General features: G+C 66.6%; 49 protein-coding genes and 1 pseudogene. 17 read left to right on the forward strand and 33 right to left on the reverse strand.

The features are described from left to right. Positions 1-233 precede the first annotated feature (233 nt). Positions 234-851, forward strand: a complete 618-nt coding sequence (locus CYU89_RS12790; protein ID WP_296281504.1) for an RNA polymerase factor sigma-70 — start codon at positions 234-236, stop codon at positions 849-851. Beyond that, a complete protein-coding gene (locus tag CYU89_RS12795) occupies positions 845-1,060 on the forward strand; it encodes a zf-HC2 domain-containing protein (protein WP_296281506.1) in 216 nt (71 codons plus the stop codon). The genes CYU89_RS12790 and CYU89_RS12795 overlap by 7 nt, the downstream gene beginning before the upstream one ends. Before the next feature lie 55 nt (positions 1,061-1,115). Here the strand turns inward: CYU89_RS12795 and CYU89_RS12800 are convergent, their stop codons facing one another. From CYU89_RS12800 to CYU89_RS12820, 5 genes are all read right to left on the reverse strand, one after another. Further along, a complete protein-coding gene (locus CYU89_RS12800; protein WP_296281507.1) occupies positions 1,116-1,637 on the reverse strand; it encodes a DoxX family protein in 522 nt (173 codons plus the stop codon). Next, positions 1,637-2,413 (reverse strand): DNA-binding domain-containing protein, encoded by a 777-nt coding sequence (locus tag CYU89_RS12805; protein WP_296281508.1) that lies wholly within the window; start codon positions 2,411-2,413, stop codon positions 1,637-1,639. The genes CYU89_RS12800 and CYU89_RS12805 overlap by 1 nt, the downstream gene beginning before the upstream one ends. Beyond that, positions 2,410-3,318, reverse strand: coding sequence for a DUF692 domain-containing protein (locus tag CYU89_RS12810; RefSeq protein ID WP_296281509.1), 909 nt, complete (start codon positions 3,316-3,318; stop codon positions 2,410-2,412). Before CYU89_RS12810 ends, CYU89_RS12805 begins: the two co-directional genes overlap by 4 nt. A 41-nt stretch (positions 3,319-3,359) precedes the next feature. Then, positions 3,360-3,683: a DUF2282 domain-containing protein gene (locus tag CYU89_RS12815; protein ID WP_296281510.1), complete on the reverse strand. Its 324-nt coding sequence runs from the start codon at positions 3,681-3,683 to the stop codon at positions 3,360-3,362. A 237-nt stretch (positions 3,684-3,920) separates the two neighbouring features. Further along, positions 3,921-6,173 (reverse strand): YgiQ family radical SAM protein, encoded by a 2,253-nt coding sequence (locus tag CYU89_RS12820; RefSeq protein ID WP_296281511.1) that lies wholly within the window; start codon positions 6,171-6,173, stop codon positions 3,921-3,923. Between the two features lie 793 nt (positions 6,174-6,966). Here CYU89_RS12820 and CYU89_RS12825 point away from each other — a divergent pair. Together CYU89_RS12825 and CYU89_RS12830 are read left to right on the forward strand one after the other, a co-directional pair. Beyond that, positions 6,967-7,653, forward strand: a complete 687-nt coding sequence (locus CYU89_RS12825; RefSeq protein ID WP_296281512.1) for a hypothetical protein — start codon at positions 6,967-6,969, stop codon at positions 7,651-7,653. A gap of 356 nt (positions 7,654-8,009) precedes the next feature. Beyond that, entirely contained in the window at positions 8,010-8,723 is a 714-nt protein-coding gene (locus tag CYU89_RS12830) for a hypothetical protein (RefSeq protein ID WP_296281513.1), read from the forward strand. A gap of 130 nt (positions 8,724-8,853) precedes the next feature. Here the strand turns inward: CYU89_RS12830 and CYU89_RS12835 are convergent, their stop codons facing one another. The 3 genes from CYU89_RS12835 to CYU89_RS12845 form a co-directional block, all read right to left on the reverse strand. Further along, a complete protein-coding gene (locus tag CYU89_RS12835; RefSeq protein ID WP_296281514.1) occupies positions 8,854-9,234 on the reverse strand; it encodes a DUF86 domain-containing protein in 381 nt (126 codons plus the stop codon). Beyond that, positions 9,231-9,521, reverse strand: a complete 291-nt coding sequence (locus CYU89_RS12840) for a nucleotidyltransferase family protein (protein WP_296281515.1) — start codon at positions 9,519-9,521, stop codon at positions 9,231-9,233. The genes CYU89_RS12835 and CYU89_RS12840 overlap by 4 nt, the downstream gene beginning before the upstream one ends. A 185-nt stretch (positions 9,522-9,706) precedes the next feature. Further along, on the reverse strand, positions 9,707-10,333 hold the full coding sequence (locus CYU89_RS12845; RefSeq protein ID WP_343125260.1) for an L-threonylcarbamoyladenylate synthase: 627 nt from the start codon (positions 10,331-10,333) through the stop codon (positions 9,707-9,709). A gap of 311 nt (positions 10,334-10,644) precedes the next feature. On the opposite strand from CYU89_RS12845, the gene CYU89_RS12850 reads away from it, so the two are divergent. From CYU89_RS12850 to CYU89_RS12860, 3 genes are read left to right on the forward strand one after another with little or no spacing between them, the layout of a single operon-like run. Then, entirely contained in the window at positions 10,645-10,944 is a 300-nt protein-coding gene (locus tag CYU89_RS12850) for a YciI family protein (protein ID WP_296281517.1), read from the forward strand. Then, positions 10,941-11,219, forward strand: a complete 279-nt coding sequence (locus CYU89_RS12855) for a BolA/IbaG family iron-sulfur metabolism protein (RefSeq protein ID WP_296281518.1) — start codon at positions 10,941-10,943, stop codon at positions 11,217-11,219. The genes CYU89_RS12850 and CYU89_RS12855 overlap by 4 nt, the downstream gene beginning before the upstream one ends. Further along, positions 11,173-12,156: a peptidylprolyl isomerase gene (locus tag CYU89_RS12860; protein ID WP_296281519.1), complete on the forward strand. Its 984-nt coding sequence runs from the start codon at positions 11,173-11,175 to the stop codon at positions 12,154-12,156. The genes CYU89_RS12855 and CYU89_RS12860 overlap by 47 nt, the downstream gene beginning before the upstream one ends. 121 nt (positions 12,157-12,277) lie before the next feature. Here CYU89_RS12860 and ligA read toward each other — a convergent pair whose 3' ends face one another. The 3 genes from ligA to smc are packed head-to-tail and all read right to left on the reverse strand — an operon-like array spanning position 12,278 to position 18,643. Continuing rightward, complete coding sequence (gene ligA, locus CYU89_RS12865) at positions 12,278-14,311, reverse strand: NAD-dependent DNA ligase LigA (RefSeq protein ID WP_296281521.1); 2,034 nt, start codon at positions 14,309-14,311, stop codon at positions 12,278-12,280. Further along, positions 14,311-15,132: a cell division protein ZipA C-terminal FtsZ-binding domain-containing protein gene (locus CYU89_RS12870; RefSeq protein WP_296281523.1), complete on the reverse strand. Its 822-nt coding sequence runs from the start codon at positions 15,130-15,132 to the stop codon at positions 14,311-14,313. The genes ligA and CYU89_RS12870 overlap by 1 nt, the downstream gene beginning before the upstream one ends. Before the next feature lie 22 nt (positions 15,133-15,154). Continuing rightward, positions 15,155-18,643 (reverse strand): chromosome segregation protein SMC, encoded by a 3,489-nt coding sequence (smc, locus tag CYU89_RS12875; RefSeq protein ID WP_296281525.1) that lies wholly within the window; start codon positions 18,641-18,643, stop codon positions 15,155-15,157. Positions 18,644-18,751: 108 nt separating this feature from the next. Here smc and queF point away from each other — a divergent pair, with 108 nt between their 5' ends. From queF to gluQRS, 3 genes are all read left to right on the forward strand, one after another. Beyond that, entirely contained in the window at positions 18,752-19,156 is a 405-nt protein-coding gene (gene queF / locus CYU89_RS12880) for a preQ(1) synthase (RefSeq protein WP_296281528.1), read from the forward strand. A 102-nt stretch (positions 19,157-19,258) separates the two neighbouring features. After that, positions 19,259-19,711: an RNA polymerase-binding protein DksA gene (gene dksA, locus CYU89_RS12885; protein ID WP_343125259.1), complete on the forward strand. Its 453-nt coding sequence runs from the start codon at positions 19,259-19,261 to the stop codon at positions 19,709-19,711. Between the two features lie 23 nt (positions 19,712-19,734). Further along, the gene (gene gluQRS / locus CYU89_RS12890) at positions 19,735-20,664 is read left to right on the forward strand and encodes a tRNA glutamyl-Q(34) synthetase GluQRS (RefSeq protein ID WP_296281575.1); all 930 of its coding nucleotides are present in this window, start codon (positions 19,735-19,737) and stop codon (positions 20,662-20,664) included. Between the two features lie 144 nt (positions 20,665-20,808). Here the strand turns inward: gluQRS and ttcA are convergent, their stop codons facing one another. Then, positions 20,809-21,711: a tRNA 2-thiocytidine(32) synthetase TtcA gene (ttcA, locus tag CYU89_RS12895; protein WP_296281529.1), complete on the reverse strand. Its 903-nt coding sequence runs from the start codon at positions 21,709-21,711 to the stop codon at positions 20,809-20,811. A gap of 116 nt (positions 21,712-21,827) precedes the next feature. Here ttcA and CYU89_RS12900 point away from each other — a divergent pair, with 116 nt between their 5' ends. Next, positions 21,828-26,132: a DEAD/DEAH box helicase gene (locus tag CYU89_RS12900; protein ID WP_296281531.1), complete on the forward strand. Its 4,305-nt coding sequence runs from the start codon at positions 21,828-21,830 to the stop codon at positions 26,130-26,132. Positions 26,133-26,224: 92 nt separating this feature from the next. On the opposite strand, the gene CYU89_RS12905 is transcribed toward CYU89_RS12900, so the two are convergent. The 3 genes from CYU89_RS12905 to CYU89_RS12915 form a co-directional block, all read right to left on the reverse strand. Beyond that, entirely contained in the window at positions 26,225-28,237 is a 2,013-nt protein-coding gene (locus CYU89_RS12905; protein WP_296281534.1) for a UvrD-helicase domain-containing protein, read from the reverse strand. Between the two features lie 99 nt (positions 28,238-28,336). Beyond that, positions 28,337-29,701 (reverse strand): tRNA lysidine(34) synthetase TilS, encoded by a 1,365-nt coding sequence (gene tilS / locus CYU89_RS12910; RefSeq protein ID WP_296281535.1) that lies wholly within the window; start codon positions 29,699-29,701, stop codon positions 28,337-28,339. Positions 29,702-29,709: 8 nt separating this feature from the next. Beyond that, the gene (locus CYU89_RS12915) at positions 29,710-30,669 is read right to left on the reverse strand and encodes an acetyl-CoA carboxylase carboxyltransferase subunit alpha (protein ID WP_296281578.1); all 960 of its coding nucleotides are present in this window, start codon (positions 30,667-30,669) and stop codon (positions 29,710-29,712) included. 195 nt (positions 30,670-30,864) lie between these two features. Between CYU89_RS12915 and CYU89_RS12920 the strand changes: the two genes are divergently transcribed. Beyond that, positions 30,865-31,287: a DUF6160 family protein gene (locus CYU89_RS12920; RefSeq protein WP_296281537.1), complete on the forward strand. Its 423-nt coding sequence runs from the start codon at positions 30,865-30,867 to the stop codon at positions 31,285-31,287. 355 nt (positions 31,288-31,642) lie between these two features. Here the strand turns inward: CYU89_RS12920 and dnaE are convergent, their stop codons facing one another. The 16 genes from dnaE to rpsB all read right to left on the reverse strand — a co-directional run bounded on the left by dnaE (position 31,643) and on the right by rpsB (position 49,333). Next, positions 31,643-35,152: a DNA polymerase III subunit alpha gene (dnaE, locus tag CYU89_RS12925; protein ID WP_296281538.1), complete on the reverse strand. Its 3,510-nt coding sequence runs from the start codon at positions 35,150-35,152 to the stop codon at positions 31,643-31,645. Then, positions 35,149-35,748 (reverse strand): ribonuclease HII, encoded by a 600-nt coding sequence (gene rnhB, locus CYU89_RS12930; protein ID WP_296281540.1) that lies wholly within the window; start codon positions 35,746-35,748, stop codon positions 35,149-35,151. Before rnhB ends, dnaE begins: the two co-directional genes overlap by 4 nt. Continuing rightward, on the reverse strand, positions 35,745-36,899 hold the full coding sequence (gene lpxB / locus CYU89_RS12935) for a lipid-A-disaccharide synthase (RefSeq protein ID WP_296281542.1): 1,155 nt from the start codon (positions 36,897-36,899) through the stop codon (positions 35,745-35,747). Before lpxB ends, rnhB begins: the two co-directional genes overlap by 4 nt. 4 nt (positions 36,900-36,903) lie before the next feature. Next, the gene (gene lpxA, locus CYU89_RS12940) at positions 36,904-37,674 is read right to left on the reverse strand and encodes an acyl-ACP--UDP-N-acetylglucosamine O-acyltransferase (protein ID WP_296281543.1); all 771 of its coding nucleotides are present in this window, start codon (positions 37,672-37,674) and stop codon (positions 36,904-36,906) included. After that, on the reverse strand, positions 37,667-38,110 hold the full coding sequence (fabZ, locus tag CYU89_RS12945) for a 3-hydroxyacyl-ACP dehydratase FabZ (protein WP_296281581.1): 444 nt from the start codon (positions 38,108-38,110) through the stop codon (positions 37,667-37,669). Before fabZ ends, lpxA begins: the two co-directional genes overlap by 8 nt. 5 nt (positions 38,111-38,115) lie before the next feature. Next, complete coding sequence (lpxD, locus tag CYU89_RS12950; RefSeq protein WP_296281544.1) at positions 38,116-39,159, reverse strand: UDP-3-O-(3-hydroxymyristoyl)glucosamine N-acyltransferase; 1,044 nt, start codon at positions 39,157-39,159, stop codon at positions 38,116-38,118. 35 nt (positions 39,160-39,194) lie between these two features. Continuing rightward, positions 39,195-39,704, reverse strand: coding sequence for an OmpH family outer membrane protein (locus tag CYU89_RS12955; RefSeq protein WP_296281545.1), 510 nt, complete (start codon positions 39,702-39,704; stop codon positions 39,195-39,197). A gap of 9 nt (positions 39,705-39,713) precedes the next feature. Further along, complete coding sequence (gene bamA / locus CYU89_RS12960; protein ID WP_296281546.1) at positions 39,714-42,008, reverse strand: outer membrane protein assembly factor BamA; 2,295 nt, start codon at positions 42,006-42,008, stop codon at positions 39,714-39,716. Positions 42,009-42,054: 46 nt separating this feature from the next. Next, positions 42,055-43,419 carry an RIP metalloprotease RseP gene (gene rseP, locus CYU89_RS12965; RefSeq protein ID WP_296281549.1) on the reverse strand — a complete coding sequence of 455 codons (1,365 nt, stop codon included), beginning with the start codon at positions 43,417-43,419 and terminating at the stop codon, positions 42,055-42,057. Next, the gene (gene ispC, locus CYU89_RS12970; protein ID WP_296281551.1) at positions 43,416-44,600 is read right to left on the reverse strand and encodes a 1-deoxy-D-xylulose-5-phosphate reductoisomerase; all 1,185 of its coding nucleotides are present in this window, start codon (positions 44,598-44,600) and stop codon (positions 43,416-43,418) included. Before ispC ends, rseP begins: the two co-directional genes overlap by 4 nt. Further along, positions 44,591-45,409 carry a phosphatidate cytidylyltransferase gene (locus CYU89_RS12975; protein WP_296281553.1) on the reverse strand — a complete coding sequence of 273 codons (819 nt, stop codon included), beginning with the start codon at positions 45,407-45,409 and terminating at the stop codon, positions 44,591-44,593. The genes ispC and CYU89_RS12975 overlap by 10 nt, the downstream gene beginning before the upstream one ends. Next, positions 45,399-46,160, reverse strand: coding sequence for a polyprenyl diphosphate synthase (uppS, locus tag CYU89_RS12980; RefSeq protein WP_296281554.1), 762 nt, complete (start codon positions 46,158-46,160; stop codon positions 45,399-45,401). Before uppS ends, CYU89_RS12975 begins: the two co-directional genes overlap by 11 nt. Positions 46,161-46,224: 64 nt before the next feature. After that, a complete protein-coding gene (frr, locus tag CYU89_RS12985) occupies positions 46,225-46,782 on the reverse strand; it encodes a ribosome recycling factor (protein WP_296281555.1) in 558 nt (185 codons plus the stop codon). Position 46,783: 1 nt separating this feature from the next. Continuing rightward, positions 46,784-47,548, reverse strand: coding sequence for a UMP kinase (gene pyrH / locus CYU89_RS12990; RefSeq protein ID WP_296281556.1), 765 nt, complete (start codon positions 47,546-47,548; stop codon positions 46,784-46,786). Positions 47,549-47,635: 87 nt separating this feature from the next. Beyond that, on the reverse strand, positions 47,636-48,517 hold the full coding sequence (gene tsf, locus CYU89_RS12995) for a translation elongation factor Ts (RefSeq protein WP_296281557.1): 882 nt from the start codon (positions 48,515-48,517) through the stop codon (positions 47,636-47,638). Positions 48,518-48,556: 39 nt separating this feature from the next. Continuing rightward, positions 48,557-49,333 (reverse strand): 30S ribosomal protein S2, encoded by a 777-nt coding sequence (rpsB, locus tag CYU89_RS13000; protein ID WP_296281559.1) that lies wholly within the window; start codon positions 49,331-49,333, stop codon positions 48,557-48,559. Positions 49,334-49,599: 266 nt separating this feature from the next. On the opposite strand from rpsB, the gene map reads away from it, so the two are divergent. The 5 genes from map (at position 49,600) to tadA (ending at position 55,656) form a co-directional block, all read left to right on the forward strand. Beyond that, a complete protein-coding gene (gene map, locus CYU89_RS13005; protein ID WP_296281561.1) occupies positions 49,600-50,388 on the forward strand; it encodes a type I methionyl aminopeptidase in 789 nt (262 codons plus the stop codon). A 27-nt stretch (positions 50,389-50,415) separates the two neighbouring features. Continuing rightward, complete coding sequence (gene glnD, locus CYU89_RS13010; RefSeq protein WP_296281562.1) at positions 50,416-53,091, forward strand: [protein-PII] uridylyltransferase; 2,676 nt, start codon at positions 50,416-50,418, stop codon at positions 53,089-53,091. A 79-nt stretch (positions 53,092-53,170) separates the two neighbouring features. Then, complete coding sequence (dapD, locus tag CYU89_RS13015) at positions 53,171-53,998, forward strand: 2,3,4,5-tetrahydropyridine-2,6-dicarboxylate N-succinyltransferase (protein WP_296281563.1); 828 nt, start codon at positions 53,171-53,173, stop codon at positions 53,996-53,998. Positions 53,999-54,002: 4 nt separating this feature from the next. Next, positions 54,003-55,130 (forward strand): succinyl-diaminopimelate desuccinylase, encoded by a 1,128-nt coding sequence (gene dapE / locus CYU89_RS13020; protein ID WP_296281565.1) that lies wholly within the window; start codon positions 54,003-54,005, stop codon positions 55,128-55,130. 22 nt (positions 55,131-55,152) lie between these two features. Next, entirely contained in the window at positions 55,153-55,656 is a 504-nt protein-coding gene (gene tadA, locus CYU89_RS13025) for a tRNA adenosine(34) deaminase TadA (protein ID WP_296281567.1), read from the forward strand. Positions 55,657-55,773: 117 nt separating this feature from the next. On the opposite strand, the pseudogene CYU89_RS13030 reads toward tadA, so the two are convergent. Both CYU89_RS13030 and CYU89_RS13035 read right to left on the reverse strand, forming a co-directional pair. After that, a pseudogene (locus CYU89_RS13030) lies at positions 55,774-55,879 on the reverse strand (IS3 family transposase); the annotation flags it as partial. 333 nt (positions 55,880-56,212) lie between these two features. Further along, complete coding sequence (locus tag CYU89_RS13035) at positions 56,213-56,401, reverse strand: hypothetical protein (protein WP_296281568.1); 189 nt, start codon at positions 56,399-56,401, stop codon at positions 56,213-56,215. Positions 56,402-56,444: the final 43 nt, after the last annotated feature.

Consider the following 56,444-nt stretch of genomic DNA (forward strand, 5'->3'; position numbering starts at 1 on the left):
GCAGCTGAACGAGGACCTCGGCCTGCTGCAGAACCTCAAGTCGGACCCGAAGGATTTCGCCGCCGAGATGTTCGAGGGCACCATCACCGACCTGATGCCGCCGAGGAAACGCTGAACGGCACGGGCGTTGCCGCCACGGATCACGCCAGCGTCATCTCAAATACCGGTTGCGATTTGTTGGACATCATCACACTCAGCGACCCGCAACACGATACAACGAGTCGCTCCCCCACATGACGCAACCACCCGAATTGCCGGAATCCACGCCGTCCTGGTCCCAAGACCCGGTTTTTCTCGCAGACCTACGACGCCACATGCTCAAGTTCGCCCGCCTGCAGCTCGCCGACCCGGATCTGGCCGAGGACGCGGTCCAGGAAGCCCTGATCGGCGCCCTCAAGAACGCTCGCAGCTTCAACGGCCGGGCAGCCCTCAAGACCTGGGTGTTTTCCATCCTCAAGTACAAGATTGCCGATGCGCTGCGCCAGCAGCATCGCCTCGTCCCAGCCTCCAGCCTGCTGCGGGCGGAAGAGGATGACGACGAACCGGCTGCCCTGTTCGACACGAGAGGGCACTGGCAGAGCGAGGCCCGTCCGGCGCACTGGAAAGGACCCGAGGCCGCATTGCAGGATCAACAGTTCTGGCGCGTCTTCGAGGCCTGTCTGGAACACCTGCCGGCGCGCCAGGGACGCGCTTTCATGATGCGCGAGTTCATGGAAATGGAATCGGAGGAGATCTGTAAGATTCTTGCAGTTTCGCTGACCAATCTGCATGTGCTGCTGCATCGGGCGCGCCTGCGCTTGCGTCGCTGCCTGGAAAATCAATGGTTCGTGGAGGCCGGAAAACCATGCTGAGCTGCCATGAAAGCACCCGCCTGTTGTCGCAGGCCAAGGAGCGCAGCCTCACGCTCGGCGAACGCGCTGCGCTGCGCGTGCATCTGGCGATCTGTGTCGGCTGCCGGAATTTCTCCCGACAGGTGGATATCCTGCGTCGCGTGTCCCGCGCCTATGCCCAGGGCGCCGGTGCGACGGATCGGTCCGAGGATGTCAAAGACCCGATTTGATGGACCGCCCAGGCGGCAAACTGGGCCACGCCGTGATGCCGACCCAGATACGGGCCTAGGCATTCAGGCCATAACGGCGCTTGATCCAGTGGTCGATGGAAAGCGTTCCCGGCCCTTTGGCGATCAGAAAGAGCAGTACGGTTGCCCATACACCGTGGGTCGCATAGGCGCCGGGATAGACAAGGATCTGAATCACGACCGTCATGCCGAGCAGCGCCAGCGCTGAAAACCGGGTGGCGAGCCCCAACAGCAACAGCACGGGAAACACATGCTCGGCCGTCGCCGCCAGTGTTGCGGCGAGAACGGGCGACAGCAACGGCAGGGCATATTCATCGCGGAACAGGGCCACCGCACTGTCGGACAGCCTCGGGATCCCCAGGCTGAACTGGCCCTGCACCAGATCGATGGCGAACCCCTCGATCTTGGTCTGACCGGACAACCAAAACACCGCGGCGATGGAAAATCGGCCGATGACGGCGATCAGGCTGTCCGGAATTCGCGACAGAATCGCGATTACCTGGCCGATCCCGGCACGCGCGGAATAAAAAAAGCCCTTTTTTTCAGGCGGATGCGCCATTATGACATCTCCTGTTCGGGGGGCACCAGATCGGTGATCGCCCCGGTCCGCAGCAACAAGGCCAGCATCTCAGAAAAATCAAAATCAGCGGCGCGCGCCATGGCCTGCTCGACCGCCGCGCCCAGGCACGCGCCGGCCAGCACCTGCTGGATGAACCCGGCGGCCCCCGCTGCCAGCCGGATCACCTCCACCTCCAGCCCGGCGCGCAGCACCAGCGCCGTCTCGGCTCGCGACGGATCGACGGCGCCCAGATCCCCCACGCCCTGATGCGCGGCCCATAGGGCAACCACCGCATAATCGGAGGCCAGCACGCTGAGCGAAGGATGCAGCCGCAGGCCCCATTGCCCCAGCGTCTCCGGCTGGGACAGGGCGAGCTGCAGCCGTTCCGGGGCGACGGGGTCGGCGTCCGCGGCGTGATAGGCCTGCACCCGCAGCCACTCCAGACGGGCCACATCGGCCAGATAAGGCACCGGATCGGCGGGCGCAAAGCCCGCGATGAAATCCGGGAAGTCCGCGCCGTATTCGGCCAGCAGCGCGCTGCGAGGCAGTTGCGCCGCGATGAAACATTGCGCCATGGCGCGAAAGAAGTCCGCGCCCACCAAGGCCTGGGTAACCGGAAAGCCATCGGCCAAGGCGTCGATCAGGGACACCCAGACGTTGTTGCGATACACCGCTAGCCGCGCGGCCGGATCCGAGCCGTTCCAGGTTGTCAGGCCCGCCGGGCAGGGCGCCAGCCGGTCGCGCAATGCGTTCGCAAAGCCCGCCTGGTCGCTCATGGCCGTGCCCGCCGCGCCGGAACCGCCGCCTGCGCCAGATAGCGCTCCGCCTCATGGGCCTCGGCCAGCAACACGGCGAAGGCGGGGATGTCGTTGTCGCGCTCGATCAGGGTCGCCACCGGCCCGGTCAGCTCGAGCGCCTCGGCATACAGCGCCCACACCGCAGCGGCCACCGGCGCGCCGTGATGATCGATCAAGAGCAGATCGCCGGCGCCGTCGCGGTCCTCGGCAAAGCCGGCGAGGTGAATCTCACCCACCGCGTCGAGCGGCAGGGCGCGGAGATAGGCCGCCGCATCCCAATGATGGTTCACGCAGGAGACATGGACATTGTTCACATCCAGCAGCAGTCCGCAGCCGGTGCGGCGGACCACCGCCGTGATGAAATCCGCTTCGGCCAGGGTCGAGGCCGCGAATGCGACATAGGTGGCCGGATTTTCCAGCAACAGGCGCCGCCGCAGGCGATCCTGCACCTGGTCGATATGCGCGCAAACCCGCTCGAGCGCACGCTCGTCGTAGGCAATCGGCAAGAGATCATTGAAAAAATCGCCGCCGTGGCGACACCAGGCCAGGTGTTCGGAGAACGACTGCGGCTCATAGCGCGCCAGCAACCGCGCCAGCCGGTCCAGATGCCCACGATCCAGCGGCTCCGCGCCGCCGATCGACAGCCCCACCCCATGCACCGACAGCGCATAGCCCGCGCGGATGCGGGTCAGGGCGTGATGGAACGGCCCGCCCTCGACGAAGTAATTCTCGGCGTGGACTTCAAAAAAACCGACATCGGGCTGGGTTTCCAGCACATCCCGAAAATGCGGGGATTTCAGCCCCAGCCCGGCACGCACCGGAAGGCCCGGATCCAGGGCGGGAGCCGCCCGCGCAACCGTCTCGCCATGGGTCGGCAATGTCATCGCGGGCGCTCCCTGATCCTCAGTTCAAGGCTCGTTCAGCCTTACTTTTTCGCAAAGGGCTTCAACTGGCCAAAGCCAGTGGGAGAGGTGGGCGAGGCGGTCTTCTCGCAGCTGCCCTTGGGGACCATCTTCCAGGCATCACCCTGGTAGTCCACCTTGGACGACCCAGCGCAGGAGGTGCCCGGCCCGCCGGCACAGTCATTCTTGCCCTTCAGGGCAACGCCGTAGCATTTTTCCTTGGCGTCGCTCATGGCGCCGTGGTCGGTCTCGGCCATGACGGGCGTGGCTGCCAGGGTGATCGCCGCGCCGAAGGCCATTGCCAGCGCCGTCCCGGAAATCACCGATGTTTTGGTGGATTGGCTCATGTCTACTCCTTGAGATTGAACAGATTGATGTGACAAGGGTTGCTTCAAGCGCTGCGTGCATCAGGACAGGCGAAGTCGTCCCGCCCTGTTTTCATTCCTGGCCCACACAGCCTGCAAGACGGGCCGCAGAGATCGCCACGGACCGCTTGCCCCGTTGGTCGGCTCAAGCCCGGCGATTCTTACACACCCCATTGGCATCGGGATGACAACGGCACAAGCGCCTGCCAACCGGGACGATCACGGCCGGCGGCGGCCCGTTGCGCGAGGTTTGACGCGCGCGGGCGCCGGCTGTTCCCCGGCCGCGCGCGGCGGCAGGCCGGTGTGCTGGGTGAGCACGCGGCCCTTGGGCGGCGTGGCGTTCTTGCGGCGTGGATTGTGGTAGCCGGCTTCCGCCGCCGGCTGCCAGGTGGGGATCAAGTGGTGCTTGCCGTTGCCGATCAGGTCCGCCCGGCCCATTGTGGTCAGTGCCTCGCGCAGCAGCGGCCAGTTGGCCGGATCGTGGTAGCGCAAAAAAGCCTTGTGCAGCCGCCGCTGGCGCTCGCCCTTGACGATGTCCACCGGCTCGGCGTCGTGGCTGATCTTGCGCAGCGGATTCTTGCCCGAGTGGTACATCGCGGTCGCGGTGGCCATGGGGCTGGGATAGAAGGTCTGCACCTGGTCGGCGCGAAAGCCGTTTTTCTTCAGCCACAGCGCGAGGTTCATCATGTCGTCGTCTGTCGTGCCCGGATGCGCGGCGATGAAATAGGGAATCAGGTACTGCTTTTTCCCTGCCTCCGCCGAATACTGCTCGAACAGCTGCTTGAATCTGTCGTAGCTCCCGATGCCCGGCTTCATCATTTTCGACAGCGGGCCTTCCTCGGTGTGTTCCGGCGCGATCTTCAGATACCCGCCCACATGGTGGGTCACCAGCTCCTTCACATACTCGGGCGAGCGCACGGCCAGGTCATAGCGCAGCCCGGAGCCGATGAGGATCTTCTTCACCCCCGGCAGGGCACGCGCCTTGCGGTACAGGCCAATCAGGGCCGAGTGGTCGGTGTCGAGGTTGTCGCAGATGCCCGGATAGACACAGGACGGCTTGCGACAGGCCGCCTCGATCTCCGGCGACTTGCAGGCGATGCGGTACATGTTGGCCGTGGGACCCCCCAGATCCGAGATCACGCCGGTGAAGCCGGGCACGGTGTCGCGGATGGTCTCGATCTCGCGCAGGATGCTGTCCTCGGAGCGGTTCTGGATGATGCGCCCCTCGTGCTCGGTGATGGAGCAAAAGGTACAGCCGCCGAAACAGCCGCGCATGATGTTGACCGAAAAGCGGATCATCTCCCAGGCCGGGATGCGCGCCGCGCCATAGCGCGGATGCGGCGCGCGGACGTAGGGCCGGTCGAAGACGTAATCCATCTCCTCGGTGGAAAGCGGGATCGGCGGCGGGTTGATCCACACCTCCTGCCTCCCATGGCGCTGCACCAGGGCGCGGGCGTTGCCGGGGTTGGTTTCCAGGTGCAGCACGCGGTTGGCGTGGGCGTAATGCACGGGATCGGCGCGCACCATCTCGAAGCTGGGCAGGCGGATCACAGTGCGCTCGCGCGGCGGCATGGCGTGCTTGCGCGCCCCGGCGCGCAGTTGCGCCACCGAGACGCTCGCCACCACGCCCGGCGCGGTCGCCGCATCCGACGGCATGCCCGACGCCCGCCCCTGCTCCACCGCGCAGGCGGCCGTGTCTGTGGTGTTGATGTAAGGATTGATGCGCGCGTCGACCTTGCCCGGCGTGTCGATGTCGGTGGAATCGATTTCGAACCAGCCCACCGGCGTATCGCGGCGCACAAACGCCGTGCCGCGCACATCGGTGATGGTTTCGATGGCCTCGCCGCGCGCCAGGCGATGCGTCAGCTCCACCAGCGCCCGCTCCGCGCTGCCGTACAGCAACAGGTCCGCCTTGGCGTCCAGCACGATGGAGCGGCGCACCTTGTCCTGCCAATAATCGTAATGGGCGATGCGGCGCAGGGAGGCCTCGATACCGCCCAGCACGATGGGCACCTGCGCATAGGCCTCGCGGCAACGCTGCGCGTAGACGATGGCGCAGCGATCCGGTCGCGCCCCGCCCTGCCCACCCGGCGTGTAGGCGTCATCCGAGCGCACCTTGCGATCCGCCGTATAGCGGTTGATCATCGAATCCATGTTGCCGGCCGTGACGCCGAAATAGAGCGCAGGCTGCCCCAGCGCCCGGAACGGCTCGGGGTCCTGCCAGTCGGGCTGGGCGATGATGCCGACGCGAAAGCCCTGCGCCTCCAGCACCCGGCCGATCACCGCCATGCCGAAGCTGGGATGGTCGACATAGGCATCGCCGGTCACCAGCACCACATCGCAGGCATCCCAGCCCAGCGCGTCCATTTCCGCCCGGCTGGTCGGCAGGAAGGGCGCCGGTCCGAAGCACTCGGCCCAATGGCGCGGCCAATCGAACAGGCGCGGAAGGGCGCAAACGGGCGGGGAACTCATGGCGCGGACTCAATCACTGGATGACCATTTTGTGACAATTCGGCTTTAAGCGGCATTGCGTCGGGCGGCCAAGCGCCGGGGCGGAATCCCCGCTGGCGCCATGCCGCGTTCGCGGACCCTGGGGACGATGCCATCCGGGCCTGGACGCAGCGCCATGACGCGGGATCCGCTCGCGCGGCAGCGGCCGGAATCACCCGCCTGTCCTCGCGCCGGACGCGCGAGGATCAATAAAACCGCAGTTTAGCGCAAAGCGATCCGGGCCGTTCGAGCGCACCGGCGGCGGGCGCCATTGGGGCATCCGTGGACGCCCCACGCACCGCATTGGGGCGCGAACCCGGCCACAACCCCCGGAATGGCCCCGATATCGGGGCAAAAAGCAGCCAAAAAGCTGGCCGGATATTTGCTATATCAGCTCCCGATGCCTGCATCCCCCCGCGCTACCGCAGGGGTATGGCCGGTCCGGCAGTCCTGTTGTCATCTTGAGACGCTTGTCGACAGCCAGCGGCTGGGTTAGCTTACGTTCCGCTGCAGGCGCGAGTTGGTGCGGGATGTCCCTGCCCGCGGGACTCACACTTGATTTCTGGATGGCCGGTCACCCCGCCGGCCCTTGCGTCAATCCGGGTTCCTGCCCCGGCGCTGGCGCAAGTGGGCAACAAGAAGGCGGGCTCGGTCCGCGCAGGCATATCCCGAGGATCCCGGCTCGCCGGGAGGGGGGACGGGGAGGAAGAGCAAGGCCGGCCGGATCCCCGGCACGGTGTTTATCGTTAGTGTCATTCCTGAGGAGTTTTCCAACATGTCCAATTTCAAATTCAATGCCCTGGCCTCTTTGGCCCTGTTGGCCGGCGCCCCGGTCGTGGCACAGGCCGCGATGGTCGAGATGGCCGAAACCGAAATGGCCGGTGTCAACGGTCAAGGTCTGGTGACCGGCTTCATTTCCGGCGCGTTCGGCGTAGCCGATCCCTACCCCATTCCCGGCTTCACCTTCGTGGGCCAGAGTTTCGGTGCAGCCACCGCTGGCGCAGCGGGAGATGCCTTTGTTGACGGCGTTGATGCCACAGTCGGCTTCGGATTCCTGCCTTTCAATGGCCCGATCAGCGCGCTGGGCGGCTTCAATGGCCAGATTCTCGATAATTCTGTAGATTTTGGCGAAGGCTTGGCTGACATCGCCTTCTTTGGTCCCTTCCGCGCGCTGGATCTGGCCGGGAACATCTTGGCCGCCCCGGTGAATTTCGTGTTCAATCCGCTCGACCGCGCCTTGGCCGGTGTCACCGGCCGCTTCGAAGCCACGGTTGATGGCGCGGCCTACGCCGTCACCGAAGTCAAGGGCGCGCTGATCGCCGGCGCCTTCGCCAGTGCCTCGCAGGGCGCTGCCAACAACGGTCTGGATTTCACCAGCCGCGTGTTCGGCCGCATCTCCCAGGCCCAGGCCGGCTTGACCAGCAACCGTCTGGCCGATCTGAGCGACAAGTACGGCTATTGATCATCAGGCGCCAGTCGGCGCCTGAGCGTTCATCGCCTCTCAGAAGGCCACCCTCCGGGGTGGCCTTTTTTATGGCTCCGCGGCTTGCACCGGGCGCATGCGCCTTGCCTAGCCTGAGCACCCACTGCTCCGTCACGCACCAGGCTCGGGCCTTGCGGCCACCCTGATACAGCTGGCAGCCATGGAGACCACCTCTCCCCTTCCAGGCGAACACCCTCCGCGACACCGTCATGGCTCAAGCTTGCGCCGCGCCGGCCGATCGAAAACCGGACGCAACATCTACAGGGAATACCCTCGCGGCCAGGACGGCCGCTTGCGTTTCCACTGGCAATCAATACTCACGTTGGAGACACGCCATGACATCACTCTGCTTGAAAACCCTGTCCACGCTCACTGTTCTGGCGGGCGCGCCGCTGCTCGCCCAGGCCGAAATGGAAAAGATCAACTACGACGACCTGTCCGCGGTCTCCGGTCAGCTGTCCCTCACCTTCAACAGCACCACGACAGTGGAAGGGGGCGCATCCCTACCCAACAACCCCAACCCGCTGCTGCTGCCCATCACTGCGCCCCTTGCGATCCTGGACGGCTTCACTGGCGGCGTGCTGGACAACGCCGGCGGCCTGGGCGCCAGTGTCGCGAATATCCTGTTCGCGCCGCTGTTCCGCCCGCTGATCCTGGCCGGACAGGGCGTGGACACGGCGCTGGACGTCCTGTTCTTCCCGATTTCCGCGCCACTGGACATTGCGGCCGGCGTGTTCGACGCACTGGAGGAGAGCGTGGTGGGAACTGCCACGGCGATCCTGACCGCGCCGCTGAACGCCGTGTTTGGCCCGGTCAACCGCTACGTGGATGGCGTCACCGGTCGCGCCCAGGCCACGGTCGACGGCGTCGCCTATGCCGTTACCGAGGTCAAGGGCGCGCTGATCACCAATGCCTTCGCCAGCGCCTCGGCCAGTGCGGACGCGAATGGTCTCGGCTTCACCAGCCGCGTGTTTGGCCGCGTGGCCCAGGCCCAGGCGGGACGCACCGCCATGCGGCTCGATACCCTCGCAACCCGCAACGGCTATTGAGTCGCCGCCGTCCCGGCCGCTTGGCATTACACGCCCGCTGGCCACCCATAGGTGGCCTTTTTTTTGCTGTTGCGGGATTGAGACTCAGGCCGGCGCGACCTTCCGGCCCGGGCCAGCAGCTCGCTCGGGGCTAGCTGCCGGTCCCGTTACGCGCTTCACGCTTGGCAACGACCTGAAGGGCAGGCAGGCGCTCCAATAGCTGCGGCAATGCGGTTTTCACCGTATCCCAGACCACATCAAGGTTAATGTCGAAGTAACCATGCGCGATGCGGTTGCGCATGCCCTTCATTTCCCGCCACGGCACCTCGGGTTGCCGGACTATGAAGTCAGCGTGATCCCTCATGATCTGGGTAGCCGCCTCGCCCATGATGATCAGATTGAGGATGACGGCTTGTTGCGTGCGCTTGTCGGCAAGAAAATCGTTCTTGTCCAAACCCTCGATGAAACTGCAGCCATCGCCGGCGGCCAAGCGGATATGATCGAGATAATCGGGGAGACGATTGGGGTTCATACCGGACGCGCCTGCGCCAGCACCTGGTTGCGGAATTTCAGCGGCAGGTCGCCCGGCGTCAGCACATCAACCGGCACGCCAAGCAATTCTTCCAGTTCCACCTGCAGCCCGCCAAGGTCGAACAGGGTCGCTCCCGGCAATGCATCCACCAGCAGATCGAGATCGCTGCCATCGCCGTCGGTACCCTGGAGCACGGAACCAAATACGCGGGCGTTGTGGGCACGGTGCGCCTCGACCAGGCGGCGAATAGCGGCACGATGCGTCTGCAGGGCGACCGACGGTTTCATCTGGTAACTCCCGGCATGTCATCTGGTTTCATCATCGCGGCCCCTACCCAAAAGAATCGACATGAGTCCCTTGCAATGGATGGAGGGCCCGTCCCCCTGCGCTGTTACCGATGCCGATACGCTTCGGTCGGGGGGAATCCGATCCGGGGACATCGCCGTTCCGTGCGCGCTTCCCGCGCGCTTCCCTAGAGTGCCTGTTCCACCCCCAGCGGGGCAAGATCGCCCTTGCCGGCGCGCACCACCACCGGTGTCCCGGTAAACAAATCCACCACGGTGGTGGGTTCCAGGCCCCCGGGACCGCCGTCGAGCACCAGATCCAAGCGGCTCCCCAGGCGCTGGGCGATCGCCTCGGCGTCGGTGGGTGGGGTGTCCTCGCCCGGAAACAGCAGGGTGCAGCTCATCAGCGGCTCGCCCAGCGCGGCCAGCAGCCCCAGCGCGACCGGATGATCCGGCACGCGGATGCCGATGGTGCGCCGCTTGGGGTGCTGCAGCCGGCGCGGGACCTCGCGCGTGGCGGGCAGCAGAAAGGTGTAGGCGCCTGGGGTCAGGGCGCGCAGCAGCCGATATTCGGCGTTGCCCACCTGCGCGTACTGGGCAATCTCGGACAGGTCGCGGCACACCAGCGTGAAATGATGGTCCTTGCCAAAACCGCGCAGGGCGCGGATGCGCTCCATGGCGTCCTTGTCCCCCAGATGGCAGCCCAGGGCATAACAGGAGTCGGTGGGATAGGCCACCACCGCGCCGGCACGAATGCGTTCGGCCGCCTGGGCCAGCAGGCGCGGCTGGGGGTGGGTGGGATGAACGGTGAGCATTTGGGCCATGAAGGTTCTCGCAGCTGACGACGGCCCGGGGTCACGCAAGCGCGTTATCCGGAGCCGCCGGATCATGGGTTTTATGATGGCAACGCCCCACGCGTACCGGGAATCCCCGGCGCACGCTGGCCAGCCAGGGCGCCGCCCGCAAGCGGCAGCCCAGTGATTCTAGCCTAGGCTTTCGTCACCCCAGGGCTGGCAAGGTTCCCGGACGTCGCCATGGGGCGCCGACTGACAAGCCGCAGGCCCGCGGGAAGATTCCCGGCCCGGACATCCTTTATGATCGGCGTTCTCCCCATTGCGAGGCGCCCATGCTCTACCTGATCCTGCTCCACGAGGCCGCCGGCGGATCCGCCCAGCGCCCCGCCGCCCGCCCGGCCCATCTTGACCGGCTGGAGGCCCTACGCAGCGAAGGGCGGCTGGTCCTGGCCGGTCCCTTGCCCGCGGTGGACAGCGAGGATCCAGGCGCGGCCGGTTTTCTCGGCTCGGCCATCATCGCCGCCTTTGCCGATCTGGACGCGGCCCGCGCCTGGGCGGCGGCGGACCCCTATTGCAGCGCCGGTGTGACCGCGCGCGTGGAGGTCTTCCCCTTCCGGCAGGTGCTGCCATGACGGCCGCATCCCTGCAGGAACGGATGCGCGCGCTGTTGGAAAGCGCGTTTGCCCCCTGCGAACTGCGCATCCATGACAACAGCGCCCAGCACGCAGGGCACGCCGGGGCAGCCGAGGGCGGCCACTACCAGCTGTGGATCCGCTCGCCCCGCTTCAAAGCGTTGGCTCCGCTGGCGCGCCACCGGGCGGTGTATGCCGCCCTCGCCCCGCTGATGGGGAACGGAATCCATGCCTTGGGCCTCCAAACCCTGGCGCCGGGAGAAACCGAGGGCTGAAATCCGAGCATTTCGCCCGACCGGGCGCTACCATTCTCTTTTTTCCACCGTGCAAGGACTCTTCATGATCGCCCGCAAACTGTCCCTACCCATCACCCTTGGCTTGGCGCTGGCCCTCGTCGCCTGCGACCGGCCGGAAAGCGCCGGCCCCGGCTTCCAGGATGCCGCGCCGGGAATGGCCGTGATCACGGTCAATGGCACCGCCATCAGCGCGCCGGTGTTCGAATCCTTCGCCATGGCGCAGGGCCTGAGTCCCGCAACCGCCGAGAACACCGAAGCGCGCCAGAAACTGGCCAAGCAGCTCACCGACCTGGAACTGCTGGCCCAGGACGCCACCCGCCAGAAGCTGGACAAGGACCCCGAACTGGCGTCTTCCCTGCTGGCGCAGTACTACACCACCCTGGCCGGCGCCGCGGTGCAGCACTACACCAAGGACCATCCCCTGAGCGAGGAGAAGATCAAGGCCGCTTATGAGGAGTGGGCCAAGGACCTGCCCACGACCGAATACCACGCCCGCCATATCCTGGTGAAGGATGAGGCCACCGCCCAATCCATCCTGGATCAGCTCGCCACGGGTGGGGATTTCGCCAAGCTGGCCGCTGAATTTTCCATGGATCCGTCCAAAGGCACCGGCGGCGACCTGGGCTGGTTCACGCCCGACCAGATGGTGGAACCCTTTGCCAAGGCGGTCATGGCCCTGAAAGCCGGTGAAACCGCCCAGACGCCGGTCCAGACCGATTTCGGCTGGCATGTGGTGCGCCTGGAGGAAACCCGCCCGGTGGCGGTGCCGAAGCTGGAGGAATCCCGCGACGCGGTGACGAACCACGCCAACAACAAATTGGTCGAGGACTACCTCGCCGAACTGCGCAAGCAGGCCAAGATCAAGACCGACGAGAAAATCATCAACGGCGACAAGCCGGCGGATCAAAAGACCTGAGCCCTGCCGTCCTTGCCGGCGTGGGTTGATCCCCACGCCGGCAAGGACGGCAACCCCATTCCGCGCTCGACCGCGTGCCATCAATCCCCGCCCTTGCGCGCCTCCGGCTGCAGCCAAAACCTCAATCCGGTTGCAGCAGGGCCAGGAAGGCGGCCTCGTCCAATACCGTGACCCCTAAGGCGCGTGCCTTGTCCAGCTTGCTGCCTGCCGCCTCCCCCGCCACCACATAATCGGTGCGCGCCGAAACGCTCTCACTCACCGCGCCCCCGCGCGCCAGAATCTCGGCCTTGGCCTGTTCGCGGGTGAGGCCCGCCAGCGTGCCCGTGAGCACCACGCGCTTGCCCTGCAACGGGCTCGCCTTGGCTGGCGCGGGCACGCTCGTCGCCGGCCAATGCACCCCGGCCGCCAGCAGACGCGCGATGACCTCGCGGTTGTGCGGCTCGCGAAAGAAGGCCGCAATGTGGGCGCTGACCACCGGACCCACATCGCTCACCGCCTGCAAGGCTTCTGCATCCGCCGCCATCAGGGGCGGCAGGTCGCCGAAATGGGCGGCCAGCGTGCGCGCCGTCGCCTCCCCCACCTCGCGGATACCCAGCGCATAAAGAAAGCGCGGCAGGGTGGTGGCGCGGGAGCGCGCAATGGCCGCCACGATATTGGCGGCGGATTTCTCGGCCATGCGCGGCAGCGCCGCCAGCTCCGGCGCGCCGAGGCCGTAGAGATCGGCGGGATCGTGCACCCGCCCGCTGTCCACCAGAGCCTCGATGAGCTTGTCACCCAGGCCGTCGATGTCCATGGCGCGGCGCGAGGCAAAGTGGCGCAGGGCTTCCTTGCGCTGGGCGGGGCAGGCGAGCTGGCCACTGCAGCGGGCGATGGCCTCGCCCTCGGGCCGCACCACCGCCGCGCCGCATTCCGGACACTGGGTCGGCAGGGCCACCTCGGCGGCATCATCCGGCCGCTCCTCGATCACCACCCGCACCACTTCGGGAATCACATCCCCGGCGCGGCGCACGATCACGGTGTCGCCGATGCGCACGTCCTTGCGGCGCATCTCATCGAAGTTGTGCAGGCTGACATTGCTGACGATGACCCCGCCCACCGCGACGGGGGCGAGGCGCGCCACGGGCGTGACGGCGCCGGTGCGGCCCACCTGGAAGGCCACCGCCAGCACCCGCGTGACGGCCTCCTCGGCGGCATATTTGTGGGCCAGCGCCCAGCGCGGGGCGCGGGAAACAAAACCCAGGTGCTGCTGGCTGGCCACCGCATCGACCTTGTACACCACCCCGTCGATCTCGAACGGCAGTTCGGCGCGGCGCGCCTGCATCTCGCCGTGATAGGCCAGCAGGCCCGCGACGCCGCTGACCCGCCGGTTGAGCGGACAGACCGGCAGGCCCCACCCGCGCAGCCGGCCCAGGCGCTTGAAATGGGTGTCCGGCAGCGCCGGGTCGTTGCTGCCCGCGCCCAGCCCATAGGCGAACCAGCGCAGCGGACGGCGCGCCGTGACGCGCGCATCGAGCTGACGCAGGCTGCCCGCAGCGGCGTTGCGCGGATTGGCGAAAACGCGCTCACCGGCCTCCTGCAGGCGCTGGTTCATGGCCAGGAAGCCCGCGCGCGGCATATAGACCTCGCCGCGCACCTCCAGGAATGCTGGCCAGTCGCCGCCCGCGAGGCGCAGCGGCAGGCTGGGCAGGGTGCGCAGGTTGGCGGTCACGTCCTCGCCGCTGACCCCGTCGCCGCGCGTCGCCCCGCGCACCAGTCGCCCGTTCTCATACAGCAGGCTCACGGCCAGGCCGTCCAGCTTGGGCTCGGCACAGTAGGTGACCGGCCCGTCCACCCCCAGACGTTCCCGCACCCGGCGGTCGAACGCCTCCACCTCGGCCGCGCTGAAGGCATTGTCCAGCGACAGCATCGGCTCGGGGTGGGTCACGCTGCCAAAGGCCGGGGACGGCGCGCCGCCCACGCGCTGGGTCGGCGAATCGGGCGTGATCAAGTCCGGCCAGTTTGCCTCCAGGGCCTGCAGCTCGCGCATCAGGATGTCGTACTCGGCATCGCTGATTTCCGGCGCATCCAGCACGTAATAGCAGTGATCGTGGTGGCGGATCGCCGCGCGCAGGCGATCGATCTCGGCCTGCGCCTGGGCGCGCTCGGGGACGCTCATCAAGCCTCCGCCGGCAACTCATCCAGCAGCGCCTGGAAGCCCATGGCGGTGAGGGGTTGGCGGCGGCGATCCAGCACCTCGCCGTTCAAGCGATCCGCCAGACTCAAAGCCGCGCGATGCATCGCGGCGAGCACCTCGCGCGCCGGCCAGGGGCCGGGCAGCACGGCAAAGACAGTCAGCCCCGGCGTGCGCAGACTGCCCAGCGCCGACAGGTCGAAGCTGCCCGGCTCCACCGCGTTGGCGACGCAATAAACCGACTGATCGCCCCTTTCGGCGTAGCGGTAAAAGATATCCCGTTCACCCGGCGCCAGGTGCAATTCGCGGAATGCCCGGTCCAGTTCCCCGCCGGCGAAACCCGCCGGATCACGCGCCATGACATAGAACACCAGCACCCGGCCGGACCCGCCGGCATCGCGGCGCACCGGGGCACGCGGCGCCGGATTCAGCTTGGGCGGCGTGGGCGCGACAGGCGCCGCGGGCTCGATCGGATCGCCGGCTGGGGCAGCGACCGTGGACCCGAGGTGGCGCGCCACCGCCGAGCTTGCCGCCGGCTCCAGAGCGGCTGCCGATTCCAGTTCGATCGCGGGCAGGGCGTCGAAGCGAGCCTCGGTCTCCCAGTCCGCTCCGGTCGCCTCCGCCGGCGCGTCCAGCTCCCATGTCTCGTCGTCTTCCCATGCCTCGTCGTCCTGCCAGCCCGGCTCGCGACGCTCATGTTCGGCGTCCGCACGGGCCTTGCGGCCCTGGGTCCAGCGCCAATGGGCGTAAATGCCCACCAGGGCCACCAGGCCCACGATAAAGATCAATCCCTGCAATCCGCTCATGGCTTACCTGCTTCTGGCCTGGTTAGGGCGTCTCCGCCACCAGCGCGGTGGCGCGTTCCAGATCGACCGTCACCACCCGGGATACCCCCGGCTCCTGCATGGTGATGCCGATCAGGTGTTCCGCCGCCGTCATGGTGGTCTTGTTGTGAGTGACAAAAATGCACTGTACCCGTTCGGCCATCTCCTGCACCAGATCGCAGAAGCGACCCACGTTGGCCTCATCCAGTGGCGCGTCCACCTCATCGAGCATGCAGAACGGCGCCGGGTTGAGTTCAAAGATGGCGAACACCAGCGCCACGGCGGTGAGCGCCTTCTCGCCCCCGGACAACAGATGGATGGAGCTGTTGCGCTTGCCCGGCGGGCGCGCGATGACACGGATGCCGGGCAGCAGGTGGGTATCGGCTTCCAGTTCCAGCCGCGCCTCGCCGCCCCCGAACAGCTTGGGAAAGGTGGTTTGAAACACGCGATTGAGCCGTTCGAAGGTCTCGGCAAACAGGGCGCGGGTTTCCCGATCCATGCGCCGCATGGCGGCCTCCAGGGTGTCCAAAGCCTCGGTGAGATCGGCATCCTGGCTCGCCAGGCCTGCGATCCGGTCGGACAGTTCGGCGTGATCCGCCACTGCCGCCAGGTTGACCGCGCCCATGCGCTCGATCCGCTGGGTCACCGTGGCCAGTTCCGCAGCCAGCGCCGTCTCGGTGTCCCGCTCGCCCAAGCGGGCGGCCGCCGTGGCGGGGTCCTCGCCCTGCTTGATGAGCCACGCCGTCAGATCCTCGCAGCGCAACTGGGCCTCCCGATGGCGCAAGCTCAGGGCTTCCAGTTCGGCGGCCTGGACCTTGAGCTGCTGGGCCAGCGCCTGGGCCTGGAGATGCTGGGCCTGCAAGGCCTGATCGAGCGTTTCCAGCGTGCCGCGCGCCGCGCGCAATTCACCGTCGATCTGGTCGCGTTCGGCGCGTGCCGCCGCCAACGCGGTCTCCAGCGCCTGCAGCGGTGCCCCGCGCGCTGCCGCTTGCGCCTCCAGCACCGCCAGACGGGCGCCCACCTGTTCGCTTTCCGCCTCCAGCGGGCCGCGGCGCAGGCCCTGGGCACGGGCGTCACCGAGGGCGCGCTCCTGCTGCAAGGCCAGCTCATGATGGCGCCGGTCCAGCGCCGCTCGCTCCCGGGCCAGGCTGTCGCGGTGCTCGCCGGCGGCCACGCGGGCCTGTGACCGCGCCTCCAGCTCAAGCTGGCATTCGGCAATCCGGGCCGCCAACGCCGCAAGCTCCGCCTGGGCCTGCTCCAGCGCCTCGGCCAGGGGCGCGCGCTGGGCCTCGATCTCGGCCTCTTCCCGCTGGCGCCGCGCGGCTTGCTCGGTGGCCTGGGTGGCGGCCAGCCGCGCCCTATCGAGGGCATGGCGGGCCGCGCCATGGGCCTGCTGGGCCGCCCGCAGCGCCGTTTCCGCGCCTTGCCGTGCGGCTTCCATGCCAGTCAGCCCCCTGTGAATCTCGGCATGGTGCGCTTCGGCCGCGCGCACCTGTGCCTCCAGGGCGGCCGCCTCGGCCTGGGCCGCGCGCCATTCCCGCTCCCGCAGCAGCACACCCTCGCGCCCGGACTCGCCCGCACGGCCGCCGCGCAGCCAGCCCGGCCCCAGCCACCAGCCCTCGGGGGTAATCACCGATTCATCCGCGGGAAGTTGCGCCACCTGCGCCCGTGCCGCAGCGAGATCCGGCGCCAGGTGCACCCGATCGAGCCGCGTGGCCAGGGCGCCCGCGCCCCGTACCTGCGCCCCCAGCCGATCCCCGGGGCAAGCCGCAGAGGGCTGAGCAGCATCCACCCAGGCCAGTGCCGGACCGGCGGGGTTGGCATCGGGCGCCAATTGGGACAAGGGGTCGGGCAGGGCCAGCGCGCCCAGCCACTCCCGCAGCACGGTCTCCACCGCCCGTTCCCAGCCCGGAGCCACGTCCATCTGTTCGATGAGTGGCCGGGCGTCCGGCGGTGTGGATTGCCCGCCCGACGGCGGCGCACTGGCGCGCCGACGCAGGCTTTCCAGGGCGCTCACTTGGCCCTGCACCCGCTGCCAGGCGCCGCGCTGCGCATCCAGCGCCCGCCGCGCCACCTGCTCCGCCTCCCGCTGCGCGGCGCAGGCGGCCGCCGCTGCCTCCAGGGCGTCGCGCGCGGCGCTCTCCTGGGATCGGGCCTGTTCCTGCGTCCCCTCGGCCTGAGCCACAGCCGCGTCCAGCGCTTGCGCGTCGGGCAAGGACTCCGCTTGCAGGCGCGCCAGGCGTCGGGTGGAATCCGCCAGCCGATGCGCCAGTTGTTCGCGCCGCGCCTGTGCACCGGTCTGCTGGCGGCGCAAGCTTTCCCAGGCGGCCCGGGCCTGTTCCAGCGCCGCGGCTGCCTGGGTCAACACGGCATCCTGTTCCTTCAGGGCCGCGCCGGCGGCTTCGCGCAAGCCCTGTTGCCGCGCGAGCGCCGGGGCGAGCTGGGCCGCCTCGGCTTGTGCCCGCTGTTCCAGCGCCTGAGTGGCTTCCCGTTCCTGGGCCAGGGCCAGCAGGCGCGCCTTGAGCTGGTCCCGCTCGGCGGCCTCGCGTACCGCAGTCTCCTGCAGATGGCTGCGTTGCTGCTCCAGGCGGGCGAGCTGGCCGCCGGCGGCGAAGTGGCGCTGCTGCAAGGCCTCGAAGGCCTGGGCGCCAGCGCTGCGTTGTTCGGCACGACGAGCCTGTTCGGCCTCACCCTGGGCCAGCGCCGCCTCCAGGTCGGCACGCGCCGATTGTTGCCGCGCCAACGCCTCCTGCAGACTCGCGAGCTCCTGCTGGCGCTGGCGCCAGCGCCACGCCGCGAGCTGGATCTCCAGCGCCTGCTGGCGCTCGCGCAGGGTGAGAAACTGGCGCGCGCCCAGGGCCTGACGGGCGAGAACCTGCAACTGACGCCCCATTTCCTCGCGCAGGTCGGTGAGGCGCGCCAGGTTGTCGCGGGTCTGGCTGATGCGGGTTTCGGTTTCGCGACGCCGCTCGCGGTAGCGCGACACGCCGGCCGCCTCCTCCACCAGGGTGCGCAGTTCCTCGGGCCGCGCCTCGATCAGACGGCTGATCATGCCCTGTTCGATGATGGCGTAGCTGCGTGGTCCAAGGCCGGTGCCGAGGAACAGGTCGGTGACATCGCGCCGGCGGCAGCGCGTGGCGTTGAGGAAATACTGGGACTGGCCGTCGCGGGTCAGCACCCGACGCACCACGATTTCGCGATAGCGCCCCCACGGACCCTCCAGGCGTCCGGCGCTGTTGTCGAAATGCAGCTCGATGCTGGCCTGGGCGATGGGCGCGCGGTGGCCGGAGCCGTTGAAGATGACATCGGCCAGGGCATCGCCACGCAGGTGGCTGGCGGTGCTCTCGCCCATCACCCAGCGCACCGCGTCGATGAGATTGGATTTTCCGCAGCCGTTGGGCCCCACGATGCCCACCCGGTTGCCGGGAATGGGAATCAGGGTGGGCTCGACGAAGGACTTGAATCCGGCCAGCCGGATGGCACTCAAACGCATGGAATCGGTGGCACCGGGCAACGCTCAAGGGGAAGAGTGGATGTATAATGCCGGGTTTCATTCCCCGTTGGGGAAGCTTTCTTTCATCTTTGCCCAGGTAGCCGACCGATGTCCATGCCCGCCCCCGGCGCGCCCACGCCCGCCCTGCTTGAAACCTTTGCCAACCCCAATCCGGAACGGGACTACACCATCCGCATCCGCATCCCGGAATTCACCTGTCTGTGCCCCAAGACCGGCCAGCCGGATTTCGCCGTGCTGCAACTGGACTATGTGCCCGAGGCGCGCTGTGTGGAGCTGAAGGCCTTGAAGCAGTACATCTGGGCCTATCGCGACCAGGGCGCCTTCCACGAAGCGGTGACCAATCGCATCGCCGCTGACCTGGTCGCGGCCTGCGCGCCGCGCGCGTTGCGCCTCAGCGCCGAGTTCAATGTGCGCGGCGGGATCTACACCACCGTGGTGGTCGAACATCGCGCCCCCGGCTGGGCCGCGCCCGCGCCGCTTCATCTGCCGTGATCATCACAACAGCTTGCGGGCCTTGCCCATGTCTGATATAGAATCGCGGTTTATTTTTGCATGACGCTCGGGACAGGCGATTCTCTTTAAGGAGCAACCGCAATGGCGGCCACCGACCAATCCACCCAGACCCCCATTCATCCGCCGGTGAAAGGCTTCGAGCCTTATCCCATGCATGAGGGCGAGGAATACATGAACCCGGCCCAGCAGGATCATTTCCGGGTCATCCTGCAGGCCTGGAAGCGCGAGCTGATGGAAGAAGTGGATCGCACCCTGCACCACATGCAGGACGAGGCAGCCAACTTCCCCGACCCCAATGATCGCGCCAGCCAGGAATCGGATTTCAGCCTGGAGCTGCGCACCCGCGACCGCGAGCGCAAGCTGCTGAAGAAGATCGATGAGGCCCTTGCCGCCCTGGATGCCGGCGATTACGGCTATTGCGAAAGCTGCGGCATCGAGATCGGCATCCGCCGCCTGGAAGCCCGCCCCACCGCCAGCCAGTGCGTCGATTGCAAGACCCTCGACGAAATCCGCGAACGCCAGATGGGGGGCTGAGCCCCTCCGGCAGGATCCCACCACTGGCCGCCATCCCCTGCGGCCGGTTTGCCCCCTCGCCGACCGGCCCCCTGCACTTCGGCTCCCTGGTCACCGCGCTGGCCAGCTTCCTCGATTGTCGCCACGTCCACGGCCGCTGGCAGGTGCGCATCGAGGACCTCGATCAGGCACGCGTGATCCCCGGCGCTGCCGAGACCCATCTGCGCACCCTGGAACGCTTCGGCCTCAGCTGGGACGGGCCGGTGGTCCGCCAAAGCCAGCGCAGCGCGTATTACGATGCCGCCTTGCAGCAGCTTCAGGCCGCCGGCGCCCTTTATTCCTGCACCTGCAGCCGCGCCGAGATCGCCCGTGCCGGACGGATAGGCGCCGAAGGGCCAATCTATCCCGGCACCTGCCGCAACCGGCGACACCCCCTCACTGGCCCCCATGCGCGGCGGGTGCGGATTGAGTCAGCGCCCATCCTCTGGCAAGACGCCATTCAGGGACCCCAGCGCCATGATCTCGCCGCGCTGTGCGGTGATTTCGTGCTACGCCGGGCGGATGGGGTGGTGGCCTACCAGCTTGCTGTCGTGGTGGACGATGCCGCGCAGGGGGTGAACCGGGTGATGCGGGGCGCGGATCTGATCGCCTCGACGCCGCGCCAGATTCACCTGCAGCGTCTGCTGGGTCTGCCCACCCCCAGCTACGCCCATGTGCCGCTGGCGCTGGATGGGCGTGGCGAGAAACTGGCCAAGCGCCTGGGCGCCGCCGCCGTGGCGACTGGCGATCCGGCTCCTCTGCTGTGCCAGGCGCTGGCTTTCCTGGGTCAGGCCGTGCCGCCGGACGGTCCACGGCTTGGGATCGGGGAACTGATCGACTGGGCGATCGCCCATTGGGAGCCGGCCCGCATTCCACAGGGCAGCGGATGGCCCGCGCCGCCGCTGCCGCATCCTCCCCAGCCCTTCTGCGACTGAGGGCAAGGAGAAGCGATCCGGCATGATTCGCCAAACCCGACAGGCAGGCCGACACAGTTGAAAGCGGTTTCCGGCAGTGTCAAGCCGCCGCGGCCTGCCGAAAGGGAAAAAGGACGGCAGCAGCGCCGTCATGAGCCGAGCGGGTCAGCCGGCGGCGCGGTCGAAAAAGACGAGAGGCTGCGCGCCATCGTCCACAGGCGCAGGCGCCGCTTCCGGCGCGCTGGCCAGCCAGTTGACCGGCGTCGCCTGACGCGCGCCCAGGGCGGCGAAATCGAACAGTCTGGGATCGGCCAGATGCGCCGGACCCACGTTGCGCATGGCGGCAAAGATGGAATCCAGGCGCCCCGGGTACTGGCGTTCCCAGTCCTGCAGCATGGTCTTGATGGCCTTGCGCTGGAGGTTTTCCTGCGCGCCGCACAGGTTGCAGGGGATGATGGGGAAGTCCCGCGCCCTGGCATAGCGGGCGATTTCCGCCTCCTCGCAATAGGCCAGCGGGCGGATCACCACATGGCGGCCATCGTCGGAGAGCAGCTTGGGCGGCATGGCGTGCAGCTTGCCGCCGAAGAACATGTTGAGGAACAGGGTTTCCATCAGGTCATCGCGATGATGCCCCAGGGCGATCTTGGTGACGCCGTGTTCGGCGGCGAAGTGGTACAGGGCGCCGCGCCGCAGCCGCGAGCACAGGCCGCAGGTGGTCTTGCCCGCGGGCACCCGCGACTTGACGACGCTGTAGGTGTCCTGTTCGATGATGTGGAAGGGCACGCCCAGCGCCGTCAGGTAGTTCGGCAGGACCTCGACCGGAAAGCCGGGCTGTTTCTGGTCGAGGTTGACGGCAAGGATCTCGAAATCCACTGGCGCGCTGCGCTGCAGGCCGAGCAGGATGTCCAGCAGGGTGTAGGAATCCTTGCCACCGGAGAGGCAGACCATGACCCGGTCGCCGGCCTCGATCATGCCATAGTCCTGAATTGCCTGGCCGACCTGATGGCGCAGGCGCTTTTGCAGGCGTTTGAAGTTGTTGGACACATCGAGGGGCGAGGTGGCGGACATGGGCAAATGCGCTCGGAGGGAAAATCCTCGCAATTATTCCACAGCGCCCGTCTGCCCGCGCAGGCCGAACGCGGCCCGGCGCCGTCCCTGCGGTTCGGCCTGCACGGCGGGATGACATGAGCGCCTATCCGCTGCCCCCTTTGCCCAGCACCTTCCACCCGGCGGTGGCGACCTGGTTCGCGCGCTGCTTCGGCGCGCCCACCGCGGTGCAGGCCGCCGCCTGGCCGCGCATTGCGGCGGGCCTCGACACCCTCATCGCCGCCCCCACCGGCTCGGGCAAGACCCTGGCGGCCTTCCTGGCCGCCATCGATGGCCTGGTCCGCGAGGGCCTGGCCAGCGCCCTGCCCGATGAGACGCGGGTGCTCTATGTCTCGCCGCTGCGCGCCCTGTCCAACGACATCGAGAAAAACCTGCAACAGCCCTTGCACGGCATCGCCAAGGCAATCCAGGCGTCGGGTCTGCCGGCGGTGAGCATCCGCAGTTGGGTGCGCACCGGCGACACGCCGGCCGGCGAACGCCAGCGCGCCGGCCGCACCCCGCCCCACATCGTGGTGACCACCCCTGAATCACTCTATCTGCTGCTCACCAGTGCCTCGGGCCGGCGCATGCTGGCCACGGTGCGCACCGTCATCGTCGATGAGATCCATGCCCTCGCCGCCACCAAGCGCGGCGCCCATCTGGCGCTTTCGCTGGCGCGGCTCGATGCCCTCACCGGGCGGCGCGCCCAGCGCATCGGCCTGTCCGCCACCCAAAGCCCCCTGCAAGAGATCGCCGCCTTCCTCACCGGCCGGCCCATCGGCTGCGCGGTGGTGGACGCGGGCCATCAACGGGCCTGGGACCTGGCGCTGGAGTTGCCCGACACGCCGCTGGACGCGGTCATGTCCAATGCCGTCTGGGACGAGATCCACGACCGGCTGGCCGAACGGGTGCGGGCCCATCGCACCACCCTGGTTTTCGTCAACACGCGCCGCCTGTGCGAGCGGCTGGCGCGGCAGCTTGCCGAACGGCTGGGCCGGGAAGTGGTCGGCGCCCACCACGGCAGCCTGGCCCGCGAGCATCGCCTGGATGCGGAAACCCGGCTGAAGAGCGGAACGCTGCGGGTGCTGGTGGCCACCGCCTCGCTCGAACTGGGCATCGACATCGGCGAAGTGGACCTGGTTTGCCAGATCGGCTCGCCACGGGCGATCAATCCGCTGCTGCAGCGGGTGGGCCGCTCGGGCCATGGCATCGGGCGCATCCCCAAGGGCCGGCTGTTCCCCCTGAGCCGGGACGATCTGGTGGAATGCACGGCCTTGCTGGCGGCGGTGCGGAGCGGGGCACTGGACCAGTTGCAGGTGCCCACCGGCGCGCTGGACGTGCTGGCCCAGCAGATCGTCGCCGAGGTCGCCGCCCGCGGCGAGATCACTGAGGACGACCTGTGGCGTCAGGTCACCGCAGCCTGGCCCTACCGGGCGCTGGCGCGGAGCGAGTTCGCGCAGGTGCTCGATCTGCTCAGCGACGGCGTCACCACACGGCGGGGACGGCGCAGCGCCCACCTGTTCCGCGATCCGGTTGCCGGCTGGCTGCGGCCACGCCGAGGCGCCCGCTTGGCGGCCTTGCTCAACGGCGGGGCGATTCCCGACCTGTTCGACTATGACGTGGTGCTGCAACCGGAAGGGCTTCGCGTCGGCACGGTGAACGAGGATTTCGCTTTCGAGAGCCTGGCCGGGGACATCTTCCAGCTCGGCAACCGTGCCTATCGCATCCTGCGGGTGGAAACCGGCCAGGTCCACGTCGCGGACGCGGGCACCGCGCCGCCCGGCATGCCGTTCTGGCTGGGCGAGGCGCCGGGGCGCAGCGACGCCCTGTCGGAGGCGGTCTCCCGTCTGAACGCCACAGTCGAGGCGGCCCTTGCGGCCGGCGGGCTGGATCAGGCGCGTACTTGCCTCGCCCGGGATTATGGGCTGTCCCTACCCGCCGCGGATCAGCTCGCCCAGTATCTTGGCGCCGCCTATGCCGCCCTGGGCGCGCTGCCGACCCAGCGCCACCTGATCCTGGAACGCTTCATCGATGAGGTGGGCGATCCCCATCTGGTGATCCACAGCCCCTTCGGCGCACGCCTCAACCGCGCCTTCGGCCTCGCCCTGCGCAAGCGCTTCTGCCGCCAGTTCAACTTCGAGCTGCAGGCCGCGGCCCTGGAGGACAGCCTGATCCTGTCCCTGGGGCCCACCCACTCCTTCGACCTGCTGGATGTGCCGCGCTATCTGCATAGCCGCAGCGTGCGCGGCGTGCTGAGCCAGGCGCTGCTGGACGCGCCGTTCTTCGCCACGCGTTGGCGCTGGGTCGCCACCACCGCCCTGACCATCGCGCGTCGGCAGGGCGGTCGCCGGCGCCCTCCGCAATTCCAGCGCCAGGATGCCGAGGACCTCATCGCGCTGGTGTTTCCGGATCAGCTCGCCTGCCTGGAAAACATCCAGGGCGAACGCGAGATTCCGGACCATCCCCTGGTCGCCCAGACCCTGCGGGATTGCATGGAGGAGGTCATGGACGCGACAGGACTGGAACGGCTGCTGGCCGAGCTGGAATCCGGCGCCATCCGCGTGAGCGGGCGCGACCTGCCCGCGCCCTCCCCGCTGGCGGCGGAAATCCTCAACGCGCGGCCCTATGCCTTTCTGGACGATGGCGCGGCGGAGGAGCGGCGCACCCGCTCGGTCAGCACCCGTGGCGCGGTCTGGGCCGCCGCGGCCAGCGACGCACCGGGCTTTTTCGAGGATACCGTGCTGGCGTCGATCCTGGCCCAGATCCGGCCCGCGCCGCGCGATGCCGAGGAGCTCCTCGATGCGCTGCAGGTGCTGGGGTTTCTTACTGCGGCCGAAGGGCTCGCCTGCCATCCCCAGGCCGCCGCCTGGCTGGAGGCGCTCATCGGAGACGGCCGCGCCCGGCGCGTGGCGATTGCCGGTGCGGGAACCCTGTGGGTGGCGCGGGAACGGCTGGCCGAGGTACGGGCCGCATGTCCCGAGGCACGGATCGATGGGGCGTCCGTGCCGGCGCCTGCAGTGTCCGAGGACCCGGCGCTGGCCCTGCAGGCGCTGCTGGCCGGTCGCCTGGCCGGATGCGGGCCGGTGAGCGCGGCGGCGCTGGCGGCGCCCCTGGGCCAGCGGGCAGCGGAAGTGGAACCGGCGCTGGCCGCCCTGGCGAGTCAGGGCGAGGTGATCACCGGGGCTTTCACAGCGCCGGGGACGACGGAATGGTGCGAGCGGCGCGTGCTGATTCGCCTGCAACGGGCCAGCCTGCAACAGCGTCGCGCCCGGCAGGACCCGGTCGCCCCCCGCCATTTTCAGCGTTTCCTGTTCCGCTGGCACGGCCTGGACAGCCCGCCGTCCGGCGAGGCGAGTTTGAGCGCCGCCCTGGATCGGCTGGCGGGCTGCTCGGCCCCTGCCGGCGCCTGGGAACGCTACCTGTTACCGGCCCGCGTGGTGGGATTCACCCCCGCCGCTCTCGATGCCTTGCTGGCCCAGGGGCGTTATGTGTGGCTGCGCCTGGACCCGCCCGCCCCAGATGAGGAGGCGCGTCCGCGCTTTCGCAGTGGCAGCCTGCGCCAGATCCCGCTGGCCCTGCTGCCGCGGGCGCAACTGATTCATTGGCGGCGCCTCGCGCCACCGACCGACCCGGCACAACTCCCGCTGTCCGGTGCGGCGAAGTCGGTGCTGGATCTGCTCGGCGCCCAGGGCGCGCTGTTCTTTGAGGAGCTCGCCCTGGACAGTCGCCTGTTGCCCGCCCATCTGGAGACGGCGCTGGCGGAACTGGTCGGCTGGGGATTGATCACCGCCGATGGCTTCGCGGGATTCAGGCGGCGTACAGCGGGGGCGCGCCGCTCCGGCCGGCTGATGGGCGGCCGCAGGGACAACATGCACAGTCCGCTGGCCCGGGCCGGGCGCTGGTCGCGGCTGCGACCGCTGGCGCTGCCGGAGGTCGCACCGGCGCGCTTTCCCAGCCAGCCCCTGGAGACGCTGGAACAGGTGGCCCGGACGCTGCTGCGCCGCTACGGCGTGGTGTTCAAGACCCTGTTGGCGCGGGAATCGCCGTTGCCGCCCTGGCGCGAGCTGCTCTATGTGCTGTGGCGGCTGGAAGCCCAGGGCGAGGTGCTGGGCGGGCGCTTCATCGAGGGCGTTTCCGGGGAACAGTTCGCCCTGCCGGAGGCGGCCGGGCTGTTGCGCGAGGTGGCGCGCCAGGCCCCGGCCGAAGAGCGCGTGACGCTGTCCGCCGCCGATCCACTCAATCTAACCGGCATCCTCACGCCCGATGAACGCGTCCCCGCCTTGCCGGGGCGCAGCGTGTGCTATCTCGATGGCTTGCCGATTGATCCGGCGCGATCACCCTGTCTGGGCGCCCTCGATGAGGAAAACCGCATCCCACGGGGAAAAACGCCAGGCAAGCGCTGAATCGATCCATGCTGGATTCTCGGCGCTCGCCAACAGCAGCTTATAGCCCCTGATTCTGCCGGCGCGGTCCTGCGCTGCGTTATGGCGGCGGGCTACTCCTCCCGTGCCAGCATTTGCTTGAGGGCATCCAGATGCGCACGGCCGCGGGCCTGACGGGTGGCCGCATCGCTGGCGTCGGTGGGGCGGACCCAGTCGATGACCTCGGCCGGCAGCTCTTCCAGAAACCGGCTCGGTTCGCGTTCGACTTCCTCTCCGCCCATGCGCCGCTGGCCGGCGTAGGTCAGCGTCAGGGTCTGGCGCGCACGGGTGATGCCGACATAGGCCAGGCGCCGCTCTTCCTCCAGGCTGCCCGCCTCCAGGCTGTTGCGGTGGGGCAACAAGTCTTCCTCCATGCCCACCAGGTAGACGTGGTCGAACTCCAGGCCCTTGGCGCTGTGCAGGGTGAGCAACTGGACCTCGTCGGCGTCCGATTCCTCCTGTCGGTCGAGCATGCCCACCAGGCTGATGTGGGCGAGCAGCCGCTGCAGGGTCGCCTCGTCTTGCCAGCGGGTCTGCAGGCGGGCGAACCAGTCCACCAGTTCATGCACATTCTTCTGGCGGCGTTCCACGGCCCGGCGATTCTTGTCGCTTTCCCCCAGCCAGTTCAGGTAATCGATGCCTTCCAGCAGGCGCTTGAGGCAGGTGGGCGCGTCCTCCTCGTGGGCAATCCGCTGCATGCGGCCCATCCATTCGGCAAAGGTGTGCAGCCGATCCACCGCCCGTTCCGAGAGATGACGGGTGAGCCCCATCTCGCTGGACGCGGTGAGCAGGCTCACGCCCCGCGCCTGGGCGTAGCCGGCCAGCTTTTCCAGGGTGGCAGCGCCGATTTCGCGCCGCGGCACATTGATCACCCGCAGGAAGGCGGCATCATCGTCCGGATTTTGCAGCAGGCGCAGATAGGCCAGCAGGTCGCGCACCTCGGCGGCGTCGAAGAAGGAGGATCCGCCGGTGATGCGATAGGGAATCTGCTGCTCGCGCAGGGCGCGTTCGAAGGGCCTGGCCTGGTGGTTGCTGCGATAGAGGATGGCGTAGTCGGCGTAACGGGTGCGGTGGCGGAAGCGGTGCTGCAGCAGTTCTCCGACCACCCGGCGCACCTCGTCCTCGCCGTCTGCACAGGCCAAGATCTGGATCCGCTCGCCCTCCCCCAGCCGGCTCCACAGGCGTTTCTCGAACAGATGGCTGTTGTGGGTGATGAGGGCGTTGGCGGCCTGCAGGATGCGACTGGTGGAGCGGTAGTTCTGCTCCAGCTTGATCACACGCAAATGCGGGAAATCGCTTTGCAGCAGGTTCAGGTTCTCGGGGCGGGCGCCGCGCCAGGCGTAGATCGACTGGTCGTCGTCACCCACCACGGTGAGGCGCGCCTCGGGGCCCACCAGGCGCTTGAGCAGCCGGTACTGAGCGGCGTTGGTGTCCTGGTATTCGTCCACCAGCAGGTGGCGCACGCGCTCCTGCCAGCGGCCGCGCAGGGCTTCGTCTTCATCCAGCAAGCGCACCGGCAGGGCGATCAGGTCGTCGAAGTCCACCGCGTTATAGGCACGCAGGTGGCGCTCGTAGTCGCCATAGAGCTTGGCGGCGCGAAAGCCGTCCTCGTCCTCGGCGGCGGCGAGCGCCGCCTCGGGACTGATGAGTTCGTTCTTGAAGGCGGACACGCGGTTGTGCAGGGCCTGCAGTTCGGCATCGCCGATCTCCATCTCCTGGCGCGTCAGCTCGCGCAATAGACCACGGCTATCGTCGGTGGCGAAAATGGAAAATCCCGCCTTCAGACCCGCCGCACGGGTTTCCTGTTGCAACAGACGCAGGCCCAGGCTGTGGAAGGTACTGATCCAGGGTGGGCGGGCCGGGCGACCGCGCAGTTGCTCGCTCACCCGCGAGCGCATTTCACGCGCTGCCTTGTTGGTGAAGGTAACGGCCATCACCTCGTTGCGCGCCAGGGTTTGCTGGCTCAACAGATGGACGATCTTGCGGGTGATGACGCGGGTCTTGCCGCTACCGGCGCCGGCCAGCACCAGCAAGGGGCCATCCAGGTGGTGCACGGCTTCATGCTGTTCGGGATTCAGACGCGGCATGGAACGGACCGGGGAACGGGCGTGCGGGGCAGCGAGCCTAGCACCGACGCGGCACGCCGGAAAGGGCGACTGCGATGCGGTCGTCGCACGCCGCCACTCTCAATGAGCACCGTCGAACAAGCCAGGATGAAGCGTGGCGGGCATGGCCCAGCGCAGGCGCAGGCCAGGCGCGGCAGGGGGCGCCGCGAAGGGCGCCGCGACCCACTGGTTCGCCACTGCGGCCAGCGCGCCATCCACCCACAGCAAGGGCAGCCGGTCGCGCACCCACGGCGCCAGCCTCGCGCGGCGGCACAATTCCGTCAGCATCTGGTGGTGGGCGTGGGCCGGCAGACGGATCCGCTCCCCGCCACGCCGAAACCCAACCTCGAGGCGCCGACCGGCAAGGGCTTGGGGATCGAGCCCGCCCGGTCCCGCATCCAGAACCAGCCGGCCCAAGTCCCCCGGCAAGGCCAGCGGCTGCGAGGGCGTCAGCCAAGGCAGTTTCACATCCGGTACCGGCGCCAACGGTGGGCCGGCGTAGGCTCGCCCCTGGTGGCGGCGAATCTCCACGCCGGGATAACCGAGCAGAATCTGCCGGTCCGCATCGGCCCTGGCCAGTTGATCCGCAATCGCCGCCAGCATGCGCGTGCTGGGCAGCGGCAAGCCGGCTTCAGCGAGCCAGTGGCGCAGCAGCAGACGGCGCTCCCGCTCCGGTCGTTCGGACCAGCGCGTCAGCACCAGCGCCCCATCGGCCACCATTCCCGCAGCCAATTGCGCCTCGCCCCAGGCCGTCAGTTGTTCGCTGGCCTGTGCACACTGGTGGGCGCTGCGCGAGAGGGTGCGGGCCGCCTGGGGCCAGCGCGCGCGCAAGGCAGGCAACACGGCGCTGCGCAGGTAATTGCGATCAAGCGCTGGATCCGCGTTGCTGGGATCGTCGATCCACGCCAGCTTCCGGGCCTCGGCGTAGTCCCGCAATTGCTCCCGGGTCAGTTCGAGCAATGGGCGCGCCAGCCAGCCGGGTTCGAGGCGGCGCAACGGCGCCATGGCCGCCAGCCCCGCTGGGCCGGCCCCACGCAGGGCCTGCAGCAAAAAGGTTTCCAGTTGATCGTCGGCGTGATGAGCGGTGAGCAACAGATCCCCCGGCGCCAAGCACGTCGCCAGGGCAGCGTAACGCGCGCGCCGCGCCCAGGCCTCCAGGCTTTCCCCCGCCGGGGGCTTGCCATCAAGCGCCAGGGCCGTGAAATCGAGGCCGCGCGCCGCGCACCAGGTCGCGCAATGCGCAGCCCAATGGCCGCTGTCCGGCTGAAGTCCGTGATCGACGTAGAGGGCATGAAGCGGCGGCAGCTCCTGTCGGCAGCGCAGCGCCAGATCGACCAGAACCGTGGAATCGAGTCCGCCGCTGAAGGCCAGGTGACACCGGCCCGCGGCGGGCCATTGCCGCAGCGCGCGGCGGAAGGCCTCCAGCACCGGCTCCGCCGTGGTCACGGCGCCGGTCAGGTCTCGCGGAAGGGACCGTAGGCCATCAGGCGCTCCTGCCGACGCCTGATGAGGTGGTCGGCATCCAGGGTCTGCAATTCATCCAGGCTGCGGATCAGGAAGGCCTTGAGCCGCTCGGCCATGAGCTCCGGATCGCGATGGGCGCCCCCCAAGGGTTCCTCGATCACCGTATCAATCAGGCCCAGTTCCAGGACCCGCTCGGAGGTGATGCCCATGGCGGCTGCCGCCTCCTCGGCACGGGCGGCATCCTTCCACAGGATGGAGGCGCAACCTTCCGGCGAGATCACCGAATAAATGGCGTATTGCAGCATGGCCACCCTGTCGCCGACGCCGATGGCCAGTGCCCCGCCGGAGCCACCCTCGCCAACGACGGTACAGATGATGGGGGTGGCCAGCCGGGCCATGACGAACAGGTTGCGGGCGATGGCCTCGCTCTGCCCGCGCTCTTCGGCGTCGATACCGGGATAGGCGCCGGGGGTGTCGATCAGGGTCAGCACCGGCAGGTGAAAGCGCTCGGCCATCTCCATCAGGCGCAGCGCCTTGCGGTAGCCCTCCGGCCGTGGCATGCCGAAATTGCGGCGGATCTTTTCCTTGGTGTCGCGGCCTTTCTGCTGGCCGATCACCATCACCGGCCGGCCGTCGAGGCGGGCCACGCCGCCCACGATGGCAGCATCGTCGGCAAAAGCCCGATCGCCGTGCAGTTCCTCGAAATCGGTGAAGATCGCGGCGATGTAGTCCAGCGTGTAGGGACGGCGGGCGTGGCGGGCGACCTGGGACACCTGCCAGGGCGTGAGTTTGGCGAAAATCGTGGCCGTCAGGGCCTGGCTCTTGGCTTCGAGGCGCTGGATCTCCTCGCTGATATTGACCGCGGAATCGTCCCCCACATGGCGGAGTTCCTCGATTTTAGCTTCCAGCTCGGCGATGGGTTTCTCGAATTCAAGGAAATTTAGCTGCATGGGCGGCACGTCGTCCAGATCCGGCAAGGGCCACATTCCACCAGAAAACACTCCCGCTGTCCAAGTTATCTCTGCGACGCCGGCCGATTCATTTCGTGCCACTCAGGCAGCGCATTCCAACGCCGATATAAAAAACAGGTACCACACGCAAGGCCTGGTGGCTTTGCGAGCGATCAAAGAGGGAGAAGAAACACCATGAACACCATCACGCAATCCGCCATTGTCGTTGCCGTGACTGCCCTAACGCCCCTGGCGGCGCATGCCGAGATGGTCGAACTGTCCGACGCCGAGCTGCGCGCCGTTCAAGGTCAAGGCCCGATCTCCGGACTGAGAGAAGCGCTCCAGAACTATCGGAGTGGGCTGGAACCGCTATGGACTGAACTGACCACCGTACAGGGGCTCAGCCCTCCGCTGCATTATGCGGGCTGGAGCGCGGTGCTGGCGGGATACGCGATCAGTGCGCCGGCCGGAGCGGCTCTGACAGCTTTTGAAGACGCCCCTTTCCCGGTCAATCGACTCGGCGTGGCGGCTCAACCAGTAGCCCTCGTCGGAGCCAGTCTCGGCCTCACCGGCGTTTATCTGCTCTATCTGAATGGCGAATATGTCCCGGCGTACTGAGCGGGTTCCGAGTACGGTTCGGCACTGCCACAGCCATTCCCCCGAGGATCGGGGCGCACCGGCAGGACCCAGATAGCCTTCCACGAGTTGGAATATTGGCATGCCCTGGGGGCCGCCCTGCTGGCCGCACTGGTATTCACTGGCCCGGTGATCGGTCGGCTGCCGGTCTGGTACACAAGCTTGAGCTTGAGCCTGGGGCTTGGCCTCGCTGCCGCTCTGCTGGCTGCCTCCTTGCCGAAAGCGCAAGACGCTGCACCCAGCCGATCCATAGGAGGTTGCCGTTGGAGTCCGAGCGCGGCGCGGGATCTTGGGGCTCGGGTCGCGCCTGCCAGAGCGCTTTCAACGGCAATACCGTTCAGTCTTCTGCGAAGGCGCTCCGGGAAGTGCGTTTGCCGGGACTGGGGGACGGACGGGCATATTCCAGGCTGACGGCCGTCGCACCCAGCCAGTCCCGCAGGCGCTGCAACAGATCCCCGGACGGCCGCACCCGCCAGGATTCGCCAAGGGCGAGCACAGCCTCGGCGGCCTGGGCGCGGTAGATGACGCGCACCGGGCAGGAGCCGTCACGAAAGGGCTCCAGGCAGTGAATCAGCTGTTCGACAGCGCTTTCACCACCTTGTCCATCGAGGGCCAGCGTGAGCCGCCGGCCATAGCGCAGCCGCATCTGTTCCAGATCCAACAATTCGCGCGGTGTCAGGCGCTGGCTGCCTGAGTAATCATCCAAGCCGATGCTGCCCACCACCACCAGCAATTGATCCTTGACGATCAGGTGCTGGAAGCGCTGGTACTGATCTTCGAACACCGCCACTTCCATGCGCGCGCTGCGATCATCCAGGGTCAGGAAGGCGCGCTTGCCGGCCTGCCGGCGGATGGCCACCACCAACCCGGCCACCACCACATCACGCCGTGTGCCCGGACCGGGATCGGACGCGCTGCCCAGCAGGTCGCTGAGGCGGCCCGACACGAACTGGCGCAGATCATCCTCGAACTGCGTGATGGGGTGGCCGGTGAGGTAGAGCCCCAAGGTTTCCTTTTCTTCCTGCAGGCGCTGAGCCTCGGGCCATTCGGGGACCTGCGTCACGGCCGCCTGCTGCGGCAGATCCGGCGTATGGGCCAGCCCAAACAGGTCTTCCTGCCCGGTGGCAGCGGCCTGTCCCTGTTGATCAGCCAGCCGCAAAGCCTCGTCCAGACCCTGCATCATCCCGGCCCGCGAATTGCCCAGACTGTCGAGCGCGCCGGCGCGAATCATGGCCTCCAGCGCCCGCCGATTGACGCGCCGCCCATCCATCCGACAACAAAAATCAACCAGATCCCGGAACGGTCCGCCGCTGGCGCGCTCCTGCACGATCGCCTCGATGGCGTTGTAGCCCACACCCTTGATAGCCCCCAGGCCATATTGCAGTCCGGCCGGATCGGTGGCGGTAAAGCGATAGTCGGAGCGGTTCACGTCCGGCGGCTGCACGACCAGCCCCATGGTCCGGCACTCATCGATCAGGGTCACCACCTTGTCGGTGTGATCCATGTCGGCGGAAAGCACGGCGGCCATGAACGAGGCGGGCGCATGGGTCTTGAGGTAGGCCGTCTGGTAGGAGAGCAGTGCGTAGGCGGCGGAGTGAGACTTGTTGAAGCCGTAGCCGGCGAACTTCTCCATCAGGTCGAAGATGTGGGTGGCGATGGCGCCATCCACCCCCTTACTCTCGGCACCGCTGACGAAGATTTCGCGCTGCTTGGCCATCTCCTCGGCTTTTTTCTTGCCCATGGCGCGGCGCAGCAGATCGGCACCGCCCAGGGTGAAGCCGGCCAGCACCTGGGCGATCTGCATCACCTGTTCCTGGTAGAGGATGACGCCGTAGGTGGGCTTGAGGATGGGTTCCAGCGCCGGGTGGGGATAGTCCACCTTGGCGCGACCGTGCTTGCGGTTGATGAAATCGTCCACCATGCCCGACTGCAAGGGGCCGGGCCGGAACAGCGCCACCAGGGCGATGATGTCCTCGAAGCAGTCCGGCTGCAGGCGCTTGATCAGGTCCTTCATGCCGCGGGATTCGAGCTGGAATACGGCGGTGGTTTCGCAACGCTTGAGCAGGGTGAAGGTGGCCGCATCGTCCAGCGGCAGGGCGTCGAGATCCAGCGCTGCCTCGTTTCGCCCGGCCCGCTCACGGTTGATTGCCGCCACCGCCCAATCCAGGATGGTGAGCGTGCGCAGCCCGAGGAAGTCGAATTTCACCAGCCCCGCGGCTTCGACGTCGTCCTTGTCGAACTGGGTGACCAGATTCTCGCCGCTGGCCTCGCAGTAAAGCGGCGTGAAGTCGGTGAGTTCGGACGGCGCGATGACCACCCCGCCCGCATGCTTGCCGGCATTGCGGGCCAGGCCTTCCAGCGCGCGCGCGAGGTCGATCAGCGTCTGGACCGCCTCGTCCTCGCGGTAGAGCCGCCCCAGTTCGGGTTCCTGTTCCAGGGCCTTGTCCAGGGTGATGCCCAGCTCGAAGGGAATGAGCTTGGCGATCCGATCGACGAAGCCGTAGGGATGCCCCAGCACCCGTCCCACGTCGCGCACCACGGCCTTGGCCGCCATGCTGCCGAAGGTGATGATCTGGCAGACCCGGTCGCGGCCGTAGCGCTCCGCCACATAGTCGATGACCCGGTCGCGGCCTTCCATGCAGAAATCGATATCAAAGTCGGGCATGGAGACGCGTTCGGGATTGAGGAATCGCTCGAACAACAGATCATAGGCGAGCGGGTCCAGATCGGTGATGCCCAAGGCATAGGCCACCAGCGAACCGGCCCCGGAGCCGCGCCCCGGCCCCACCGGCACGCCGTTCGCGCGCGCCCAGCGGATGAAGTCCGCCACAATCAGAAAGTAACCGGCAAAACCCATGCTGTTGATCACGGTGAGCTCGCGCGCCAGGCGTTCGCCATAGACCGTGGGCTCAGCGGCACGGGCGCGCCCCCGCGTCAAGCGTTCCTCCAGCCCGGTCTGGGCGGCGTCACCCAGGAAGGCTTCCGGCGTCTGCCCCGCCGGCACCGGGAAATGCGGCAGCACATTTTCCCCCAGCCGCAGTTGCAGGCTGCAGCGGCGTGCAATCTCCACGCTGTTTTCCAGGGCCTCGGGCAGATCTGCAAACAATGCCGCCATCTCGGCCGGCGCACGCAGGGCTTGCTGGGGCGTGTACTCGCGCGGGCGCCGGGGATCGTCCAGCAGGCGGCCGCTGTTGATGCATACCCGCACCTCATGCGCTTCGAAATCGGTGGGGTGCAGGAAGCGCACGTCGTTGGTGGCCACCACGGGCACGCCGGCACGGCCGGCCAGATCAACGGCGGCGGGCAGATAGACCGCCTCGTCGGCATGGCCGATGCGGCACAGCTCCAGGTAGTAGCGATCCCCGAACAAGGCCGTGGCTGCGGTCAACAATGTCCGCGCCTGCGTCTCGCGGCCGGCGAGAAGCGACCGGCCGATCGCGCCTTCCCGCCCGCCAGAAAGCGCGATCAGGCCATCCGCGCCTTCCTCATTCAGCCAGCCCCATTGCAACAGCGGGAGGCCGCGGCCTTGGCCCTCGCGGTACAAGCGCGTGACCAATCGGGTCAGATGACGGTAGCCAGCGGCGTTCTGGCACAACAGGGTCAAGCGGCTGGGCGGCTGGGCTTCCCCTTCGTCAACCCACAGGTCCACGCCGGCGATGGGCTTGATGCCCTCACTCCGGGCCGCCTTGTAGAACTTCACCAGACCGAACAGGTTGGACTGGTCGGTGATGCCGACGGCGGGCATGCCCAGCTCGCGCGCCCGGGCCACCAGCGGCTTGATGCGCACCGCCCCATCCACCAGTGAATATTCGGTATGCACACGCAGATGGACGAAAGAGACCGTCACAGTGCAGCCCCCGCGAGGGCACGCCGCACCGGCGCGAAGCTCAGCCGGTGGACCGGGCTGGGACCATGGCGCATCAAGGCCGCCAGATGAGCAGCGGTGGGATAGCCCTGGTGACGCTCGAAACCGTAATCGGGATACAGCGCCGCCAGCCGGGCCATTTCCCGATCCCGGCTGACCTTGGCCAAAATCGAAGCAGCGCTGATGGGGCCGCCGTCGCGATCGCCCTGAATCAGGGTGCGCACCGGCATCGGCAGGCGCGGGGCCTGGTTGCCGTCAATCCACACAATCTCGGGGATCACCTGGAGCGCCTGCACCGCGCGCGACATGGCCAGCAAGGTGGCCTGCAGGATGTTCAAGTGGTCAATCTCGGCCACCTCCGCCCGGCCCACCGCATAGGCCTGTGCCCGCTCGACAATCTGGGTGTAGAGCGCTTCCCGGCGCTTTGGAGACAGCTCTTTGGAATCCGCCAGGCCGGCGATGGGGCGATCCGGGTGCAAAATGACCGCCGCCGCCATCACCGGCCCGGCGAGTGGGCCGCGTCCGGCCTCATCGACGCCAGCGATCCAGCCCAACAACTGGCCATCGTCTGCTGTCATCCCGGTCCCACTCCCCGCGCCACCCGTAGCACGGCATCGGCCGCCGCCGCTGCACCTCCGGCGCGCAGGCCGCTGCGCAGCGCCGCAAAGCGGGTACGCAGCGCAGCGCCCCGCGCCGGCTGCGCCAACAGCGCCAGCATTTCATCGGCCAGCGCCTCGGCCGTCGCGGCCTCCTGCAGCAACTCCGGCACCAGCCGCTCACCGGCCAGCAGGTTGGGCAGGGCCACATGGTCGGCGCGCACCAGATGGCGGGCCAGGGCATGGGTCAGCGGCGCCAGCCGATAGGCCACCACCATCGGACAACCGAGCAGCATGGCCTCCAGGGTGGCCGTGCCGCTGGCGACCAGAGCCGCATCACTCGCCTCCAGCGCGTCGCGCGCACCCACTTCCAGAAACCGTAGCGTGATGCCTGGCGCTGCCCGAGCGAGCGCTGCCTCCAGCGGCGCGCGCAGCCCGGCATGGGCCAAGGGCAGGAGAAAATGCGTCGCGGGATGACGCGCGGCAATGAGACGGGCAGCACCCAGGAACGGATCCGCCAGCAGCTTCACTTCACCCAGGCGACTGCCGGGCAGCAGGGCAACCACCGCCCCGGTTTCTGGCAGCGCGAGCCGATGGCGGGCGGCGGCCTGATCCGGCGGGTCGGGAAACACATCGGCCAGCGGATGGCCCACGAAACGCACCGGCACCCCGTGGCGGCGGTAGAAGTCGGCCTCGAAGGGCAACAGGGTCAGCATGGCATCCACCGACCGCCGGATGCCCCGCACCCGTCCCTGGCGCCAGGCCCAGACCGAGGGGCTGACGTAATGCACGGTGGGGATGCCTGCGTCCCGCAAGCGCCGTTCCAGCCCCAGGGTGAAATCGGGGGCGTCAATGCCGACGAAGACATCGGGGCGATTGCGCAGGAAATGCTCGGCGAGCTCGCGCCGCAGCCGCAGCAGGCGAGGCACATGGCGGATGACCTCCACCAGTCCCATCACTGCCAGTTCACGGCAGTCGGCCAGGGGCAACGCGCCGGCCTGGATCATGCGTGGTCCGGCGACACCCTCCACTCGCAAGTCGCCGCCGGTCTGCTCCTGCAGGGCCTGGATCAAGGTGCCGCCCAGCTGATCGCCGGACAATTCACCGGCAACGATGCCAATGCGCACGGTCATGGCATCAACGGATGATGCTGCGGGGATTGGATTCCAGGAAATGGCTGAAGCGGGCCACATCCGGATGATCGACGGCCAAGGCTGCCAGCTCGGCCCGCGCCTGCTCCAGTCGCAAACCGCTGCGATACAGCAATTTGTAGGCTTTCTTGAGCGCGCCCACGCGATCGGCATCGAAGCCGTGCCGGCGCAGGCCTTCGGTATTCAGCCCGGCGGGCCGCGCTGGAATGCCGGAGGCCACTACAAAAGGGGGCACGTCGCGGTTCACCCCGGCGGCGAATTGCAGGAAGGCATGGGCGCCGATCTTGCAGAACTGGTGCACCATGGCGAAGCCGCCCAGGATCGCACAGTCCTCGATCTGGACATGGCCTGCCAGGCTGGCGTTGTTGGCCATCACGATGTCGTCGCCCAGCACGCAATCGTGGGCGATGTGGACATACGCCATGATCCAGTTGCGGCTGCCGATTCGCGTCACGCCCTGATCCTGCACGGTACCCCGGTTCAGGGTGCAGTATTCGCGGATGGTGTTGTTGTCGCCGATTTCCAACCGCGTTGGTTCGCCGCGGTATTTCTTGTCCTGCGGATCATCACCGATGGAGGCGAACTGGTAGATCCGGTTACCGCGGCCGATGCGTGTGGGTCCCTTGATGACCACGTGAGGCCCAATTGTGCATTCCGGGCCGATTTCCACTCCCGCACCGATGACACTGAAGGGCCCGATCCGGACGCCCTCGGCAATCTGGGCCCCGGAATCGATGATCGCGCGCGGGTCAATCACGATCGTAACTCCGCGCGGCGCACATGATTTCGGCTTCAGCCACGCAGACGCCCTCGACCTCAGCACGGGTCCGGAAACGCCCGATTTTCTTCAGCGTGCGTTGCAGCTCGGCGTGGATGACCAATTGGTCACCGGGTTCCACCGGCTTTTTGAAACGCGCACGATCGATGCCAACCAGGTAATACAGTTCGTCGGGATCCGGCGGTGTGTCGGCGCTGCGATAGGCGAGGATACCGGTGGCTTGGGCCATGGCCTCCAGGATCAGGACACCGGGCATCACCGGACGGCCGGGGAAATGGCCCTGGAAGAACGGCTCGTTGATGGTGACGTTCTTGAGTGCCACCAGATGACGACCTGGCTCCAGCGCGGTCACGCGGTCCAGCAGGAGAAAGGGGTAACGATGGGGCAGAAGCGCCTGAATCTCGGGGATATCCATGCGGGTCAAGCGTCGGATCCTTCTTCATCGGCTGCGGGGACCACGCCAGCCGTTGGGCCGCGTTCCAGGCGACGCACGCGCCCCGCCAGTGTATCCAGATGGCGAAACCGCGCCACATTGCGCTGCCAACGGCGATTGTCATCGACCGGCAAGCCCGAGGAGTATACCCCGGCGGCATGGAGCGAGTGGGTCACCATGGTCATGCCCGTGATGACCACATCATCGGCGATCTGCAGGTGGCCACTCATGCCGACGCCACCGGCGATCATGCAGCGCCGTCCGATGACCGTGCTCCCGGAAATGCCCGTACAGGCGGCGATCGCGGTATGCGCGCCGATGCGCACGTTGTGACCAATCTGGATCTGGTTGTCCAGCTTGACGCCCTCGTCCAGCACGGTGTCGTCCAGCGCCCCTCGGTCCACCGTGGTGTTGGCGCCGATTTCCACATCATCGCCGATGCGTACCGTACCCAGCTGGGGAACCTTGACCCAGCGCACGCCATCGCGGGCGAAACCGAATCCATCCGCACCGATCACCGCACCGGGATGGATCACGCAACGAGCGCCCATCGTCACGCCCACACCGATGAAAACACGCGCCACCAATCGGCTCTGAGCGCCGATTCGGGCGCTCGCGGCCACGACGCAGTGCGGGCCAAGAACCACTGCGTCCCCTATTTCAGCGTCTGCCTCGATCACGCAATGGGAGCCAATCTCGGCACCGGAGTGCACCCTGGCCGTGGCGTCCACCACGGCCGTGGCATGGATGCCAGGGCGGGCGCAGCGGGGCGAGGCAAACAACTCGGCCAGTCGGGCGAAGACCAGATGGGGATTGCTCGCAACCAGGGCAGGGACCGGACTTGATGGCGCATCAGCCTCAGTCAGCACCACGGCGGCTGCCTCAGTGTGCCCAAGCAGGCGCCGATAGGTGGGATTGGCCAAAAAACCAATGTGGCCGGGCTGTCCCGGAGACAGGGCGCAAACGCCGCTGATGCGGGTTGTTCCCTCGCCCACCACGCTGCAATCCAGACGCCCGGCCAACTCCGCCAAGGTATATTCCGCCAACTCGCTGCCCTCGCGGCGGATCAGGGCGTTTTGCCCTGTAATTCCCGGATGACCTGAGCGGTGATGTCCATGCGCTGGGACGCATACAAGACCCCCTCGGACAGGATCAGATCGTAGCCTTCGCGTTCCGCCAGATCGCGGATGACGCGGGTGACGCTGCGATCGATCTCGCGCAAGCCTTCCATGCGGCGGGCCTGCAACTCTTCCTCGAACTGCCGGCGCTTGCGAATGAGTTCACGCTGGGCGGCGAGCAGTTCGCGCTCCATCTGTTCCCGCCGCTCCGGGGTGAGGCTTGGCGCTTCGCGGTCGAAGCCTTCCTGCTTCTGGGTAAAAGTCGCTTCCTCCCGCGCCAGGGTACGTTTGCGCTGCTCCAGATCCGCCTCCAGGCTCTCGCGCAGGGCGCGAGCCTGAGGGGCTTCACGCAGCAACTGCTGCAAATCGATCACACCGACCTTCATTTCGGCCTGGGCCAGCCCAGTGCCGCCCAGCAGCCCCATGACCAGGGCGATTCGCGCCATCAGACTGCGCATATCCGCTCCTTAGAAAGTCGCGCCAAAGGTAAAGCTGAACACTTCCGTGTCATCGCCCGGCTCATCGTTCAGGGGATAGGCGACGGCAAATTCCAGCAGACCCAGGATCGGGGTCAGCCACTGGAAGCCCACACCGGTGGAGGTGCGCAATGTACCGGCATCGAAATCCTCATAGTTATCGAACACGTTACCCGCGTCCAGGAACAGGCTGAAGCGCGTATTGCGGCTTTCCCCCAGCAGGGTGGGGAAGAGCAATTCGAACTGGCCGATGGTGCGGAAATTGCCGCCCAGGGGATTATTGTATTCATCCCGAGTGCCCAGCGAGCTGCCCTGGTAGCCACGCACCGACTGGATGCCGCCGGCGAAGAATTTCTCATAGGGCGGCAGGTCAGTGGTTTCGCCATAGCTGTCGGCATAACCCACGCCCAGGCGCGCCGAGCCGATCAAATGCCGGTTGATGGGGAAATACTGCTCATAGTCATAGGTAAGTTTGTAGTACTCCAGATCCACTACCGGCACCGCGATGTCCGCGAACAATCGGTGAATGTAGCCCTTGTTCGCGAATACGGTGCGGTTGCGCGTGTCACGCACCCAGCCGGTATCGAAGGTGAGTGCATTGAACGAATCGCCGTTCTGGTCCACGAAATCGATGATCTGTTGGGGCGTGCTGCCTTCCAGAACCGTCAACTGCGTGGCCCGGAAGCTGCCCCCCAGGCGAATGCTGTCGTATTCGGTGATGGGGATGCCATAGCGCAGCGAACCACCCCAGGTATCGGTGTCGAAACGGGAGCTGACCCGGGTCAGCGAATCCGTCGAGCGCTGGAACAGCGAGATGGTGCGGCTGACGCCGTCCAGGGTATAGAACGGCTGGGTGAGCGAGGCGCTGTAATTGCGGCTGTACTCGCTGGTCACGAAGTCCAGGCTGACCCGGTTGCCCGTACCGAACCAGTTGCTGTGGGAGACATTGGCATTGAGCAGGACGCCCTGGCCGCTGGAATACCCCACGCCCACCTGGAAGGCCCCGGCGCTGCGTTCGGTGACATCGAAATCGACGTCCACCAGATCGCTCTCGCCGGCGACGGGCCGGGCCTGCACATCGGCCTGCTCGATGAACGGCAGCCGGGCGAGACGCACGCGTGAACGGGCGACCTCGCTGGCGGCGAAGGATGCGCCTTCATACTGGCGCATTTCCCGCCGCAGCGCCTGATCCTGGGTGGTGGTGTTACCCCGGAAATTCACATTGCGCACGTAGTAGCGATTTCCCGGCTTCACCACCAGATTGACCTTGACCTGCCGATTGGCCTCGTCAATGTCGGTCATCGGTTCCACCTGGGCAAAGGCATAGCCCTCGTCGCCCAGCCGCTCGGCAATCTTCTTGGCGGATTCCGTGGCCTGCTGGCGCGAGAACGTCGTGCCCGAGCGGATCGTCACCAGCGGACGCAACTGCGATTCCGGCAGCACCAGCTGCCCCAGCAGCGCCACATCGCTGACCTGGAATTTGGGGCCCTCGTAGACATTCACGGTCAGGTAGATGCTCTCCTTGTCCGGGGACAGGGAGACCTGGGTCGATTCGACGCGGAAATTGAGGTAACCCCGATCCTGATAGAAGGAGGTCAGCGTTTCCAAGTCGCCCGAGAAAGTCTGCTGGGAATAACGATCCCGACTCCCGAACAAACGCCACCAACTGGCACTGCGTGCGCGCAGGGGTTTCAGCAGTTCTTCGTCGCTGAAAGCGTCATTGCCGACGACATTGATGCGGCGAATGGTCGCCACCTCGCCTTCATCGATGGTGATCGCCACGGCAACCCGGTTATCGGTTTCCTCATTGACCTGGGTATCGATCTTGACCCCATAGCGGCCATTGGCAAAATATTGACGCCGCAGTTCCTGTTCAACCTGCTCCAGAACGGAGCGGTCGAATGCGCGGCCTTCCGCCAGACCGACATCGCGCAAGCCCTGCAACAGCTTGTCGGCGGGGATTTCCTTGTTTCCTGTTACGGTGAACCGCGCAATGCTGGGACGCTCAACCACCCGGACCACCAAGGTGCCGCCGTTCTGGGAAAACGCCACATCGCTGAAATAGCCGGTCTTGAACAGATCCCGGGTCATCTGCTGGACACGCTCCTCGTCGACCCGATCGCCGACATTCAGATTCATCGCGCGGGAAACCCGAGCAATGTCGTGGCGTTTGAGTCCATCCACCTGGATGTCCTGGACCACGAAGGCATCGAATGCCTGCGCCGACAAAGACAGACACAACAACAGGATGGACCACGTCAGGCGCGGCAACAGTTTCTTGTTCATAAAAACCTTGATGATTGCGGATCCGTAGCATGGGCCAGCGGCTGGCTCACGGCGCCAAAAGTCGCATGAAATCGTTGTAAAAAGCGAGCCCCATCATGAGCGCCAAGGCAAGGATGCCAGCCTGCTGACCCCAATGCTGGACGCGCTCGGACAAGGGCCGACCCCGCACCCACTCGGCCAGGTAGAACGCCAAGTGACCGCCGTCGAGCACCGGGATCGGCAGCAAATTGAGCACGCCCAGACTGATGCTGATGACGGCCAGGAACCCCAGATAGGACACCAGGCCAATCTGGGCGGAATACCCGGCGTACTGGGCAATGTTGACCGGGCCACTCAAATTTTCCAGCCCCAATCGCCCGGTGGCCATGCGCGCCAACATCCGCACCGTCATCAGGCTCATCTGCCAGGTGCGCTCAACGGCCACCGGCAGCGCCGCCAACGGGGCATAACGGTACTCGGCCCGCAGGCTGTCTTGCAACTGTTGGGGGACTTCGGGACTGGCTCCGACAAAACCAATCCGCACACCATCCTGCTCCCGCGCACCGATGCGGAGGTCCAAACGCAGCATTTCGCCGCGACGCGAAACCTCAATGGGGACGGCTTGATCGGGACGGCTACGCACCTGTCCGACCCAATCCTCCCAGTCAGCGACCGGCGCCCCGTCCATGCGCACAATGCGATCACCGGAGCGCAGTCCTGCCTGAACGGCCGGCCCATCCGCCTGGAGCTGACCCATCTGGGCCGGCAGAGCCGGCCGGTAGGGCGCAAGTCCCAGGGACTCGTGCAGCCTGGCTGGATCTTCCAGCGCCTGCGACAGATCCGCATCCAGGACCAGCGCCTGCCGGGTTCCGTCGGCGCGCCGCACCTCAAACTCCAGGGGCGCATCGTCCAGCGCCGCCTGCACCAGACGCAGGCCCAACTGCTCCCAGGTGGGGGTCGAGGCGTCGTTGACGCTCAGGATTTCATCACCCGCCTGCAATCCAGCCCGGGCGGCAGGGGTGTTGGGCGCCGGCGCGTCCACCAGCGTGCGCAGTCCAGGCACGCCCAAGCACAACACCAGCCAGTACAGGGCGATTGCCAGCAACAGGTTGGCGATGGGACCGGCGGATACAATGGCCGCGCGGATGCCAACCGACTGGCGATTGAATGCCCGCCCGAGGTCCGCCGGCGCCACGGCCCCTTCACGCTCATCAAGCATCTTGACGTAGCCGCCAAGGGGAATCAGCGCCAAGCGATATTCGGTGCCATCCGCGCCGGTGCGTTGCCACACGGATCGGCCGAATCCGACGCTGAAGCGCAGCACCTTCACGCCAAGTCGGCGCGCCACCCAGAAATGACCCCACTCATGGACCGCGATCAAAACGGCCAAGGCCACCAGAAACGCCAGCAAGGACGATACCACCTGAGTCATGCTTCACCCCCGAGCCACGCCGCGCAGGTTGCGCGCGTGCGACGGTCCAATTCTATCACCGCCTCCCAGCATCCCGCCGGTTCGCCGCCCAATTGTGCCAGGACACGACCGATGAGCTCGCCAATCCCGGTGAACGGCAGGCGATTTGCCAAGAACGCGGCAACCGCCGCCTCGTTGGCCGCGTTCAACACCACGGGCGCCCCGCCACCCGCCCGCAGCGCTTGGTAGGCCAGATCAAGGGCCGGGAAGCGCTCCCGATCCGGCGCCTCAAAGTTCAATTGGCCGATTTGCACCAGATCCAGCAGGGGCAAGCCGACGTCCAGCCGCTGCGGCCAACCCAGGGCATGGGCGATGGGCGTGCGCATGTCGGGATGGCCGAGCTGGGCCAGCACCGAGCCATCGACGTATTCCACCAAGGAGTGCACCACACTTTGGGGATGCACCACCACCTCGATGCGCTCCGGCGGCAGGCCGAACAACCAATGCGCCTCAATGACCTCCAGACCTTTGTTCATCAAGGTGGCCGAATCGACCGAGATCTTGCGGCCCATCACCCAGTTGGGATGGGCGCAGGCGGCCTGCGGCGTGACATGCGCCAGTTGTTCCGCTGGGAATTGGCGAAACGGGCCGCCCGATGCGGTGAGCAGCAAGCGGCGCACTCCCGCGCCATCCAGGCCGGGTGCGAAATCCCGCGGCAGGCACTGGAAAATGGCGTTGTGTTCGCTGTCGATGGGGATCAGCCGGGCGCCGTGGCGGCGCACCTCATCCATGAACAAGGCCCCGCCCATGACGACGGATTCCTTGTTGGCGAGCAGGACCGTTTTCCCCGCACGCACGGCGCTCAAGGTGGGCAACAGTCCAGCGGCGCCCACGATGGCCGCCATCACCGCGGTTACCTCCGGCAGACTGGCGGCCTGGATCAAGCCCGCCTCGCCGTGCCACACCGTAGTGGGCACACCGGCTGCGTCCAATCCCGCCCGCAGCCGCTCGGCGGCATCAACGCTGTCGACCACAGCCACATCTGGACGGAAGCGTCGGCATTGCTCCAGCAAGCGCTCGCCCTGCCGATGGGCCGTGAGCGCCACCACCCGGAATCGCTCAGGGTGCCGTGCCACCACGTCCAGGGTGCTACAGCCGACGCTGCCGGTGGCTCCGAGGATGCACAGGCCGGTTACAGCCATCCCTGCGCCCTGCCCAGTCCCCAGGTGAAAATGGGGGCTGCGGCGGTGAGGCTGTCGATACGATCCAGAATACCGCCATGGCCGGGCAACAAATGGCCCGTGTCCTTGACGCCCATCTGGCGCTTGAACATGCTCACTGTCAGATCCCCCACAACTGAGCCCGCCACCGTAACCAGACATACTCCGGCATAGACCCCTACGGTGGGGATGTCCAGCCCCAACAAGGCCGCGCCCAGAAGACCGGTCAGCGTACCTGCGCCGAGCCCCCCCCAGTATCCTGCCCAGGTCTTGCCCGGACTCACCCGAGGCGCCAGCTTGCGCCCCCCGAACCGCCGGCCGGTGTAGTAAGCACCGCCATCGGCCAGCCAGATCATCACCAGCAGCAGCAACAGCCAACGCGGACCCTGGGGCATGCCATGCAACACCACCAGCGCCAGCCAGGCGGGGACCAGCAGCGCCAGACCCACCACCAGCTTGCGGCCGCGCAGCAAGGCGCCGCTCGGTAGGCCAGCCGGGAAGCGCATGACCCATACGGTGGCCAGCACCCACCACAGCAGCGCTGCGCCGAGCAGGACATTGACCACGGCGAGGTCGCCCAGCACATAGGCCACTGCCAGCAGCGGCAGCAGAAACAGACCGGCCGCCCGGCCGCCGTCGTGCGGCCAACCCATCAGGGCCGTCCACTCCTGCCCTGCACCCCAGACGACGCCCGCAAACAAAACCGCCACCCAGGCATTGGGCAGGAACAGGACGGCAGCCACCACGGGCGGGATGATCCACAGGGCGGTCCGGACACGGTCACTGATCATCCATATTCTCCATCACCACCCCCGAAGACGGCGGCTCCGTGCGGCCGAAGCGGCGCTCCCGCCCCGCGTACCAGGCCAGCGCGCTGCTCAGTTCGGCAGGCCCGAAATCAGGCCAGAGGGTGTCGCAGAAATACAGTTCCGCATAGGCCAGGTGCCACAACAGGAAATTGCTGATGCGATATTCCCCGCCGGTGCGGATCAGCAGATCGGGATCGGGCAGATCGCCCAAGGCCAGGGCTGCGCCCAGATCGGCCTCGGTAATCTCTTCCGCCCGCAGGGTCGTGGCCTCGATGCGCCGACCCAGCGCACGCACGGCCTGAACAAGGTCCTGACGACCGCCATAGCCCAGCGCGATGACCAGCACCATGCCCGGATTGCCGGCGGTGCGCCGTTCGCTGGCTTCCATCACGGTCGTCAGGGTTTGCGGGAGCCGTTGCCGATCGCCGATGAAGCGTACCCGCACCCCCTCGGCGTGGAGCGTGTCCAGCTCCACCCCCATGGTGCGCACGAACAGCTCCAGCAAAAAACCCACTTCCGCTGCGGGGCGAAACCAGTTCTCACTGCTGAAGGCGTAGAGGGTGAGGAAACCGATCCCAGCATCGCGGCAGGCCCGCACCACGGCGCGCGTGGCGCGAACCCCGGCTTCATGGCCATACAGACGTGGCTGTCCGCGCTGTGTCGCCCAACGCCCGTTGCCATCCATGATGATGGCTACGTGCCGGGGCACGACGTTCGTGGAAACTGGATTCATGGGAGAACCCCCGGTCTTGCCGAAGGAGGAAATGCGGCAGGCGACAAAGAGACCCCAGGGCTCATCAGACCTGCATCAATTCGTGTTCTTTCTCTTCCAAGACGCGGTCGATTTGCGCGATGTGTTCATCGGTGATCTTCTGCATCTCCTCCTGGGCACGCCGCACCAGGTCTTCGCTGGTGAGCTTTTCTTTTTCGAGTTGTTTGAAATGATCGTTGGCGTCACGCCGGATGGCGCGCACCGCCACCTTGGCATTCTCCCCCTCATGACGCACCACCTTGACCAGGTCACGGCGCCGTTCCTCGGTCAGGGGTGGCAGGATGATGCGGATCACCATGCCGGCGGTATTGGGGGTGATGCCTAAGTCGGAAGCCATGAGGGCTTTTTCCACGGGCGCCACCATGTTTTTTTCCCAGGGGGTAATGGTCAGCGTTCGAGCGTCGGTTACCGTCACGCTGGCCACCTGCCCCAGCGGCATGTCACTGCCGTAATAAGGGACGGTGATGTGATCCACCAGGCTGGTATGCGCCCGGCCGGTACGGATCTTGGAGAGATTATGCCGCAGCACTTCGATGCTTTTCTTCATCCGTTCCGCGGCATCCTTGCGGATTTCATCGATCATCTCATGCTCCCAGACGATTCGCCTGCACGGGCGCGCCAGCGCCGTTATCCACAGTCGTCCCCACGGTTTGATCGCCGGTCACGATCCGCATCAAGGCGCCTCCCTGCTTGATGTCGAACACCCGCAGGGGCAAGCTGTGATCCCGGCACAACACGATGGCCGTGGTATCCATCACCATCAAGCGCCGATCCAGAACCTCATCGTAATTCAGGTGGTCGTAACGCCGGGCACTGGGGTCCTTGACTGGATCGGCGCTGTACACGCCATCCACTTTCGTGGCCTTGAGCAGCAAGTCGGCACTGATCTCGATGGCGCGCAGGCTGGCGGCCGTGTCCGTGGTGAAAAACGGATTTCCGGTCCCCGCCGCAAACAGCACCACGCGGCCTTTTTCCAGATGCCGGATGGCCCGGCGGCGGATATAGTCCTCGCACACCTGGTTGATGCGCAGCGCCGACATGACCCGGGCAAAAACGCCCAGGCGTTCCAGGGCATCCTGCAGCGCCAGGGCATTCATCACCGTGGCCAGCATGCCCATGTGATCGGCGGTGACGCGGTCCATGCCGGCATCCGCCAGACCCGCCCCACGAAAGATATTGCCGCCACCGATCACCACACCGATCTGCACGCCCAGATCGCGCACATCGCGGATCTCCTCGGCCATGCGACCGATCACGGCCGGGTCGACCCCATAATCGACCTCCCCCATCAAGGCTTCGCCACTGATCTTGAGGAGGATACGGCGATAAGCGGGAGCGGTTGGCGTCATGGCGTCCTCGGCAGGATTGAAGGAGTCTGGCGCTGCGGGGCACTCAGATCGGTGAGTGCCCTGCTTGCAATCGACTGTCCAGCGGGTTTAGCCGCCGCGTACCTGCGCCATCACTTCCTCGGCAAAATTCTCGGTCTTCTTCTCCACGCCTTCGCCCACTTCCAGGCGCACGAAGCGCATGACCTGGGCACCGGCTTGCTTGAGGCGCTGACCCACGGTCTGATCGGCATCCTTGACGAAGGGCTGGCCCACGAGGGCGACCTCACTCAGGTACTTGCGTACACGACCGTCGACCATCTTTTGGATGATCTCCTCGGGCTTGCCGCTTTCACGCGCCTGGGCCTCGAAGATCTCCCGTTCCTTGGCCACCAGATCGGCAGGCACCTCATCGGGCGAAATACACAGCGGACGGCTGGCAGCGATGTGCATGGCGATATCCCGCGCCAGCGCCTCGTCGCCGCCCTTGAGATCCACGACGACGCCAATCCGGCTGCCGTGGCTGTAGAGCCCGAACACATCGCCCCGGCGAGCCAGGTGTTCGAAGCGGCGCACGGCGATGTTCTCGCCAATCTTGGCCACCATTTCGCGGCGCCGCTCGTCCACGCTCGCCCCGCTGGGCAAGGACAACGCCAGCAAGGCATCCAGATCGACCGGCGCCGCAGCCAGCGCCGCCTCGGCGACCAGGTTGGCGAAGGTCTGGAACTCGTCCCCGCCGCCAACGAAATCGGTCTCGCAATTGACCTCGATGGCAATCGCCGCGCTCCCCGTCGCGTCACGCTGCACCACCACGCGCCCTTCGGCCGCCACGCGGCCGGCTTTCTTGTCGGCCTTGGCGAGCCCCTGCTTGCGCATCAGCTCAATGGCCTGATCCAGATCCCCCGCCGTCTCGGTAAGGGCCTTCTTGCATTCCATCATTCCTGCGCCGGTACGTTCGCGCAGCTCTTTGACCATGGTCGCCGTAACGGACATGAAAATCTCCTTGGGATCAATGCAATCCGGTTGCGGGCTTCAGTGAGTGGCTTCAGGCGCATCCGCCACGTGTACAGGCGGCACCTCGACTTCGACTTCGATGAAGTCATCGCCCATCAAGCCGGCATCGGCGCGACCGTGCTTGCCTTCCAGCACCGCATCCGCCATGAGCTGGGCATACAAGCCCACGGCGCGCATGGCGTCGTCGTTGCCGGGGATGGTGTAGTTCACGCCCAACGGCGAGTTGTTGGTGTCCACCACGCCAATCACGGGGATACCGAGCTTGGCGGCCTCGCTCACGGCAATCGCTTCATGGCCGACATCGACGATGAACAGCGCGTCGGGCAGCCGGTTCATGTCCTTGATACCGCCCAGGCTGCGCTCCAGCTTCTCGCGCTCGCGGCTCAGCATCAGCGCTTCTTTCTTGCTCAGCTTGTCCAGGGTGCCGTCCTCGGTCATCAGCTCGAGGTTCTTGAGCCGACGGATGGACTGACGCACGGTCTGCCAGTTGGTCAGCATGCCGCCCAGCCAGCGATGCGCGACGAAAGGCATGCCGCAACGCGCGGCCTGTTCACGCATATGATCGGAAGCGGCGCGCTTGGTGCCCACGAACAAGATCGTGCCGCCACCGGCCACAATCTTGCGGCCATGGTCCAGCGCCTCGCGCAGCAAGGGCAGGGTATGCTCAAGATTGATGATGTGGATATTGTTGCGGGCGCCGAAGATGTAAGGCGCCATGCGCGGATTCCAATACCGGGTCTGGTGGCCAAAGTGAACACCGGCTTCAAGCAGTTGACGCATCGAAATATCAGGCATGATAAAGAACTCCAGATGTGTGGGTTAAGCCTCCGCGCGCCCCAGATTGCCACCTGTTTCCAGGCACCCAGCAAGCTGTGACGGCGCACGTGTGGAATAATTCCGCCCCTGACCGTCCTCTGGACAGCCGGGTTGCGGGCTAAGTTGTTGCTGAAAAAGCCGGCGATTTATACCATAGACCTTCATTTCACGACAAATCGGCTGGGAGTCGGGCCATCCGCTCACCCGCCATTCCCTTGCGCCCTCCTTCCATGATGAGCCCCACCATGCAGGTCAATCTGAAAACGCCTGAAGAACAGGAAAAAATGCGCGTGGCCGGCCGGCTGGCCGCGCAAGTGCTGGAAATGATCGCCCCCCATGTGCAACCGGGGGTGACCACCGAGCAACTCGACCGCCTGTGCCACGAGTATATCGTGGAGGAACAACGCGCCATCCCCGCGCCGCTCAACTACAACGGCTTCCCCAAGTCCATCTGCACCTCGGTCAACCACGTGGTCTGCCACGGCATCCCGGGACCGAAGGTGCTCAAATCGGGCGATATCGCCAACCTGGACATCACCGTCATCAAGGATGGTTTCCACGGCGACACCAGCGCCATGTTCTTTGTCGGCGAGGGCTCGGTGCTGGCACGGCGATTGGTGCAGGTGACCCGGGAAGCCCTGTTCGTCGGCATCAATCTGGTCCGGCCGGGCGTGCGGCTGGGCGATATCGGCGCCGCCATTCAGGCCTATGTGGAGCGGGAGCGCTTCAGCGTGGTGCGGGAATATTGCGGCCATGGCATCGGCCGGGTGTTCCACGAGGATCCTCAAGTGCTGCACTATGGTACTCCCGGCACCGGCCTGATCCTGCAGGCCGGCATGTGTTTCACCATCGAGCCCATGGTCAACACCGGCAAACGCCAGGTGAAGCTGTTGCCCGACGGCTGGACCGTGGTCACCAAGGACCACAGCCTTTCGGCTCAATGGGAACACACCCTGCTGGTGACCGACACCGGGCACGAAATCCTCACCCTGCGGTCTGACGAAGATGTGCTCCATCCCGGTCAGCCGGGATAAACCCACTCCTGATCGAGTACTGGCACGATGTCCACCACTGCACCCCTGCTCACTGCCGACGACGACACCCTGCTGCAGGAAACCGAACTGCAACAGTGGCTCGCGGCCGGTGCCACCGATCGGCCCCGCCTGCGGCAGGCCTTGCGGCAACTGGATCGTCAACAATGGGCGGCATTGCAACAAGGCGTCGCCATCGAGCAACTGATGCAGGCCCGGGTGGCGCACATTGATCGTTTGCTGAGCCTGGCTTGGGAACACTTCCTGGGTGACTGGGCAGCGGTATTGTGCCTTGCGGCCACGGGGGGATACGGGCGCCGGGAACTCCAGCCGCATTCCGACATCGATGTCCTCATTCTGCTACCCGCCGAGGCAGATCCCGAATGCATGGCGCCGCTGGAGCGCTTCCTCACTTTTCTGTGGGATACCGGGCTGCAGGTGGGCCACAGCGTGCGCACGGTGGCCGAATGCGCCGAGATGGCCAGCACCGATCTCACGGTCATGTGCAATCTGCTGGAGTCACGCGCGCTGGATGGCGACCGACATCTGCTGGAAGCCATGCGGGCCGCCACCAGTCCACGCCGCATGTGGAACAGCCAGGCCTTCTTCGCCGGCAAGGTGGCGGAACAGAATGCCCGCCATCATAAATTCCAAGATACCGGCTACCAGTTGGAGCCCAACGTCAAGGAAAGCCCCGGTGGCCTGCGCGACATCCAGACCATCGGCTGGGTGGCCAAGCGCCATTTCCAGGCCGAGACGCTGCACGAACTGCGCGAACATGGCTTTTTGACGGAGCGCGAGCTGCGTTCCCTGGTCGACAGCCAACAATTCCTGTGGCGCGTGCGCTGGGCGCTGCACATGCTGACCGGGCGCCGCGAAGACCGGCTGCTGTTCGACGTCCAGCTCAAACTGGCCGGGTTGTTCGGCTACTGCGACCAGGACAACAACCTGGCCGTCGAGCAGTTCATGCAACACTACTACCGCACCGTCACCCGCATCAGCCGGCTGAACGAGTTGCTGTTGCAACTGTTCGACGAAACGCTGTTGCATCCCGACGACCACGCGACGCCGATCCCGCTGAATGCCCGTTTCCAGCTACGCCACGGCCATATCGAAGTGACCCGGCCCGATGTCTTCCGCCGATCCCCGTTTGCGCTCTTGGAAATCTTCCTGCTGCTGATGGAACACCAGGAAATCCAGGGTGTGCGCGCCGCCACCATCCGCCTGATCCGCCAACATCGCTACCTCATCGACGGACCTTTCCGGGACGACATCCGGGCGCGCAGCCTGTTCATGGAAATGCTGAACCAGCCCCACGGCATCACCCACGAACTGCGGCGAATGAACCGCTACGGCATCCTCGCGCGCTACCTGCCGGAGTTCGGCGCGCTGGTCGGGCGCATGCAGTTCGATCTGTTCCATGCCTACACCGTGGACCAGCACCTGTTGTTCGTGGTGCGCAACCTGCGCCGCATAACCGTGCCCGAGTTTGCCCACGAATACCCGCTGTGCAGCGAGATCGTCGAACGCATTCCCAAGCGCGAGCTGCTTTATATCGCCGGGCTCTACCACGACATGGGCAAGGGTCGGGGTGGCGACCATTCCGATGTCGGCGGCCAACTGGCCAGCGACTTCTGCTGCCGTCACGGGCTGGGGGAGCGCGACACCGAGCTGGTGGTATGGCTGGTGCGCAATCACCTGCTCATGTCCATGACTGCCCAGCGCCGGGACATTAGCGATCCCCAGGAAATCCACGCCTTCGCCCGCAAGGTGCGCACGCGGCTGCGGCTCGACCACTTGTTCCTGCTCACCGTGGCGGACATGCGCGGCACCAACCCGGCGCTGCTGACCGACTGGAAGTTCCGCCTGCTGAGCCAGCTTTACCATACGACGCGCGAGGCCATCGAGCGCGGCCTGGATCGACCGCTGGATGCCGCCCTGGTGGCGGCGGAAAATCGGGAAGAGGCGCTGGCCCAACTGGCGCGCGGCGGCGTGGACCGAGGGCGCGCCCAGGCCCTCTGGGATGGCTTTCCGGAGGCCTATTTCCTGCGCCACCAGGGCGATGAAATCGCCTGGCAGACCCGCGCCCTGCTGCTGGCTGGCCGCCCGCATGTGCCCGTCATCCAGTTGCGGCCCGACAACGATCGGGGCAGCACGGCCATTTTTCTCTACCTGCCCGACCGGGACTACCTGTTCGGCCTGATCAGCGCCGTTCTGTGCCAACTGGGACTCACCATCCAGGACGCACGCATCAGCTCCACCGCTGATGGCTGGGCGCTGGACACCTTCATGGTGCTGGAACAAAACGGCTGCTTCGTCAATGATCACCACCGCTTGCAGGAAATCCGCGAGCAACTGACGCGGATCCTCGACAACCCGCCCGTGGACGGCTTCCTGGTCACCCGCCGGTCCTCGCGCCAGGCGCGGGTGTTCCATACCCCACCTCAGATCCACTTCCGCGATGATCCGGGTCCCCATACCGCCATGGAACTCATCGCCGCTGACCGGCCCGGACTGCTGTCCTGCGTCGGCCAGATGTTCGCGCGCCACGGCATTCGGGTGCATGCCGCCAAGATCGCCACCATCGGCGAACGCGCCGAGGACGTGTTCTGGATCACGGATGCCCAGGGGCGCATCGACGATCCCACCATCCGCGCCACACTGACCGCCGTCCTGACCGAAGCCCTGAATGATTCCTCGGGATAAAAAGTCGCCACGGACCCGATCGGTCAACCGAGCGCCCGACTGCTAGAATAGGCCGCCCTTTTTCCCCCGGAGGCTGGCCATGACCGCATTGCAACAGACCATCGAAGCGGCCTTCGAGGACCGCGCCCAGCTCACGCCCCAGGATGCGCCCGCCGCGGTCCGCCGCGCGGTCCAGGAAGCGCTGGCGCTGCTGGAACAAGGCCAGCGCCGTGTCGCCGAGCCCCTGCCCGGCGGTGGCTGGCAGGTCAATGAATGGCTGAAGAAGGCCGTGCTGTTGTCCTTCCGGCTGGAAGACAACCAGCTCATGGATGGGGGTTTCGGCCGTTTCTACGACAAGGTCCCAACCCGCTTCGCCGGCTTTTCCGAGGCCGACTTTCGCGCCCTGGGCGCGCGCGTGGTCCCGCCCGCCACGGTGCGGCGCGGCGCCTATATCGCGCGCGGCGCCGTGCTGATGCCGAGCTATGTGAACATCGGCGCCTACGTGGGCGAAAACACCATGGTCGACACCTGGGCCACGGTGGGCTCCTGCGCCCAGATCGGCCGCAACGTGCACCTCTCCGGCGGCGTCGGCATCGGCGGCGTGCTGGAACCGCTGCAAGCGGCGCCGACCATCATCGAGGACGACTGTTTCATCGGCGCCCGCTCGGAAATCGTCGAGGGCGTCATCGTCGAGCGCGGCGCGGTCATTTCCATGGGCGTCTACATCGGTCAGAGCACGCGCATCTACGACCGGCAGACCGGAACGGTCAGTTACGGCCGCGTTCCGGCCGGCGCCGTGGTGGTCTCCGGCAGCCTGCCCTCGGCCGATGGGCGCTACAGCCTCTATTGCGCCGTCATCGTGAAACAGGTCGATGAAAAGACCCGCGCCAAGGTCGGCATCAACCAACTGCTGCGCGACGTGGACTAAGGCCATGTCCACGACCTTTGAACTGGCCCAGGCCCTTATTGCGCATCCCTCCGTTACACCTGAGGACGCCGGCTGCCAGGAATTGATCAGCGCGCATCTGCGTCCGCTCGGCTTTCGGTTCGAGGTGTTGCAGTTTGGCGCGGTGCGCAATCTGTGGGCGACCTGGGGCGAAAACGGTCCGCTGTTCGCCTTCGCCGGCCACACCGATGTCGTGCCCACCGGCCCCGAGGATCAATGGACCTCGGCGCCCTTTGTGCCCACCATTCGCGACGGTCTGCTCTACGGTCGCGGCGCAGCCGACATGAAAGGCAGCCTCGCCGCCATGGTAAGCGCGATCACCGCCTTCCTCGCCCGCCACCCCGCCCCGCGCGGGCGCATCGGCCTGCTGCTGACCAGCGACGAGGAAGGCCCGGCGGTGGACGGCACCGTCCGCGTGGTGGAAGAACTGGCCCGGCGCGGCGACATGCCGACCTGGTGCATCGTGGGCGAGCCCACCAGCGAACGCGCCTTGGGCGACATCATCAAAAACGGCCGGCGCGGCTCGCTGAGCGGCAATCTCACGGTGCACGGCGTACAGGGACACGTGGCCTACCCCCAGAAGGCTATCAATCCCATTCACCTCGCCGCCCCGGCCCTGAGCGATCTGGTTGCCGAACGCTGGGACGAAGGCACGCCCGAATTCCCGCCCACAACCTTGCAGATTTCCAATCTCCATGCGGGGACCGGCGCCGGCAATGTCATCCCCGGCACGCTGAACGTGCAATTCAACTTTCGTTTCAATCCCGGTAGCCCGGCGGCGAGTCTGCAGGAGCGGACCGAGGCGCTGCTGGCGCAGCATGGCCTGGATTTCCACATCGACTGGACGCTGGGGGCCGAACCCTTCCTGACCGCGCCCGGCTTGCTGGTCGACACGGTGCGGGCGGCGATCGAGGCCGTCACCGGCCGGCAGGCGGAATGCTCCACCATTGGCGGCACCTCCGATGCCCGCTTCATTGCCCGTTATTGCCCGCAGGTGGTCGAGCTGGGTCCAGTCAACACCTCCATCCACCAGATCGACGAATGGGTGGATGTGGCCGAGCTCGACCAGCTCGCCGCCATCTATGAACAGGTGCTGGAGCGGCTGCTGGGGTGAACCGGGTCCATTCGAGGTGCTCATGAACCCGCCCACCGAATCGACCGGCGACGCCTGCCCGAACGCGCCGAACCCATCGGCCGAGGACCGGGTCTTCATGGCGTGTGCACTGGCGCTGGCCCGTCAGGCCGAAGCCCTGGGGGAAGTCCCGGTCGGCGCCGTGCTGGTGCGGGACGGCGCCATCGTGGGGGAAGGTTTCAACCAGCCCATCGGGCGGCGCGACGCCACCGCCCACGCTGAGATCCTGGCCTTGCGCGCGGGAGGCCAACTTCTGAACAACTACCGCCTACCCAACACCTGTCTGTATGTCACCCTCGAGCCCTGTTTGATGTGCGTCGGCGCCATGCTCCACGCCCGCATTGCGCGGCTGGTTTACGGTGCCACCGACCCCAAGGTCGGCGCGGCGGGCAGCCTGCTCAATGCCTTCTGCAACAGCGGCCTCAACCACCAGGTGCAAGTCCAGGGCGGCGTGCTGGCGACCGAGTGCAGCACCCTGCTGCGCGATTTCTTCCGCGCCCGCCGCTGATCCGAACGTATCCTGTGACCCAAAAAGCCGCTTTGCCATCTCGTGACCTGCCCCCCGTAGCCGTACCGATCATTAGGCGGGAAGTCCAGTTGCAAGGTTAATCGAATTGATGGTGGTTTCCAGTTCCTTGAGCCGCCGGGTGTCGGAGACGTCCATGCCGCCCGCCATGTGTAGAAGATGGCGTCCGGGAAACCGCCCTCGCGGCAGAGTTCCTTGATGGCATCCCGGCTTCGGCTTGCTTGAGAAACCCGATGATCTGTTCTTCGCTGTATCTGCTTGAGTGTTCTGGACTGGCCGATGATTTGGGGCATGCTTGGAAACGATCCGGACGGCCGCGCTGCAATTGACCAAGGATAAGCATTTCCACCGGCTCAAGACGAAGCTTCACCGCCATGGCGCGCCACAACCTGCGTCGATCGCAACTGAACGCTATCGCCTACGGGTTAGCGGATGAGCAGCCTAGGCCCAGCGGCATAACCCAGAGCCCAACAGGCGCCAGACTCGGACAGAGGCTGTGACAGGCGCTCGACGCGCCTCTCCCCGTCAGGGAAATGCCTCAAGGCGGCAGCTTGCAGCGGGTAACAAAGAGCGCCACGCCACCCAGGATGACCAGTGCAAGGCCGCGATAGGCCCAAGGCATTTGGTTCGCCATAAAACCGACCGGCGCAAGCCCCGTTCCCTGGAGAATCCACCAAACGCCCAGCAGCATCGCAAGGATGCCCATCGATCGAAATACGGCCCTCATAACACGCTCCTCCTTGGAATTGCGCCGCCCAGAACCATCTTCA

The sequence above is a fragment of the Pseudoxanthomonas sp. genome (assembly GCF_002863005.1).
GTDB lineage: Bacteria > Pseudomonadota > Gammaproteobacteria > Xanthomonadales > Xanthomonadaceae > Pseudoxanthomonas_A.

Excerpts from the sequence above, each read along its gene's own strand:
- CYU89_RS12790 (WP_296281504.1), top strand. The coding sequence starts at position 234 with ATGACGCAACCACCCGAATTGCCGGAATCCACGCCGTCCTGGTCCCAA.
- CYU89_RS12795 (WP_296281506.1), top strand. The coding sequence starts at position 845 with ATGCTGAGCTGCCATGAAAGCACCCGCCTGTTGTCGCAGGCCAAGGAG.
- CYU89_RS12800 (WP_296281507.1), bottom strand. The coding sequence starts at position 1,637 with ATGGCGCATCCGCCTGAAAAAAAGGGCTTTTTTTATTCCGCGCGTGCC.
- CYU89_RS12805 (WP_296281508.1), bottom strand. The coding sequence starts at position 2,413 with ATGAGCGACCAGGCGGGCTTTGCGAACGCATTGCGCGACCGGCTGGCG.
- CYU89_RS12810 (WP_296281509.1), bottom strand. The coding sequence starts at position 3,318 with ATGACATTGCCGACCCATGGCGAGACGGTTGCGCGGGCGGCTCCCGCC.
- CYU89_RS12815 (WP_296281510.1), bottom strand. The coding sequence starts at position 3,683 with ATGAGCCAATCCACCAAAACATCGGTGATTTCCGGGACGGCGCTGGCA.
- CYU89_RS12820 (WP_296281511.1), bottom strand. The coding sequence starts at position 6,173 with ATGAGTTCCCCGCCCGTTTGCGCCCTTCCGCGCCTGTTCGATTGGCCG.
- CYU89_RS12825 (WP_296281512.1), top strand. The coding sequence starts at position 6,967 with ATGTCCAATTTCAAATTCAATGCCCTGGCCTCTTTGGCCCTGTTGGCC.
- CYU89_RS12830 (WP_296281513.1), top strand. The coding sequence starts at position 8,010 with ATGACATCACTCTGCTTGAAAACCCTGTCCACGCTCACTGTTCTGGCG.
- CYU89_RS12835 (WP_296281514.1), bottom strand. The coding sequence starts at position 9,234 with ATGAACCCCAATCGTCTCCCCGATTATCTCGATCATATCCGCTTGGCC.
- CYU89_RS12840 (WP_296281515.1), bottom strand. The coding sequence starts at position 9,521 with ATGAAACCGTCGGTCGCCCTGCAGACGCATCGTGCCGCTATTCGCCGC.
- CYU89_RS12845 (WP_343125260.1), bottom strand. The coding sequence starts at position 10,333 with ATGCTCACCGTTCATCCCACCCACCCCCAGCCGCGCCTGCTGGCCCAG.
- CYU89_RS12850 (WP_296281517.1), top strand. The coding sequence starts at position 10,645 with ATGCTCTACCTGATCCTGCTCCACGAGGCCGCCGGCGGATCCGCCCAG.
- CYU89_RS12855 (WP_296281518.1), top strand. The coding sequence starts at position 10,941 with ATGACGGCCGCATCCCTGCAGGAACGGATGCGCGCGCTGTTGGAAAGC.
- CYU89_RS12860 (WP_296281519.1), top strand. The coding sequence starts at position 11,173 with ATGCCTTGGGCCTCCAAACCCTGGCGCCGGGAGAAACCGAGGGCTGAA.
- ligA (WP_296281521.1), bottom strand. The coding sequence starts at position 14,311 with ATGAGCGTCCCCGAGCGCGCCCAGGCGCAGGCCGAGATCGATCGCCTG.
- CYU89_RS12870 (WP_296281523.1), bottom strand. The coding sequence starts at position 15,132 with ATGAGCGGATTGCAGGGATTGATCTTTATCGTGGGCCTGGTGGCCCTG.
- smc (WP_296281525.1), bottom strand. The coding sequence starts at position 18,643 with ATGCGTTTGAGTGCCATCCGGCTGGCCGGATTCAAGTCCTTCGTCGAG.
- queF (WP_296281528.1), top strand. The coding sequence starts at position 18,752 with ATGTCCATGCCCGCCCCCGGCGCGCCCACGCCCGCCCTGCTTGAAACC.
- dksA (WP_343125259.1), top strand. The coding sequence starts at position 19,259 with ATGGCGGCCACCGACCAATCCACCCAGACCCCCATTCATCCGCCGGTG.
- ttcA (WP_296281529.1), bottom strand. The coding sequence starts at position 21,711 with ATGTCCGCCACCTCGCCCCTCGATGTGTCCAACAACTTCAAACGCCTG.
- CYU89_RS12900 (WP_296281531.1), top strand. The coding sequence starts at position 21,828 with ATGAGCGCCTATCCGCTGCCCCCTTTGCCCAGCACCTTCCACCCGGCG.
- CYU89_RS12905 (WP_296281534.1), bottom strand. The coding sequence starts at position 28,237 with ATGCCGCGTCTGAATCCCGAACAGCATGAAGCCGTGCACCACCTGGAT.
- CYU89_RS12915 (WP_296281578.1), bottom strand. The coding sequence starts at position 30,669 with ATGCAGCTAAATTTCCTTGAATTCGAGAAACCCATCGCCGAGCTGGAA.
- CYU89_RS12920 (WP_296281537.1), top strand. The coding sequence starts at position 30,865 with ATGAACACCATCACGCAATCCGCCATTGTCGTTGCCGTGACTGCCCTA.
- rnhB (WP_296281540.1), bottom strand. The coding sequence starts at position 35,748 with ATGACAGCAGACGATGGCCAGTTGTTGGGCTGGATCGCTGGCGTCGAT.
- lpxB (WP_296281542.1), bottom strand. The coding sequence starts at position 36,899 with ATGACCGTGCGCATTGGCATCGTTGCCGGTGAATTGTCCGGCGATCAG.
- fabZ (WP_296281581.1), bottom strand. The coding sequence starts at position 38,110 with ATGGATATCCCCGAGATTCAGGCGCTTCTGCCCCATCGTTACCCCTTT.
- CYU89_RS12955 (WP_296281545.1), bottom strand. The coding sequence starts at position 39,704 with ATGCGCAGTCTGATGGCGCGAATCGCCCTGGTCATGGGGCTGCTGGGC.
- bamA (WP_296281546.1), bottom strand. The coding sequence starts at position 42,008 with ATGAACAAGAAACTGTTGCCGCGCCTGACGTGGTCCATCCTGTTGTTG.
- rseP (WP_296281549.1), bottom strand. The coding sequence starts at position 43,419 with ATGACTCAGGTGGTATCGTCCTTGCTGGCGTTTCTGGTGGCCTTGGCC.
- ispC (WP_296281551.1), bottom strand. The coding sequence starts at position 44,600 with ATGGCTGTAACCGGCCTGTGCATCCTCGGAGCCACCGGCAGCGTCGGC.
- CYU89_RS12975 (WP_296281553.1), bottom strand. The coding sequence starts at position 45,409 with ATGATCAGTGACCGTGTCCGGACCGCCCTGTGGATCATCCCGCCCGTG.
- uppS (WP_296281554.1), bottom strand. The coding sequence starts at position 46,160 with ATGAATCCAGTTTCCACGAACGTCGTGCCCCGGCACGTAGCCATCATC.
- frr (WP_296281555.1), bottom strand. The coding sequence starts at position 46,782 with ATGATCGATGAAATCCGCAAGGATGCCGCGGAACGGATGAAGAAAAGC.
- pyrH (WP_296281556.1), bottom strand. The coding sequence starts at position 47,548 with ATGACGCCAACCGCTCCCGCTTATCGCCGTATCCTCCTCAAGATCAGT.
- tsf (WP_296281557.1), bottom strand. The coding sequence starts at position 48,517 with ATGTCCGTTACGGCGACCATGGTCAAAGAGCTGCGCGAACGTACCGGC.
- rpsB (WP_296281559.1), bottom strand. The coding sequence starts at position 49,333 with ATGCCTGATATTTCGATGCGTCAACTGCTTGAAGCCGGTGTTCACTTT.
- map (WP_296281561.1), top strand. The coding sequence starts at position 49,600 with ATGCAGGTCAATCTGAAAACGCCTGAAGAACAGGAAAAAATGCGCGTG.
- glnD (WP_296281562.1), top strand. The coding sequence starts at position 50,416 with ATGTCCACCACTGCACCCCTGCTCACTGCCGACGACGACACCCTGCTG.
- dapD (WP_296281563.1), top strand. The coding sequence starts at position 53,171 with ATGACCGCATTGCAACAGACCATCGAAGCGGCCTTCGAGGACCGCGCC.
- dapE (WP_296281565.1), top strand. The coding sequence starts at position 54,003 with ATGTCCACGACCTTTGAACTGGCCCAGGCCCTTATTGCGCATCCCTCC.
- tadA (WP_296281567.1), top strand. The coding sequence starts at position 55,153 with ATGAACCCGCCCACCGAATCGACCGGCGACGCCTGCCCGAACGCGCCG.
- CYU89_RS13035 (WP_296281568.1), bottom strand. The coding sequence starts at position 56,401 with ATGAGGGCCGTATTTCGATCGATGGGCATCCTTGCGATGCTGCTGGGC.